Origin of the sequence: Leptospira vanthielii serovar Holland str. Waz Holland = ATCC 700522, assembly GCF_000332455.1 — a bacterium.
In the GTDB taxonomy this organism is placed as follows: Bacteria; Spirochaetota; Leptospiria; order Leptospirales; family Leptospiraceae; genus Leptospira_A; species Leptospira_A vanthielii.
The window spans coordinates 1-57,671 of sequence record NZ_AOGY02000077.1 but is presented as its reverse complement, the minus strand read 5'-3'; the positions used below and the strand labels follow the sequence as shown (position 1 = coordinate 57,671).

Below are 57,671 nucleotides of genomic sequence, written 5' to 3'. Positions count from 1 at the left end.
AACGAGCAAAAAATTCCGCCGAAATTGCAAACCGAGCGAAGTCGGAATTTTTAGCATCCATGAGTCATGAAATTCGAACACCTCTAAACGGAGTGATTGGACTCACACAAATCCTATTTAAAACAAACTTAGATGCTGAACAAGAATCTCTTGTAAAGTCCATTGCATCTGCTGGAAAATCCTTGTTAATCATTCTAAATGATATACTTGATTTTTCAAAAATGGAAGCAGGAAAGATGAATATCGAAAAAGTCAAGTTCGATATCCGTGATACAGTAACCGAAATCTTTGATCTATTATCCGTCGAGTCCAATTCAAAATCCATTCAGTTAAAACTTGAGATTGATCCGAAAGTTCCACAATTTATTGATTCCGATCCAAGCAGAATTCGCCAAATCATTTTCAATCTACTTGGAAATGCCATTAAATTTACAGAAAAAGGTTTTGTTATACTTCGACTTAAAAAAGAAAAGGAATGGATTCGGATTGAGGTAGAAGATACATGAATTGGTATCACTAACGAAAATATTCAATTTATTTTCCATAAGTTTTCACAAGCAGATACATCTACGTCACGTAAATACGGAGGAACGGGACTGGGTTTTGCCATTTCAGAACGTTTAGTATCTTTACTAGGTGGAACCATCGGAGTGGATAGCCAACTAAACAAAGGAAGTTTGTTTTGGTGTAACTTACCTTACGAAAACAAAGAATCACATAACATAGATAAGGTATTCCCACAACAATCATTACAATCAGATTCTATTGATTCTATATTTTCCAACCAGAAGTTTTTGATCGTTGAGAATAATGTATTAAATCAAAAAGTAATTGGTGGGCTTTTAAGAAAATACAATATAAATTTTGACGTAGCAGAAAATGGAGAAGTTGCGGTGAGTCTCTTTCAAGAGAACAAATACGATCTGATACTTATGGACTGTGAAATGCCAGTGATGGATGGATTTGAAGCCATATTAAAAATCAGAGAACTAGAAAAAAAAAATAGAAAAAACAATTATTTTAGCCGTTACAGCTCATGTCCTTACCGAACATAAAGAAAAATGTTTTGAAGTAGGTATGGATGGATTTATAGGAAAACCCTTTTACATTGAAAATTTATTAAATACTTACAACGAAATTCTTAAGAAACAGAAATAACCATAATCAAATAAATAATAAAAAACTTAGTACCATTTAGATTCTATTATTTCCCATTGGTTACGTGTTCGATTTTTCCATCACCATAACAATTGGTAACTTCAGAAATGATCACTTGATACCCCTCATACCATTTAGAATATTGGAACTTTGCCAAGGTATGATCAGAAAAAGTCTTCAGCGATTCGAGGCCAAGGTATGTTTGAAAATAATAAACAACCGCCATAGTCCCCTTTTCTAAATTGACCCAACTATCCTTTCCCAAATATTCGGGGTGACTTTCTACATACGATTCAATTGAAGAATCCAAAGTTTCGAATTCTGAATCAGATTTTTTTTGTTTAAAGATAAAAGTCGCACTAATCATAATTAAAGTTTAAATAACGATAATTCGCGATTTAACTCTAAAATCAAGGAATTTAACTCCGCTGAAGATTTGGCAGTTTTTTCCGACATCAATGATAACTTCGCAGTATCATTTGCTAGATGATGTACGGATGATCCCATTTCTTCATTCACTTTTTTTTGTTCTTCCGTGGCAGCGGAAACAGAACTAGACCGATCTACAATATTTTCTGATTGTTTGCGAATTTCTTCTACTTCGGCAATTTGTTCCAGATTCGCCTGGTTAACTTTATCAATACTGTTGATAATTTCGATAACACTCTCTGATAAATATTTAAAAGTTTCATTTGCCGACTTCACTGATTCTACGGAGAGAGTGGTTGATGCCGATACTCGTTTGATCAACTCTGAAATTGTTTTTGTAGAAGATGCTGTCCTTTCTGCCAACTTTCCCACCTCGGAAGCAACAACTGCAAATCCCCTTCCCATATCCCCGGCTCTCGCCGCCTCAATAGAGGCATTTAACGCAAGTAAGTTGACTTGTTCGGAAATTTCTTTGATGATTATTAAAATTTTTCCAATTTCAATCGCATTTTTATCTACTTCTTCAATACTCTCAATGGTGGTGATAATCGATTTCGCACTTTTTGTTACCTCAGTTTCTACTGAATCTGCTTTTTCTTTCGCATGTAATGAAATTTCTTTTAGACTCGATGACAAAGTAAAAAGACTGATTATGGATTCATTTGTGGATGCAGTTAGTTTTTTTTGCTCCAATGCATCTGAATAAATCCCATTGATAGATGATCCATTTTCTTCCAATGCGGCCGCAACTTCCTCTAAGGAAGCTGCCTGGATTTGCGAATGTTCAGCAGAATCTCCAGACAAAATTTCTAAATTTTTAGCTTCTTCCTCAATTTTTATCGAATGATTGATAATGGATGTAATCAATCGATTTAACTTTATTTTTGCATCATTTAAATAATCGGAAATCAATCCAATTTCATTTCGTGTTTGCGTTGTTTTTGTATCAGAACGTAAGTCACCATCTGAAAACGCTTTTAACATAGTAGAAACTTCACGAATAGTTGCAGATGTATTTCCTGTTAGTTTCCAAATAACAAAGAATAAAAATGTAATCATAGAAAGGATAAAAAAAGTTAATCCAATACAAATGGTCTCTAAATGATTTTGATCTACTTGTGACCGAAACTGAGAGTAAACATAAAAAGCAAATATAAAGTATCCAATCACAAATGTGGAAAAAATAGAAAATAGTAAATTAGCAAACAAACTAAGCGGTGGCAAATGTAATTGATGATAAACTTCATAAAGTTTCTTTTCAGTAAACACATAAAATATAGAAGAAATTGCCATCGCGAGTATAATTCCAAGAATGCTAAAAAACACAACCTCACCGTAAGATTTTACCAAACCATAATGATAAGCAAGGAGCATGGTCAAAATTGGTCCACCCACATTGGTAGATAAAATATTCAAAGCTCCCGATTTTGAAAATCCTCGAATGAAGTTTAACTCTTTTTCTGTGTATATGATTCCTTCAGCACGCCTCATCTGTTTTCGAAATTTCAGATTTTTAAAAAAGAATAAAACGGCATGGAGTCCAATGATCGGTGGAGCTAGATAAACTAATATTTTTAGAATCGATTCAAAATTCTCCAGACCAAAGAGAAGGAACATCCCTGTAAAAAAAATAAAAGGATCCAAATTGGTGATGAGTAGATAAGATACCATAAATCCAGAGGATTTTTGATTTGGGTTTTTACCTTGTTTGATCATAGGGAACGAATTTTACACTCGTTCCCTTGCCGTTGTCAATTTTTTTTGTTTCAGAATGTTCGGTTTGGTAAAAAAGGTGAAATATAATTAAAAATATATTTTTAAGGAAAATTTGAGGCTTTTGTTTTTACATTTTCTAAATGGCGAATATCTTTTCCCGTGTTGAGTCGGACAAGTTCCTCAGCTACGTTTACGGCATAATCACCTAACCGTTCTAATGCGAGAATAATGCGATACACATCTGCAAATTCTTGTTTTTCCATATCAGGGACACAACGATATTTATGAAATGCTTGGTCACAAAGGGAATTCAATTCATCTTCTAATGTATTGACACTCCCCATAAATCTTTCTTTTTCTTCGACAAGAGATTCAATGGCCATTCCGGCAAGTGTAGTCACTCGAGATAAAATAAGAGTCATAGGTTCTTCGTTTTTGAAAAGACCTTTGCGGATGGTTTTATGACGAAAGACATCGGCACAGTTGACCACTTGGTCTCCCATCCGTTCCATGTTCCTTGTAATCCGAATTGCCGAGAGTGCAAACCGAAGTGGGTCTTTTTTTAAGACGATGTCGTTGTCTACATCACCCATTCCAAGAATGTTACGGTTACTCACGGCTTCCAAAATCGCATTCTGGGAAAGGTTATCATTTTCCTTTTCCAAATCATCAATGAGGTCGTCTCGTTCTACAATGCGTTCTGCTTGTGCATAATCATCATCTTCTAAAGCTTCACTCAAAAGAATCACCTGTTCCAAAACAAGTTCTGCCATGGAATACAAATTCTTTCTTAGGTAATAAAACTTTGAAATAATCATACCTGATGTCTGGGAATGGGAACCTACAGAAAGTTAGACGGTTGCCAACTCAGTGACTTCTTCCACAGTGAGAATTTTTTCAATATCGATCAAAATAATGAACCGATTGTCCTTTTTACCCACACCAGTAATGTATCTAGACGATATCCCTTTGACCGAAGGGGGAGGTGGGTCCACTTGGTTTGCGGGAAAATGCACTACGTGAGAGACTTTGTCCACAATCACACCAATGGATTTGCCAGAGACATTGATGACAATGGCTCGGTCCGCAGCAGCATCCGTGATATTTTTAATGTTAAGACGTTTGGCAAGGTCAATCATTCGGACGACTTTGCCCCGAATGTCCATAATCCCTGCGAAAAAACTTTTGGACTGTGGAACACGGATTAGGTTAGTGATTTTGACAATTTCTTCGACTATGGTGATGGGAATCGCATATTCTTCATCGCCCAAATTGAATATAATGTACTGCTCATGAATGAATTGGTTTGCCGATGATGTTTCTTTTGCCATATAACTTTTCTACAATTTTAGCCTACGCACTAGAAGTAGACGTAGCCATTGTAGAAAAAATATGAACCGAAACTCAGAAATGACAACACTTTTGTCATTAGGACAGAACGTTTTCTGACAAGAAAATCCAGAAGACCTGCGGTCATACCTAGGATTCCCAGAGTCAGTCCTAATACGACATAATCATAATATAGGTAGTAAACCAAACATCCGAATCCGACGCCCATGAAGATATCTTGTAAATCTCCCCAGACACGCCTTTTAAAACGCAACCAGAGCGATCCTCGTGCCTCTCTTGCCTCACGCCTTTCCCTTCTCCAACGTTGGAACCAAGTTTCCCGGACAATCCCAAAAATGGAATCATACCGCGTGGAGGGAAAGAGTGCCGATTCCAAAGAAAATCTTTGGGAACGACCCTTCTCTTGGGCATCAGGTTCAAAGGGGGGATAAATTTCGTACGCCCCGCCAATACATGCAAGCATGTCTTTATCGGGGAGGGTACTGAAGTATTCTCGAAAGGGCCAAACCTTTCGAAAGACGGGATAGGGGCGACCAGAAGTAATATCCTTCTCAACCTGTACAGTTCCGTTTTTCACGGTGGCACCATACATACGACCCTTCTCTTCTTTGATTTCGACAGCTAAACGAACGAGACGTTCGTGAAAGTTGAATTCAGCCTCCAGGACATCCCCGAGAGGTGTTTCCATGGTAAAGGCTCGAATGAAACCGGGTGTGCGGGGTTTCTGTTTCCTCCAGACTTGTTTCATAACAAATCTATCGGAGGAAAAAGAAAGTCACTGAAGAAAGATTATTTCTTCTTTTTGTGTCTGTTGGCTCTGCGTTTTTTCTTACGTTTGTGGGTTGCGATTTTTCTACGCTTTCTCTTTTTTCCGGAAGGCATTCCTTCCTCCTTATATCAAGCCTATCTGTCAAAATTCTAGTCGAGGTACTTTTGTAAAACTTTATTTTTCCGCATAGTGGATAACATAGCTTTGATATCCCCTACACCATCACGAGAGGTCACGAGAAGGACATCTGGCTCTTCCACAACGATGAGATCCTTAACACCAAGAAACGCAATGAGTTCCTTCTGAACGGATGAAATATTCCCTGAAGCTTTGTGATAAAGAACCTCTTTTCCTTGGTGGTGGTTCTTTTCTTTATCACCCGGAAGGATTCGTTCCAAAGACATCCAAGATCCAACATCATCCCAATTGAAGGTAGCTTCTACCATTCGAATGCGATTGGATTTTTCCATAATGGCAGTATCGATCGCCTCTGAGGGAAGCATTTGGAAGGCCGTTTTTAGATCTCCAAAACTCTTAAAAGGAAATCCATTTTTTAAAGGATTTAGAATATGCGGAGCATGGCGTTCTAATTCTGAAAGGATGGTTTCTGTGCGGAAAAGGAAAATCCCTGGATTCCAATAAAAATTCTTCTTTTTGATGTATTTTAAAGCTGTTTTGAAATCAGGTTTTTCAAAAAATGCTTTTACCGTATAACCTACATCAGTTGGTTTTCCAGTGCTGATATAACCATACCCTACTTCCGGACGGTTGGGTTTGACCCCAAGTAGAACCATTCCATTTTCTGTCTCGTATAAGGCTTGCTCTATGGTTTTTGTAAATTCTTTGATGGGATCAATAAAAGCATCTGCAGACAAAACGATGAGATTTGGATTTCCAAATTTTTTCTGAAAGTGGAGAGCCGAAAGGGCAATGATGGGGGCTGTGTTTTTTCCTTCTGGTTCCAAAATGAAATTGGTTGAAGGGAATTTAGGATCTTTTTTTAGGATTTCTGTTTTTAGGTTGGCGTTGGTTCCAATATAAATTCGGTCTAGAGTTGTGATGGTGAGAGCTCGGTCGATTGTCTCACGAAGAAGAGTTTTGTTGGAATAAACTTTCTGGAGTTGTTTCGGAGAATTGGTTCGGGAGCGAGGCCAGAACCTCTCTCCCTTTCCACCAGCCATAATGAGGACAACCGGGGATTCTTTAGTTAATTTTGCCATAGGGTTTGGAACCAGAATTTAGCAAAGCAAACAGAGGAAAACCAGAAAAGAGTTAGACCCCTCCCGCTTCCTTCGGTGTTTCTTCACTGTGGAGTTTAATGGGTTTTGCTGGGATGATGGTGGAAATGGCGTGTTTGTACACCAAGTTCTGTTTGCTTTCGTTTTCTAGGATGATTGTGAAGTTGTCAAAACTGACAACCTTTCCTTTCAGCGGAACTCCGTTTAACAAGTAAATAGTGAGATCGATTTTCTCCTTTCTTGCTGTATTTAGAAATTGGTCTTGGATATTATTTTTTGCCGACATTGGAAATCCCGAGTGTTTTCTCTATATTTTATCTATATTTGTATACAGTTGGACAGCGGCTTCGAAGGAAATGGGCGAAAGTAACGGATCTTTTTTGAACCAAGTGATCTGTCGTTTCGCATAATTTCTATGGCTTTGGGCCAGCTGCTCAATGAATGTATTACTGTCTATGATTCCATTTAAGAAAGCAAGCGCAAAATTGTAACCTAAGGTTCGTAGGCCCGGGCAGCCCGATCCATACCTAGAAATCACTTCTTTTGTCTCCGCTAACATACCCGTGGTGATCTGTTTCACTCTTTCATTAATCCTGTTGTAGAGAACATCGCGTGGCCAATCCAACCAATGCCCAATCACTTGAACATCTGGATAATCACTTAAATATCCGCCCACAGTTTCTTTCGAAACATCAGACCACAAAACGCCAGTGAGTACAACTTCCAAAGCTCTTTTGATTCGGTATCCATCTTGTGGTGACAATGATTCCATAACCTTCGGATCTTTTGCAAACAACTCTTCCCTTGCCATATCCAAAGGAAGTTCCAAAACATAGTCTTTAGTTTCCTTGGGTACATTTGGTACGGGATACATCCCCATAAGAAAAGCTCGGAGATAAAATCCTGTGCCACCAATGAGAAAAGGAATTTTTCCACGACTCCGAATGTCGTTAATTGCTTCGCGGGCCCAGATTGAAAATTGGCTGGCATTGACAGACTCGTTTGCATTCAAAATGCCAACAAGCCAGTGGCGGATATGGGAGGACTCTTCATGAGTGGGTGCCGTTGTGCCTACCGGAAGGTCCCGGTAGACTTGGCGGGAGTCAAAAGAAACAATTTCGAAACGTTTGGGGTCGAGGACTTTAGTGAGGGCGGTTTTTCCGGAACCGGTGGGTCCACCAAGGACAGGGAGGATCACACCTCTTCCTCGGCTGCGACCTCCTCTTCTTCGGCCTCTTCCAACTCTTCCGTTTCTTCTAAGAGTTCATCATCTTCTAAAACTGGCTCTTCCTCTTCTTCCACTTCATATTCAGAACTGCGGATAGCCGCCATTCGTGATTTGATGGCTGGTTTTGCCAATTGGTCTGCCCCACATTTAGGACATTTTTTTTCCGGTTTGTGCAAATCATAAAATTTGGTACCACAAGAGTAACAATTGAACTTTTTGCCCAAAGGGTTGTTGGGATCGATCTTTACAGCTGGTGCCTTAGCCACTGGGGCCGGTTTGTCCTTGGACACAGCGGAAGCTGTTTTCGGGGCCGGCACGGCTTTCGCCTTCGTAGCGGGAGTTTTAGCGCCGGCTACGGGCTTTTTTTTATCTTCCTTCGGGGAAGCGGACTTTGTGTCCTTGGTTGGTTTTTCTTTGGCTACCGCTTTTTTCTTGGGCGGGGCCTGCTTCTTGACTGCTTTTTTTGCGACCATAAACGTACTTTTGACAGTTTTGGAAATCCCCTCAAAGGGACAACCTTTTTGAAATTGGACGGTTTTCTCCTGGATGAAATTTAATGAAAAGTTTTTTTTTTCCTATGACCCAATTAAGTGTCAATGTCAACAAGATCGCCACTCTACGTAATTCTCGTGGCGGATCCATTCCGAGTGTCATTCAAATTTCTGAGATCATTCTAAATGCCGGTGCTTACGGCATTACCATCCATCCCAGAGAGGATGAAAGGCATATCACCAAACAAGATGTATTCGAAATACGAGAGTTTTTGCAATCTTACAACGAAAATTTATCAAAAAAGGGATTTCCTAAAAAAGAATTCAATATCGAGGGAGAACCAAGCGAACGTTTTTTGGACCTAGTCCTAACCGCAAGGCCCGACCAAGCCACTCTCGTTCCCGTGAAACCAGGAGAAATCACCTCAGACCATGGATTTGATTTGGAAGACAAAACAGTGTTCCAAACCTTAAAATCAATGGTCGCGCGATTCCACGAAAGCGGAATCCGAGTCTCTTTGTTTATGGAAACGAATTTCGAACAATACCGACTGGTAAAAGATTTAGGAGCCAACCGAATCGAGTTGTATACAGGACCTTTTGCTTATGCTTACGAACGATCCAGGGAAGAGGGGGAGCTGAGTTTCAAAGACTATGAAAGAGCTGCCACTGAGGCCCACAAACTAGGATTAGGTGTCAATGCAGGACATGACTTGGATACGAACAATTTGCAACTCTTTGCCAAACTTCCCCATTTAGCGGAAGTTTCGATTGGTCATAGACTCGTCAGCAAAAGCCTGATTGTAGGAATGGAGACAACCATAAAGGATTATCTCAGAGTTCTTTCGCTAGGGAACGAAGTTTAACATACTGAGGGTCTTGTTCCAAAAGTAACTTGGCTGCTCTTTCTAATGCCAAAGCAAGTTGTCCTTCTAGTTTGCCTTTTCGTTTGGCCGATTGGATCTCTGATAAAAAACTTCGAATGGCTTCCCTGCCTTGTGATTCGTTTCCCGAAACGGAAGCAAGTTTCAGTTTTCTCCAAGCATCTGTTATCGGTGCACCTGGTTTTGCGGTTGTTTGCGGTAAAACAATTCCGCTATCAGTAACAAGCGACGCATTCGCAGTGACTACTCCTGCACTGGCACCCACAGCCTGCCCTGTTTCCCCACGATGGTAACTGGCAGTATCCCAAATCCGAGAAAAGGGATCCGATTTCATTTGGTCGGCATAAAGACGTTCCTTATAAGAAAGGGAAGAAAGTCGGATTTCTTTTTGAATTTGAGATTTGTCAACATCACGCAAACGTTGGAAACAATCGGAAAGAACACCCCGACGTAAAGTTTCTTTTGTGAGAATCCCACGTTCTGCTAAAAAACGAAAGGATTCGGACTCGGGTGGTTTGTTTTCCTTACAAAGTTTTTGTGTTTCTGTAAAAACTGCCAAAACCTCGCCATCTCGTGAGTGGGCTTTGAGATCGGCTAAATTTCCCGACTTTTCGGCAGAAATTCGTAACATATTTTTATAGAGGCTATCGTTTGGATTTTTTTCTAGAGCCTTTCTAAAAGCGGTATAACTCGCCGCATAATTGCCTCGGTGGTATTCGAGAAGTCCCCAAGTGTAACATAAATATCCATCGTCAGTGTCCCGCGTTCGGCAAACATATCTTAGTCGAGACATTGCCTCTTCTCTAGACTCGGAGGACTCCCATACATCGAGAAGCACCTCTTCCAAAAAGATTAGGGTTTCCAAACTGTACGGATCGCGGGTTGGGTTCTTTTGCGGTTCTGAAGTACAAAACCCAAGGGAAAGAGCGAAAATCAGGACAACGAATGGACGCATCACACCGTCTATGATATACGTGTGTCCTAGATTTGTCCCGATTTTTTTTGAGTTGCATGGACTGGAAAATCGGAAATTCTTAGGATAATCTATCCACTTTACGAGCGATCCCTTGAAACGAATTGTTTACTTACTTTCTTTTTTCACCCTACTCAGTTTTGCCCTTCCCGTGGGATTTATTTCCTGTGAACCGGAAGCCAAAAAAGCTCCTAACCGTGTAACCAATTTTACCTACCAAGACTTCGAAACCGTGGTCAAATCTGTGGATAAGTACTATATTGATAAAAATATCAATAAAAACAGAGCTTTCACTGATGCGGCATCCTTTGCCGTTCTCAGTATGCCTCATCCACTCTATATTTACCCAGAAAGTTATTTCACTGAAAGGGAAAAATACGACGACAAAGACGATCTTTGGCCGGGGAAAACATTCAAAATCTCCCCTTCCGACAAATTCGTGTTATTTGATCCTGACTACACTCTTGTAGAAAAAATTCAAAAAGAAAAGTTAAAGAAAAACGAAAACAGAAAACTTTCAGATGCAGAAGTTAAAAAACTCATCGAAAAAGAAAAACTGAAAAAATCGGTTATCGCTGCTAAGTGGGAAGAAATTAATTTCTCTCGTAAAGAATTTGACCGAGTCATCTCTTATGTCCAAGACAATTTGGAAACTTACAAAACACCTGTTCTCAAAGGACTTGTAGAACTTGACGGCGAACTTCCCGAGGAAGAGGAAGATAAAAAAGAATTTAGCATGGAACAAGTGTTTCTTGCTGCTGCGAATGGTTATTTGAATTCTCTTGATCCACATTCTAATGTTTTTTTGAAAGAAATGTGGGAAGAGTCCATGGCTAAAATTAGCGATGGTTCTTTTGAAGGAATTGGTGCGATTCTTTCTGGTGGAGGAAGTCGTGAAGTCGTAGTGGAAAATCCATTGGAGGGAAGCCCTGCTGTGAGGGCCGGAATCCGAAGTGGAGACACAATCGTTGCTGTGGATGGTAAGGTGATCAAAAACCTAACTCTCGATAAAGTGGTTAAAAAAATCAAAGGACCAAAAGCAACCAAAGTAGTTTTAACCATCACAAGAAAGGGTAACACGGGAAAAACGGACATCGAAGTGATCCGTGATAAAATTACGATTAAAAACGTAACCCACCATATCGTAAAAGAAAACCCTCAAGTTGGATATATCAAACTCACTGGATTTGTAAAACCAGGTCCAGGTGAAGCTCCCATTGACACACAAATTGCCAATGCAGTAGTGGAGATGGAACAAGAAGCCAAGGACAGTGGCAAACCACTCAAAGCTTTAATTTTGGACTTACGTGGAAATTCTGGCGGGTATTTGGATCTTGCCATAGATATTACCGATATGTTTATCGAAAAAGGAATGATTGTGTTCACAAGAACTCCATTTCGTAGTGATGAAGAAAAATATGCAAAGAACAAAGACATCGCAAAACTTCCATTAGTTGTAATGATCAATTCTAAGTCAGCTTCTGCGTCTGAAATTGTAGCCAGCGCCATCCAACACCATGGTCGTGGAATTTTGTTAGGGGAAAGAACGTTTGGAAAAGCAACCGTTCAAAGTTTAAACAACTTAGAGAACAACCCTGATTATTTGCTCAAAATCACCAATGCAAGATACTACTCACCATCTGGAAAAACCATCCAAGTTGTGGGAGTTTCTCCTGATATAGAAGTTTCAGAAGAACCAGACGGTGCATTCCCATTCCGTTACCGTGAAGAAGATATGTGGAACCACCTGCCCCTCATTCCCCACGAAGGTGTTGTAAAATCCAAGTTCAATGTAAATGCGATCAAAGAGTATGCGAAGAAAAATGGAAAGGCCGATGCCTTTTTAAAATCACATGCCAATGATGCCATCAAACCAGACTATATGCTCATCAGAAGTTTGGATTACATTGAAGGAATGTTGAATACAAAATAATTCTATACCCCGAAAGGGGAAAGGATTTGGCTTAAGGTAGAATTGGAAACCATGTGACTCGAATTAAATCGGATTTTTTGATCATTGGAAGCGGAGTGAGTGGACTCTTTACCGCACTGAAGTTGGCTCCGCTGGGAACCGTAGTCGTTGTAACCAAAAAGGCAGACTACGAATCCAATACCAATTATGCCCAGGGCGGAATTGCTTCCGTTTTTGATGACAAGGATAAGTTTGAAGAACATATCAAAGATACCTTGGAGTCTGGGGCTGGGCTTTGTGATTTGGAAGCTGTGCGTGTGCTTGTCGAAGAAGGCCCCACTCGAGTTCGTGAACTTCTGGATCTAGGAGTTCCTTTTACCAGAAACCAAACTGGGGAACTAGACCTTGCTCGTGAAGGCGGACATAGCAAAAATCGCATCATCCACTCGCTTGATAGAACGGGAAGTGCCGTAGAACAATCGCTACTCGACCATGTTCACGCCAACCAAAACATTCGTATTTTGGAAAACCATGCCTGTGTGGATCTCATCACCAAACACCATTTAAAGGACAAAGACAACCTTCCCCTTCGGTGTTACGGGGCTTATATTGTGGATACAGAAACGGGAGAGGTATTTCCTGTCCTTGCTAAAAAAACCATTTTGGCAACGGGTGGGGCAGGCCAAGTTTACTTACATACCACAAACCCAAACATTGCGACTGGTGATGGAGTTGCTAGTGCTTACCGGGCCGGGGCCATTGTCAAAAATATGGAATTTTATCAATTCCATCCCACTTCCCTCTTTCATGAACAAGGGAATAGTTTTTTAATTTCGGAAGCTGTCCGTGGCCACGGTGGCATCTTACGCGAGATAGGTGGTAGACCTTTTATGAAGGACTACCATACCTTGGGGGAACTAGCACCAAGAGACATTGTCGCCCGTGCCATTGATGATACGATGAAAAAAAGAGGAGAACCACATGTCCTCCTGGATATTACGCATAGACCCGCAAACGATATCATTAGTCATTTTCCTTCCATCTATGAACGTTGTAAAAAACTGGGGATTGATATCACAACAGATCCCATCCCTGTAGTGCCTGCAGCCCACTATATGTGCGGTGGAGTGGCTACCGATTTACTGGGAAGGACAAATATCGCCGACTTATATGCCTGCGGGGAAACTACTTGCACTGGGGTGCACGGTGGAAACCGGTTGGCATCAAACAGTCTCCTCGAATGCCTCGTTTTCTCTCATCGCATAGCAGGTGATATTCGTTCTCAAGGGAAATTAAGTTATTCATCAGAAACAGATCTCATTCCTGATTGGAACAAAGAGGGAACCACAAACACCGAAGAATGGGTTCTCATCTCCCACGATTTAGTGGAAATCAAAACCATTATGAGTAATTATGTGGGGATTGTTCGTTCCGATATGCGACTGGAAAGAGCCCTCCGCCGATTGAAACTAATCTCCGAAGAAGTGAAAGACTATTACAACAGGACCACAGTGTCCCTTGGGTTACTCGAACTTCGGAACTTGGTGAAAGTGGCAGAACTCATTGTTCGGTCAGCACTTCTAAGGAAAGAAAGTCGCGGACTCCATTTTAATACGGACTATCCGGAAGACAGAACTCCGTCTCGCCAAGATACCATTCTTTCCCACAAACTCTAAGTACACACATCAAGGCGAGAGCGCCAGGGACCCTAGCGGAAATCCTTTCTCGGAAGAGAAAGATTGAAGCGGAGGGCCCGGTCCTTTTGAGCTAAAACATAAATCTCAAAACCAAATGGGAGGCGCCCACAAAACTGGAATTTAGCGGCCACCACCAAGTGACTGTTAGCCTCTAAAACCTAAAATTGTATAAACAATTCCTAAAATGATGGGAAGGATGGAATAACTAAAAACATGGATGAAATGTCCGCGTTTTTCGCCCCATTTTTGTTTCATGGGTTCTAGTTTCCAAAAAAATCCTGGTTTGTAAATGCGTAGGAAGTAGGTGGTGGTTCCGTAGAGGATAAAAAATACGCCAAGTCCAACAGTGAATAGGTTCATAAGTCTCCGATTCCGTAAGGTTCGTGTAAGAATGCGAACTTTCCAAGAAAAAAAACGGGGATCGGCAGATTTGGATTTCGGATTTAATGCGTGCGTGGTAGAGGGAACGTATTGGGCGGCGGGTCTAGTTCCCCACCCAAATCAGGGCGGGGATAGTATATTCACAAAAAATCCCTTCCCTACCACCCCAAAAAATCTAGAACCAAACCGAAAAGATTTCACCTAATAAACTTACCAATGTAAGGTTAGGTGTTCTATGATCAAATTTCGTTATTCTCCCAAGGACAATCGTTTCTATTTACGATTTCACTATTCAAAAACGTTTTTTTCCATTGCGAAATCCATACCCAAAGGTTTTTTCCATTCCGTTGATAATGATAATGCCTGGTCTTATCCGAATGACCCAAACATCATAAAACAAGTATTAAATGCTTTTGCAGTCCACGACATTCGAATTCTTCCCAGAGAGATCCCCAAACAATGCGAAATATTAGGTGATTTTTTCAAAGCAACTAGAGAACGTAATTTTTCGTTTCGCACAACAAAAACATACTACTCTCATATATTTCAACTTTTGGTTTTCACCGAAAAACTTCCAGCTAATGTCAAAACCAGTGATCTGGACAAATATTTAGACCACTTGGTAACCGACCGTGGTGTAAAGGCCGCAAGTGTTAGGTCGGCAAGACAGGCATTTATCTTCTATTTCCGCGAAGTCAGACAACAATTCACACAACTGAAATTTCCAAGGATGATGGTCGGGTCCAAACTCCCAGAGGTTTTATCTGCAGAAGAAACAAAATCGATATTCAATGCACTTCCCAACAGAAAACATAAAATGTTATTACTTATCAGTTACTCCTCTGGTTTGCGTGTGAGTGAAGTCATTCATTTAAAAATCACAGACATTGACTTAAAAAGAAATATGATTCGTGTAGGCCAGGGTAAAGGGAAAAAAGATAGGTATACAATTCTTGCTACGTCTCTAGTTGAGGAGCTAAAAGAATATCTTAAGGTCAGAGAATACAATTTACTTTTAAGACAAAGTTATAACGAAGTGCGTGCGAATCCTTGGTTATTTCCGGGTTCAGGAAACAGGCCCTTACATATCCGAACCGCTGAAGCAATCTTTACGAATGCGGCCAAAAAAGCAAATATCGGAAAAAAGGTAAGTTTCCATAGTTTAAGGCATGCCTTCGCCACACATTTGTTAGAGCTAGGAACCGACTTACGAATGATCCAAACATTACTCGGACACGCAAGTGTCCGAACCACTCAAATTTATACAAAGGTGGCAAGGAGCCGGCTAGAAAATATTGTAAGTCCTTTAGATCGAATTTCAGCCGCAAAAGAAAACATTAAGTTACTGCCAGAAAATAAAAACTAAGCCAACTTCAATCAAATCAAAACCTTTTCGGAATATCAGCGCCACTCTGCCAAACAATTGGTTGACGAAATCTAAACTCCTGTTATCGTTCCATCCGTCCCATCATAGTCTTTGAGTTAGATGATCACAATGAAACAACAACTGATTTTATCCGCATTATCCCTACTGTTTTTCTCTACAAATGTTTTTGCTCAACTAAAACCCGAGTTAGGAAATGAATGGATTCAATCCCGAAGTCTTGGTCCCGTGATTGACGAATCTTCTATTCGGTGGAATTTTTTCGCAGATGTAAAAGTGGATAATCTTGAAAGTATCCATGGTTACGAAGTCAAAGGTTCGCAAAAAACAGAACAAATTTCTGAAATATCCAAAATAACAAAAGGAAACTTATCCTTATCCAGCCAACCTCTAGCAGAAAAAGATTATCTTTGGATTTTTGAATTGGGAAACACGAGTCTCTTTTTTACATTCGAAATCACAAACAATAAAGGTGAAAAAAAGATTTTGAATGTTCCCATCAATTTTTCGGAAAAAAGTAAAGAAACCCTCCGTCTGGTTATGGAAAAAAATCTAAACATCAAAAAAGAAACTGTCAAAGTCCCCTTCTATCGTAACCTTGATGGAAGGCGCTGGTATGTTGAAAATTCTGGAGAAAACGAAGAACAAGTGTTAATCGAAATGATCCCCGACGGAACCAAAATAGAAACATGGACAGAACTCTATCGGTTAAATCTTTTAAAAACAATTGGATCATCCAATCGAGCTGCTTTTATGAATGCAGTTAGAGAAGGACTTTCTGAAAACTGCCCCTCTTTAGTGTTTAATATCATCTCAGAATCATCAAAAGAAATATTCTATGAATGGTCACATGACGGCTGTAATGGTTGGCCCGCATCGACAGAAATCTCTCGGATGGTAAACAGCCCATCCCACTCGACTATGTTTACCTTTGCTTATAAAAATGGGAAACTTCCAAAAGATTTACGTGAAATTTATCTCACCATTTTGGAAAAAGAAAAATAATAGAATACTTAAGTAAAACTAAATGAACGATAGATTCGAATTATTTTATTCTTCCCTTACCGAAGTTGAACTTTCTATTGTGTTGCGACTAAAAGAGATTCTAAAACCGTTTGATACTCTAGAAGAAAAAATTTCCTATTCTGTTCTCTATTACTTCCAAAATAGCCGCGTCTGTTTTATATGGCCGGCATCCATCAAACCTGGTCCAAAATCTGGTGTGCAGTTGGGATTTTGTAATGGATATCTTTTAAACGATCCTAAACAAAAACTAGAAAAAGAAAACCGTAAACAGGTCTATTGTTTCACCTTTCATTCGCCCGGTGAGATAAATCCAAAACTGATCCTTCCTTATATCCAAAATGCATTGGAGATTGATAAAACTTTATACAAACCAAAAAAAGAACAAAACACCTAACGCCAAAAACGTTGTAAAAAAAATTCTGTGCGTTCCCAATTTTTTTGGTTTTTAAAAATAAATTCAAATAAGGGGCCGGGTCACTCCGGGGTGCGCTTACGCTCCCGTCACCAACCATCTAACGATGGTAGGCGACCAAGCCCTACGTCCCCCTAACGCGAGAAAAAGACAATTGAGTTTGGAAATTAAATCCTAACTTTTCCCTTTTTGCGCCCAGAAAAAAATAAGCACTAAAACTCCAATCCCAGTGATGCCAATCAATTGCCACCATCCACTTTTACCTGTATCGTGCAAACGCCTTGCACCCACACTCAAACTTGGCAAAAGCACAGCTAAGGAAAATATTCCTCCGATAATTGGCAAAATCATGTTGAGTACTGCACTAATGATAATGCAGAAAACAATCCACCACCAGAATTCTGGTCTTTTTGCATTGCCGCTAAAATCAGCATACTTTTGTAAACATACTTTGATCGCATCTTGGAATGACATATAGTTTTTACCTTCCAGTGAATTACTAAATTTGTTTCGTCACAAACGAGGCATATTAGAAATTAATTATTTATAATGTAAAGTAAAAAAAGGAAAAATCAGTTTATGCTACAAATAGGAATCCTTATATTCCCAGAAGTCGAAGTGTTAGACTTTGCTGGCCCCTTTGAAGTTTTTTCTCTCGCAGAAACTAACGACCGTAAGAAATTATGCCAGGTCTTTCTTGTTGCAGAAAACCTTTCCCCAATCCCCGCAAGGAATGGACTGATAGTTTTACCTAACTTTGATTATACAAACTGCCCGATAATGGACATTTTGATCATTCCAGGAGGTTATGGTGCCGAAAAGTTAGAGATTAAAAATCAAACAACCCTTAGTTGGATTAAAGCTAAATACTTAAAAGTTAAGCATTTGGCCTCTATTTGTACAGGTGCATTTCTTTTAGCAGAAATCGGTCTTTTAGACGGGTTGGATGTGACTACTCACTGGATGGACATAGGCAGTCTAAAGAAAAACTATCCTTTGTTAAATGTAAAAGAAAATGTTAAATATACGGATAACGGAAAAATTCTAACCTCTGGTGGAATTTCATCGGGAATTCATTTGAGCTTTTATCTTCTGCAAAAAATATTCGGACTAGAAGTGGCAACACGAACAGCCAAACGTATGGAATACGACTGGAGTCCTGGGGAAAGATGATATGTAAGAATATTCATTCGACGAGTTACGATTTAATCCCAAATATCACGACAACCTAAGTTATAAAACAAATCCATTTATGTTTCTTTGGTGGCAAACAACCAAAAAGCAAAGTTAACGATCTTGTCCTATGAAACCTATTGCCAAAATGACCCATAAAAATAATTGTGCTCCTGGTTTCATTTCCTGTAAAATGAAGAGGATAGATTTTGAATCGAACACTTAAAGAAGAATTAGTTTTTTCTACAATGATGACCATTGGTATGGCAACGATAATGTTATCGTATAACATTGTTTTGATTTTCGGATTTCATACAGAGACAATTATATTGATCATAAAACAATTTGTTCCAATATTCCTAATCGCCTTTGCTGTAGAACAATTAATCGTGAGCCACAATGTTCATAAACTGCATAAAATCATAGTATCACCTACAGATCCAAAGTTTAAACACATTCTTGTCATGGTATTACTTATGGTTACTGGGATGTGTCTAATGATGACACTCATCACTACACTGATCAACGTTGGAACAGAAAATCATTTTCTAGAACATTACATAAGTTCTGTGATCAAAAACTACCCGATGGCACTTTTGGCACAACTCGCTGTGGTTGGACCTCTAGTTCGCTATTTGCATTTGAAGATATTCACAAAGTCAAAACTGGTATTTTAAGTAACTTTTCACTTGTACCAAATTTCCCAATGAATTCGAATCTTTTTCCGCTAACGGCAATGGGCGACGAACAGCATCCATGGATGGATGCGGGCGGGAGCTCTGGCCACGGAGGGCCAGGCGAACGCGAGGCGCCCATTGCAGTTAGCGGAAAAACTATATCGTTGAAGGGGAAATTCTAAGTGGGTGGATGACGGGATTCGAACCCGCGACGACTGGTACCACAAACCAGGGCTCTACCGCTGAACTACATCCACCATTTCTAAAACATCTTGACCCGGGAGGGATTCGAACCCCCGACCAACTGCTTAGAAGGCAGTTGCTCTATCCAGCTGAGCTACCGGGTCGGATAGAACCAACTGATTCGGGATGACAGGATTTGAACCTGCGACCCTCTGTACCCAAAACAGATGCGCTACCACTGCGCTACATCCCGAGAAAGTCCTTGAATCACCAGTGTTTTTGGCAGATGGACTGTGTCAACAAAAGGGAGATTTATTTCTTCAGGTTCTTCAATCTTTCTAAAAGAACGGGATGGTTTGGGTTCTTTTGCAGGGCTTTGCGGTAGGCCTTCCATGCTTCTTCTGGTTTTCCTATGGTTTGCAGAAAATAACCAAAGGAATCTAGGTAAGCTGGGTTGTTTGGATCAAGTTCCAATGCTTTTTTTAAGGATTTGATGGCTTCTGTGCGTTCTTCGGTGCTGATTTTTTTCTTTAAAGCAAGTAAATAACCCAAAGAATTGAGACTATTTTTGTAATCGGGAGTATGTTTCAAGATGCGGCGGTGGATTTCTATCGCCTCTTCCAAACGATGGGTGTATTCATAAACATGGGCCAAAAAGGAAAGGAGTTTGGGATCATCCACTGCCACTTGCAATCGATCTTTGATAATCGACTCTGCGGTTTCCCAATCTTTTAGTTCCACAAGGGCAAACACTTTCAGTCGGTAGACATTATCGACTTCGATAAAACCTGGGTATTCTTCCAGAATCCGGTCCAAAACCTGAATTGATTTTTTGAAGTTTTTGGTCTGGAAACAACAGAGTGCAAAATTATACAAAAGAATCGGATCTTCTGGATTTTGGAGTAAGGCCTGATCCAAAAGATTCAGTGCCATGGCATAATTGCCTTTATTCATGTAACCGAGGTAGTCTGTTTCTTCTGCCATTGTTTCTATTTGGATTGTAATTCCGTAAGTCGTCTTTTTTCCGTTAAGTCCAATTGGATGGGAGTGACCGGTAACTTTCCTTGGTTGTAGGCTTCAAAGTCTGTTCCCGTTTCTTCATCGTGTCCAAGTAAACTTCCGTTTAACTGAAATTCGCTGACACCTTCGATGATTTGTTTTTTCTCATACTTTTCTGAATAACGCCTGCGACCAAGCCTAGTAAATACAATTTCATTTATCGTGCCCGACCCAGAAATTTCTGGGGGAAAGTTTAGGTTCCAAACTTCGCCCGATTGGATTTGTTCTTTGTATTTTGATAAAAAAGTTAACACGAGTTCTGCTTCCTTTGTATAACCATCATCTGGATCAATCCGACCAGAACTCACAGCAAGGGATGGAATTCCATGGAGCGCTCCATGTTTGGCAGCTCCGACTGTTCCCGAATAATGGACATCATATCCCATGTTCACTCCCCGGTTGATCCCAGAGATAACAAAGTCAATTTTAGGAAAGATCTCTGCATACAAACCGATATTCACACAATCGGCAGGAAACCCGTCAGCGATATAATGGTTATCATTGATTCGTTCGACTCGCATCCCTTGGAAAACGGTGAGTGCCATGGAAGTCACGGAACGTTCTTTTAAAGGAGCTATGAGATATGTATTATAAGATTTTCCAAGGACTCGTTCTAAAGCTTTGATTCCAGCGGAAGAAATTCCGTCGTCATTTGTGATGAGTAAATTCAAACTATAAACCACCTGATATGGATTGGAGGATACTGGTTGCAGTATACAAATTCATAAGGAAAGGAAATAAAATAGTAAGCCCGAGCGCATAAAAAGAAAACTTAAGCGAGTCGCGATTTTTTAATTCATAAATAGATTTGAGTCCACGAGACACAACCAAACTATAAAGGAAAACAAATGTGATTAGTAAAAATAGTCCCGATCCGAGTCCAGAAAGCCCAACAGCATGAATGACAATACTAACTGGCGCAAATAATAAAAATAAAACCACCGAATGCCTTGAAAACATTAACAAAAATAGGAGTTTTTGGGATCTTCCTTTTTTTTGTACATAGTAGTCAGCCACTAATGCATAAAAAAATGGGAAAAAACGAAACAAAATCAAGTTGGCTATAAAACCAAAAAATAAAAACGACAAAGTAGAAATGGTGTAAGGTGCCGAGAGGATACTCATTCCCACTGACAAAGATAAGGCGGAAAGGATTGAAAACATCCAACTAGATGCAGGACTTGCCGCAAAGGGGATCTCCTGGACCTCCTCCGAATAACGAAGGGGATCCAAAAATACGAGTTCCAATACATCAACTAAATCGAAGAAAAAATCTCTCATAACATCAATTTTCCAAGAGCTGTAGGTAGGATGACTAACACTTGTGATTGGATGAGGGAACGAATTTTGGATACATGAGAATTGTCTCCAAAAAAACTTACACCCAAGGTTTGCAAAAATCGATCGAAGGGAGAAATCTCTTGTTCAAACAGAGGAATGAGTCCATCAAATTGGCAAAGTTCAGAAAGTTTTTTATGAGCTTCTCTTCTTCCTCCAATGTCATCCACAAGTTTGTTACGAAACGCATCTTCACCAGAATAAATTTTACCCTCAGCCAACTCTTCAATGGACTTAACCGTTTTGTTTCGTCCTTTGGCAACATCTTCCACAAACTTGCGATAGGTGTCTTGTAACTGTTTTCCGATCATCTCATCTTCTTCATTGGTAGAGTCGCGAAACGGAGAATACATATCTTTGTATTTTCCCGCTTTATAAGTGCGCACCCCCACCCCATAACGATCGAGAAGGCCTTTTACATTCGGTGCAAAAGAAATGACTCCAATAGAGCCGGTAATGGTTCCATTCTGTGCAAAGATATAATCAGAAGCCGCAGCGATGTAGTAACCACCGGAGGCAGCCACATCCTTCATACTCACCACAATCTTTTTTGTTTTACGAAGATGCAGGAGTTCGTTAAAAATTTCTTGGGAGGCAGCGACCGTTCCACCGGGGGAATTGATCTCAAGTAAGATCCCTTTGACATTGCCGTCCTCTTCTAACTCGCGTAATTGGCGTAAAACGGTATCGGCTCCCGTAGAATCAAAAGTAGACTCACCGGAGTGGATTTCGCCTACGATCGGTATGACGACAGCTCCAATTTCACTGGCTTGGAAGAGACCTCCTCCGGTTCCACTTGAGAAACGGGCAAGGCTTGATCCAGATACCAAGATGGCAATTCCGAGAATTGTGGCAATTGTGGAGAACAAAAAGGAGAGAAAGAGAAGAAATTGGTTTCTTTCCATAAACTCTCACAAGCAAAACCTTGCAAAAACCCGAGTCAACTTTAATAATTCTTTACTTTTTTTTAGAAAAAGTTTATTTTCCTTGTACAGGCTAACCGAAAATTAGACAGGTAGTCACAGGATTTGTGTCCAGGCACCGCCGAGACATAAGGCCTTTACCAAGGAAGGTAGGACATGGATGTTCGTCTCAATCGTCTCCTCAACTCAGCAGAAAAACTAGTCCAGGACAAAAAGGACACTAAAGATGTCGGTTCTGGAAAAACAGGAACCACCGTACAAAAGTCAGATGAAAAATCCGACTTTGTTGTCAGCCTTCCTGTTCAGTATCACAATATCCAATCACGACTCACGGAACTGCAAAAACAACTTTCTAAGGAACAATCTCGCATTGGACTTTTGGAAGATGCCACTCAAGAAGAAAACAAACTCAAAGAACTTCTTTTTGAAGGGGAACCACTATTCCCAGAGTTAGGTGAAGGGAAATTTACCAAACCAGAAATTTTAGAAAATAGCAAAGGTAATATCTCAAGCCTACTTGCAGAGCTTAAGAAAAAAGAAGTCGAAGGGGAAAATATTTTTTCTCTTGGAATGATGTTAAGCCCAGAAGAGTTTAAAGGTAAAATAGGATCTGTGTCTACGGCTTCCATGAAACCAATTTCTGAAACGATGGTAAAACGACTCCTCGGCGGTTAATTGGAATTAAAACGTTCCCTTACTACTTTTGATTCCATTTCCGTCCTATTTTCTTCCATGGTGGGATCGGGAATTTTTTTCACCTCTGGTTATTTGATTAAAGAAACAGGAAATCTCTGGATTGTCCTACTCTGTTGGATTGTCGGCGGAGTTCTTGCTCTCTCAGGCTCCATTACTTATGCTTATGCGGCACGTCTTCTTCCCTTTGCTGGAGGAGATTATGTTTATCTAAAAGTTGCCTATTCACCTGCCATTGCTTTTATGAGTGGTTGGTCCTCTTTACTCACTAATTTCTCTGCTTGTGTGTCCGTACTCGCACTTGCTTTCGGCAAATATGTACAAATTTTATTTCCTGGTCTTCCTGTTTGGGAATCTCCCACATTCACCTTACTCGGGTTAGATTTACAAATTAGTTCCATCACCTTTATTGGCATTTTGCCGATTCTTTTTTTTAGCGGACTCAATTACTTCGGAATCAAATCTGCGGTTCGTGTACAAAATGTCTTTGCGGTTTTAAAAATCACAGGACTTCTTCTCTTTTTGGCACTTGGGTTTTCGATCGGAAATACCAACTGGACTTATTTATGGAATTCTCCGTTTCCAAATCTTTTGGAACTTTCGTTTTACTCTAAGGTTTTGATTGGGATTGTGCCGGTTTCCTTTTCCTATCTGGGATGGAATATGATTACCTACATCGCAGAAGAAGTGAAAAATCCAGAGAAAACCATCGTTCGTTCTGCCATCACAGCTTGTTTTCTTGTGGCTGGTTTGTATTTTGCCATCAATTTACTTTTTGTGATTTCTGCTCCCATTGAGGAGCTTGCAGGTCAAGATGGGATTGGTGCCATCGCCTTTCAGAAGTTATTTGGAGTGAATTATTCGATCCTTACCACGAGTTTCATTGCTTGGGTGATATTGGGATCGATGTCGGCCATCCTCATTGGTGGAAGTCGAGTTTACTTTGCTATGGCAAGAGATGGAGTGTTTATCCCTTCTTTTTCCAAAATCCATCCCAAATGGCATAGCCCTTATGTTTCTATTTTCTTTCAGGCCTTTGTTGCCATTCTCTTTTTGTTTGTCAAAGAAATCGAAGCACTTCTCTATATGATTACTTGTTCGATACTCATTTTATCCTGCCTAACGGCTGCTACACCGTTTCGATTTGAAAAGATGGGAATGAAATCAGATTACAAAATTCCCTTTTATCCTCTGCCCATTTTTCTTTATATCTTAGCAAACATTGCCGTGATGACCATTCTCTTTATTGAAAAACCCGTGACAGCGGGATGGGGGCTTATGATCACTCTTATTGCCCTTCCGGTGTATTACGGATTTCGTTTGGATAAAAAGATGGTCAAAGTGAAGAATTAAAATTAGAAATTAAAACAATCTTTAGGCGATTGCCATAAAGGTTCTGCCAATGATCGGCATCACATCGTCTTTTGCCAAAACCCAAACCACATCCCCACCCTTAACTTGTGTGTTTCCTGAGGGAATTAAAAACTGTTCCCCCGGGCAATGAGAAGGATATGTGACTGTTCTGGAAGTTTGATTTCAAACAAAGCTTTGTCCACCACACTGGAGTTATACGGCACAATTAACTCTTGTAAGGTCATACCTGGGAACTCGATGTTATCAAAGTCGGTAGGATGATAAATTTTACGATCGGGATCTTTTTTTAAAATTCCCAACCACTGCGCCACTTTAGGAATGAGAGATCCTTGGATGAGTAAGGAAACAAGGACCACAAAAAATACAATATGAAAAAGTAAATCTCCCCAGACGAGACCTTGGGCAATAGGAAAGGTGGCAAGGATAATGGGTGACGCACCACGTAGGCCCACCCAAGAAATAAATAACTTTTCCCTTATAGGTAAATTCACTCGGAATAAGGATATAAAAACTGCTGCTGGTCTTGCAAAAAGGATCAGTATTACCCCGATAAGAAGGCCGGGTACCCAAATGTTTGCCATACGAGTGGGATAAACCAAAAGTCCAAAACAAAGGAACATACCAATTTGCAAAATCCAAACATATCCATTGAGGAAACGGAAGATGGATTTTTTATGTATGAATTTGTTTCGACCAACAATAATACCAGCGATATAAACTGCTAAAAATCCATTACCCTGAAAGACTGTGGTCACTGCATAAATGAAGGGAACCGATGCCGTAATAAAAACTAAATAAAGACCGTCATACCCAAGTTTGACGGAGTTCATCAAATAAAGAATGAGGATACCCAAACTATATCCCATCATCATTCCGACAAGGACTTGCATCACAAAAAATCGAAAGAATTGGAACCCACTGAAACTGGCATCGGCAGTGAGTAGGTTCATAAAGATGGTGGTAAGAAGAACTCCCACCGCATCGTTTGATCCAGACTCAAACTCAATGATCTTTTTTAAATGAACGGGAAGATCAGTAGAATCGGTTTTAAAAATATTAAATACAGAGGCTGCATCTGTTGCACTGACAATGGATCCGAGTAAAAAAGATTCCATAAATCCAAGCACTGGAAATAAATAATGAATGACCACACCTAAAATGAGGGCTGTAAGAATTGTTCCGATGATGGAGAGACGAATCCCAACAGCAAGGAAGTTTTTTAAACTATCCCATTCACTTTCGAGCCCTCCCAAAAAAAGAATATAAATTAAAGCAAAAATCCCAATCGACTGTGCTAAACTATAATCACTGAAATCAATCCCACCAGGACCATCAGAACCAGCTAACATTCCAAAGGTCAAAAAGATTAAAAGAATAGGAAATCCAAAACGAAAGAATAGTTTACTCGATAAAATAGAAAATAGAATGAGCGTGGAAATAACTAGAGCTTGTAAGGTAAAACTATCGATCATGTTTATTCCTTAGACGATCTCGAACGACTATCGTTTCGAAGAAAGTATCTCTAAAGCCTTTGCTTTTAGAATGGGATGCACAACAAAGTCATCAGGGTTCAGCAGAGAGGATGGTTTGGAAGTAGACGAATCCATTTGGTTTGCCGATGCAGGTTGTTTCCACTTGTCACGACCGAGCCAAACAGAGAGTGCATAAACCATTCGTTGGAAAATTTCATCCACCTTGTCTTGACGGCCTGCTTTTTTGTAGTATCCAAAGGCCAACATGGGAAGTTTCCGATCGTACATAAAGTGATCACCCAAACGAATGAGCCCATCTTTATAATCGGTTTTTAGGAAGAGTTCACGCGCTTTTCGAATATCACCTGCATTGAAGGCGGTATTTGCTTCGCGAATGAGTTGTGCTCTTTCCTTGGAGTCCATACAAAGAGTATCGAACCAAATTCCGAAATTGACAACTGAATTTTGTCTAAAAGAATGTGATTACCAGGAGAGAAATATATGTTGGAAGTCGGCAAAAAAGCCCCCAATTTTACAAGTGTCAACCAAAATGGCGAAAAAGTAAAACTCGCAGACCTAACAGGAAAAAATGGGATCGTTGTCTATTTTTATCCGAGAGATATGACACCAGGATGTACAACAGAAGCTTGTGACTTCCGGGACAATTTTGCCCGCTTGAAAAAATTCGGATTCAATGTGATTGGAATCTCCAAAGACAATCCAAAATCTCATACCAAGTTCATTGAAAAACAAGAAATCAATTTTGATCTAATCTCCGACGAGTCGGGAGAAATTTGTGAAGCTTATGGGGTTTGGAGAGAGAAGGTATTTATGGGAAGACGAGGCATGGGTATTGTAAGATCCACCTTCCTTTTGGACAGTTCTCTCAAAATCAAAAAAATCTATGACAGCGTGAAGGTAAAAGGACACGTTGAAGAAATCATCAAAGACATTCAGGAAATCCAAGGGAAATGAAAATAGAAATCTCTCCGCTACAAATCCAAATCGGTGCACCCAAATCCGGCTCTTATTACAAACTCATCCCTATCTTTCAAGAGGATGTGAAAGAAGAATTGGGGAAAAAATTCCCAGTCCAAATAGAAACCAAGGTATTTTCTGGAGATCTTGGAAAAGAATTTCGAGATGAATCCGAAAAAACCATCTATCTCGGATTAGGTGAAAAAGAAAAACTAAATTTCAGAAAGTTCATTTCTCATTTTTTTAAATACGGAGAAAAAATTCTTAGTTATGATGGAATGGGTCTTGAGGTCATCATTTCTAAATCACTTTCCAAAAAGTTCTCAGCCGACCGAATTGCCTACCAAATTGCCAACACACTTTTTATCGGAAGTTATCCAGTTTCCGTTTTACAAACAAAGAAAAAAGAAAAAAAGAAAGTAGGAGCCGTTTACTTAAAATTTGAAGATAAATCAGTTACCAGTTTAGCAGAATCTGGACTTTCTAAAAGTAAAATCGTCGCCAAACACGTCAATGGTGCTCGTCATATTGCACATTTACCAGCAAACTACTTCACTCCCGATGACTTTGTTTCTCGTTCCAAAGAAATTGCAAAAGAGTACAAACTGTCCATTAAAGTTTGGGATGAACCTCAGTTAAAAAAAGAAGGTCTTGGTGGGATCCTCGCAGTAGCCCGTGGATCAGAACTCCAAGGAAAAATGGTGATTTTGGAATACAAACCAGCCAAAGCCAAAAAGAAATTTGCCATTGTAGGAAAAGGTTTAACCTTTGATACCGGCGGAATTTCATTAAAACCTCCAGGTGAGATGCATGAAATGAAGTATGATATGTGCGGAGCCGCAGCCACCATACACGCGATTGGTGCCATTGCCGCACTCGAACTTCCCATCCATATCGTTGCTGCCATTGGTGTGGCCGAAAATATGCCAGATGGCAAAGCAATCAAACCGGGTGATGTTTATACAGCTTACAATGGAACTACTGTGGAAGTCCAAAACACAGATGCGGAAGGAAGGCTAGTCCTCGGGGACGTGTTATCCTACGTTTCCAAAAACTACAAACCTGACTATATGGTGGATTTAGCAACACTCACGGGAGCTGTCATCATTGCCCTTGGTCACGAAGCGGCTGCTATTCTTACCAACTCAGATCCGTTACGCGAAGCACTCTTCAAAGCATCCGAAACATCGGATGATAGGGTTTGGGAACTTCCTCTTTGGGAAGAATACGGTGAAGATTTAAAATCAGACATTGCCGATCTCAAAAACATCACTGGTGGGGGAAAAGGGGCAGGAACCATTTCTGCAGGAATTTTTCTTTCCAAGTTTGTAGATGAATCTATCAACTGGGCGCATATTGACATCGCTGGTGCCGCTTGGAGAAAGAAAAAATCGGGAACTCAATTTTCCGGCCCTACTGGTTACGGCGTACGTCTGTTAGTTGATTTGGCAAACGAGTTGTCTCGGAAGTAAATAGCCCAACTTAAGTGAAAACAAAAACGGCGGGGGAATTTAATTCTCCCACCGTGATTGACTGAATTTTCTGTTTCAATCAAACTCGGCTGCGTTTTTTTAGTTTGAGTGTTTACTCAAAGCGATTCGGTTCACATTGTACATTAAGATCACGGTAATTAAAATGGCCGCTGCGACAACATAACCTAATGTTTCATAATTTTCCATATAACCACTAGAAGTTTGTACAACGATGAGGCCCGCAACAGTGGCTGCAATCCCACCGGAAATCTGTTGGACAGAAGAACTGATCGCCATAAAGGCACCACGGTCGTGTAAATCGGGAACGGCTGAGGTGAGTGCATTGGCAGAAATCATTCGTGCTGCCACAAATACAAAAAGAATGGAATTGATAAAAATGACCATAGGCAAAGGTGTGATCTGCATTTTTGTATAATAAATGATGATCACCGAAGCAAAAAGTGAAGCAATTACAAACATTTTGTATTTTCCGATCCAGTCACTCAATCTACCCATGAGTGGACCACCTAACATGGAAACAACTCCCGTGACCATATAAACCAAAGGTAAATCTTCTAATTTTACTCCCAAATTGTGAACAGAAAAGGCAGAGCCGAAAGGCATCAACATAAATCCACCGGTTGCAAGTAAGGTCGTTGCAATATATGCAGGAAAGTATTTAGGTTCCGTGAGTGTTTTCACCAAATGCAAAAATGCATGTCTTTCTGTTTTATTATCCAAATGAGTGGTGAGTGGTTTTAAAAAGAAAACAATCACAAACCCAACAGTTCCACTGATACCAGCAATCATCAAAAAAGGAGACTGCCATCCCCATAAGTTGGAGATAAAAATACCAATGGGTAGTCCGAAAACTTGGCTTGCCGCAAAGGCAGTCATGATAAAACCCATGACCCTACCTCTTACTTGGAGAGGAAATAAGTCGGCAACAATGGCAAAGGAGATGGAGGAGATGACCCCTGCAAAAACCCCGGTTAAGATGCGAGCACCAAATAAAAAGAAATAACTATTTGCGATTCCGCAGAGAAAGGTAGCGACCACAAATCCTATGTAAAAAAATAGTAACATCTTTTTGCGATCAAAACGATCCGCAAAACCAGCAGCAAGGATTCCAGAAACACCTGCACTGAATGCGTAAGCTGACACTACAAATCCAAACTGTTGTGTTGAAATTTGTAATTCTTTCATGACCAAAACTCCAAGCGGAGAGAGGATCATAAAATCAAGGACAACTGTGAATTGCAAAAAAGCCAGTAAACCAACTACAAAAACATGATATGTAGAGAACTTAAAATTCATTCTATTTCCTTATTCTGATCAATTCACCAATCCCAAGGAAATTCTGCAAACTAAAGTTCTTTGTCCAAAACTTCTTTCAGTTTCAAATATTGAGAATTTTCGGGAGCAAGTGTTCCCAGTCGTTCCAAAATTTTACGGGTTCGTTCTTTGTTTTTGAGAAGTCTGTAACATTCTACTAAATTAATAAGATTTCGAAGGTGTTTTGGATCCCTCGCTCGTAATCTCTCTCCGATCTCCACCGCCTTACGTACGTTCTTTGATTTTCTATAAGCATAACTCAACTGTAATAGAATTTCATTGTCGGTAACAAAATAAGGAAAAATGGATTCTAAAGATTCTACAGCAGAATCAAATCGTTTTAATAAAAGGGAAAGGCGAGATTTTTCCCTGAGTAAATTGATTCGCACATCATCTTCCAAATTTTCATTGGTTAACATTCGTTCTATGTTTGAGTAAGTTTCTTCTGCGTTTCCTGATTCCAATACAGATTGGAGTTCGGAGTATAAAAAATGATCTGATCCCACTGATGTCAGTGAAGAGGAGCTCATCCTTTTGGCGGAACCCATCCATTCCAATCGTAATAAGGTCAAATCATCAGAAAAACTTCCAATTGATTGGAGGTTCTCAACAATTTGTTCCAATTCCCCTTTCGACTCACCAACCACTTGTAAAAATTTGGTTTCATCCTCGTTCATCACACGCGATCCATCAGACCCCGTTTCCAAAATCAAATCATCCCGACCATCCGAACCGATAAAAAGAACATCCCCTTGTTCCAAAACAAAAACTCGGATACGTACGTTCCCGGCCATTCCTTTGGTTCCAATTTTACGAAGTTCCAATTCCTCTTCAATAAAGGAAGCAACTCCATCCCTGTACAAAACGGTCCAAGGATGTTCTGCGTTAAGATAATACAACACACCTGTTTCTTCTTCCACAAGGCCGAGGACAACGGAAACTAGCATAGACCCGTCAAAGGATTCAAATATGGTTTGGAGTTCGTAAAAACATTCTTTGATCCATCGTTCTGGAGATTTGGACTGACTTTCCAATAGTAATTGTGTGCGTTTGATAAAAGATAAAAACACGACACCTAATACGAGTGCACCGCCGGCACCTTGAATGGATTTACCCATCGCATCTCCGTTGATAAAAACGAAGTATTTTTTACCATTGAGAACAATGTCATCGCAGATGATGAGGTCTCCCCCAATCTCTTTGATTTTTCCTTTGAACTCAAACTCTTTTTTTTGTTTGGTATAGGATTGGATTCCAATCATTGGCGAATGGGACTTTTTGGAATCGTTCAGTGGATCAAGCAGTAACGATGTTAAAAAATAATCCCCATCTTGTTGGATTTTTAACTCCTGAACCCGAGTGAGAGTCTCTTGTAACTCGTTTGTCCTTTCAACCACCTTTCTTTCTAAGTTGGCATTCAATTCTTCTACTTGTTTGTGGACACGTAAAAACCGATTGGCCAACACAACAGCAATCCCAAGCACAAAGAACAAAAATCCAAACCTTGATAAATTTAAATTTTGGATGGGAATGAGTCCAGAGGCACCCAAAATATCCCAAATGGCTGTAAATATTAGAAACAAAATACCAGATAACAAACGCTTGGCGTCTTTATTACCTTTCATCACTGCCCGAATTGTGATATAAAACAAAACTACGCTGAATGCCAAAACAGATCCTTGCCATACCCTCAAAAGAATCATGGAACTGGCTCGGTTTACAAAAAATTGTAATACCGCCAAAAAGAGGCTGAATCCAAAATATCCTTTTGTGATCGGGCTAATTCGTTTGCGAAAAAAAGCATCAACGAATAACAATAGCCAGGTGGGTGTTAAAAACACGATAAAATATTCTATTTTTGTAGTGGTAAAAGGATCCACATCCCACCGGTAGATGGCCTGGGATCTAAAATACAGATAAGCGGATAAAAATACGGCAAAAAGTGCAAAGTAAAGATTGTATGTTTCATTCCGCCGTTTCCAATAAAACAAACCATGATAAATCCCAACAAAAAAGTATAAAAATAACAACATAAACGTCGCATATTCATCTTCAACTTTTTCCAATACCGTATAACGATCAATCGACGAATCGAAATCATTAAAAACTTTATAAAAATTTAATTCTTCACCCGATTCAGCTGCAAGAAGGACTCGAATTTCATTTTTACCGACTCGTAACAAATTCCGAGATAATTTAATTAGAATGTTTCTTTTGTATCCACTTTCCGAGATATGATCGTTTTCTATAACTCCACTTTTAGAAACCAACTCCCCGTTTACGTACACTTTGTACACATTAGTAAGATAAGGAATGTGTAGGGCAAAAGAATCCGACTCTGTTTCCTTAAAATCAATTTCAGATAAAAGAAATGGTTTTACCATTGTGATTTGTTGTAAAATTCCATCGGGAAAATCTAACTGAGACTTGATGGAAACAAGAGGAAGGGATTCTAAAGGAATCCAACCGACACCTGCGGGAACTTCTGATTCCAACCAACCCTTTTTGACATTCCAGTTTTTTGTAAGATCCACTGGCAAAGCCCAAAGCGAGATGGGAAAATATATAAAAAGAAGAAAAACGATTCTAAAATAGAATTTCATAAGGAGAAGGTTTGGAACTCTAAGGATACAGCATAGGTTTCTTCAAAAAGATCTTTTTTTTCAGCAACCGACCAAATTTCTAAATTGGGATCGGCTCCCTTTTTATGATACAACCGACAGACAACCTTTCCTCTTTCCACCACGGCATCCAGGCGTTCGATGATTGATTTTTCCGAACGATCCAGTCCATCTCCAATGCGAAGGAAGGCCGCCAATTTTTTCACAAGAACTTGGTCTTCTACTCGTAAGGCCTTAAACTCTTCGTGTTTTCCTTTGGGGCCACCTTTTCTATGGTAACGGGCAAGAAGGGCAATGATTTCGATTTCCGCATTGGAAAAACCCACCATAGCTTCTGAGTTTTTGATGATATAATAACTATGTTTGTGGTAGTTGTGGTGCGAAATACATAACCCCACTTGGTGCAAATAACAAGCAGTCTCCAAATAATCACGTTCCAAATTCCCTAGTTTGTGTAAATCCTTTAGGTCATCAAACATCTGCAAGGTGATCTTTGCGACTGCCGCCGCATGCTGTTTTCCGGCAGGATAAAGGTTGGCAACGGTTTTGATAGCTTTTTCCCGTATATTGTCCAAGGGAGGAAGGGAGGAATCAGTATGTCTATACCAAGATTCAATTGTATCATAGACAATTCCTTCACGAAGAGCAAAATCACTCACTGTAATGGATGGAGCTTTGATCCTTTGCAGAACTTCATCCAAAACCAAAATCCCACCTACAATGATATCCCCACGTTTGGCATCAAGGCCAGGAATTTTTAATCTTTTTTTGATACTATCTGCATCTAATACTTGTTTGCGGGCCTCTTTAAACTGATCCATAGTAATTTCTGTTCCGTTCAATCTGTCCCTTTTTTCTTGTTTTTTTTCCAAAACAATGGAGGCCACAGAGGAGATTGTTCCCGAACTTCCCACCACCATAAAGGGTTTCCAAGTTTCAATTTGTGGTAAAAAGGCAGATAACACAGATTCAATGTGGATCCGACACTTCTGCATATCAGTGGCACTCAAAGGATCTTTCTTTAGATACTTTTCTGTTAAACGAATGGCCCCGAGTTTCAAACTGGTAGAAAAAAGAATCTCTCCCTTTTCCCCAATCAGGAGTTCAGTACTCCCTCCCCCGATGTCAATGAGTAGGATTCGTTTGTCATAAACAGGTAGGCCTTGTAATATCCCCAGATAAATGAGGCATGCTTCCTCGTTCCCAGAGACAACTTGGATTTGGATTCCTGTTTCCTTCTCGGCACGGTTTAGAAATACCTGGCGGTTCTCGGCTTCCCTTAGGGCACTCGTAGCAACGGCTCGAATTTCGGCCTTGTAAGAGTCAGCCAGGGACTGAAACCGTTTGAGGCAAGCGATCCCTCTTTCCATGGCATCTTCCTGAATGACCGCATAATCACTGCTACCGCTTCCCAGTCTTACGGATTCCTTTTCTTTGGTTAGGTATTCGAGTGTACCGTCCGGTCTTAGTTTTACGACGACGATGTGGAAAGAATTTGTGCCCAAATCAATGGCAGCGAGTATCTTTTCCGTGCGAAATGCGGGATTGGGTTTTCTTAAAATTTGTGAGAAAGGAAGCATTTTGTATCTAACTAGCCTACCGAAAATTTTTACGGTTGAAAGCAAAAACCAGCCGAAAATTATGGGGAACGGGTAGAATTATATTATTTTGGTGTTAACCCACCTGAAATTCCCCCTTTCGTACTTCTTTCACCAGGATCTGATATGATATTTGATAACCTCTATGGACTTTTCTCGAACGATATGGGAATCGATTTGGGAACCGCGAACACGCTCGTACATGTGAAAGGACAAGGAATCGTCCTATCCGAACCGTCGGTCGTGGCAGTCCAGGCCTCTACGGGTCGGGTCCTTGCCGTTGGCCAAGAGGCCAAACGAATGCTAGGAAGAACTCCTGGTGATATCGTTGCCATTCGCCCCATGAAAGACGGGGTCATCGCCGACTTCGAAACTGTAGAAAAGATGATTCGTTACTTCATCGCTAAAGTTCACAACCGCACTACATTTGTAAAACCGCGGATCGTCATCGGAGTTCCTTCTGGAATTACCGAAGTAGAAAGACGTGCCGTTCGGGAATCCGCAGAACAAGCCGGAGCCCGCGAAATTTTCCTCATCGAAGAAGCACTCGCTGCTGCGATCGGTGCCAACATCCCGATCCATGAACCTGCTGGAAACATGATCGTTGATATCGGCGGGGGAACCACAGAAATCGCTGTGATCTCTCTTGGTGGTATGGTAATCGCTGAATCCATCCGCACAGGTGGGGACGAATTTGACGAAGCCATTGTCAAATACCTCCGTAACCAATACAACCTAGTTGTCGGAGAAAGAACTGCCGAGGACATCAAACTCACGATCGGTAACGCTTTCGCTGACAAACGTGTCGACACGATGGAAGTGAAAGGCCGTGACGCCATCTCAGGACTCCCACGCACCCTCGAACTCGACTCAAACGAAATCCGTAAAGCCCTCAAAGAACCAACAGACGAAATCCTAGACGGGATCAAATCCGTTTTGGAACGCACTCCTCCAGAACTTGCCGCCGACATCGTAGAACGTGGTATCGTCCTCACAGGTGGTGGTTGCCTCCTTCGCGGTCTCGAACACTACCTCACCAAAGAAACAGGAGTTCCGGTTTTCCGTGCCGAAAACCCACTGACTTGTGTGGTGCTCGGAACCGGAAGATACTTGGATGAATTGAAATACATCAAACCAGGAATCCGTTAAACTTAGGTTACATGGTTATGTGAAAAAAGGGAGCCTTTGGTTCCCTTTTTTTTTGGGCGCACATCTCCGGCTATCCGCTCCAATCTTTGCTTACGCAAAGGATTTCCGCTTCTATCCGGGGCGCGGGGGATTGGATTGAGTTAAAAAACTACACTTTCAGCCCATTGGGACGACGATATGTATAGAAAATGCGATTTTTTATACATATTGGGTTGATATGTATAGAAAATAGTAGGAATCTATATGTATCATCCAGTAGGTTGAACCAAACGTATGAATCTTATGTCCTTAAAGGATATCCCTATCGAATCTTTGGAAACCCCGACGATTTTAAAAAAACTAGCAACTGCTAGTCGAATGTTAGCAGAACTCAAAGGAGTTGCTGCTTCGATTCCCAATCAAAACATTTTAATCAATACACTCGGATTACAAGAAGCAAAAGATAGTTCGGAGATAGAAAATATCATCACAACACATGATGAAATATTTAAAGAAGAATCATTAACTCTAGGTTTATCCAATGTTTCTGCCAAAGAAGTATTAAACTACAGACAAGCTTTAAAAGTTGGATTTGATTTAGTCAAAAAACATCAGCTACTTACGATGGGTACAATCCTTCAAATCCATTCACACCTGGAACTAAATCTTGCTGGATTTAGAAAACAAGCAGGAACCACCTTGAAGGATTCATTTGGAAATATAATCTATACTCCACCCCAAGATCCCAAAGAAATCGAAACTCAAATGTCAACATTGGAAACTTTGATGAATGATGATACAAGTTTGATGATTGATCCATTGATTAAAATGGCACTCATCCATCACCAATTTGAAAGTATACACCCGTTCTATGATGGTAACGGAAGGACAGGTAGGATCATCAATGTATTGTATCTCGTGAAACAAGGATTACTCGACAATCCATTACTTTATTTATCGCGACATATTGTTCGAACCAAATCGGAATATTATAGACTTCTGCAAGAAGTCAGAGACAAACAGGTATGGGAAGAATGGATTTTGTATATCCTAGAGGCAGTTGAATCAACGGCCGGCGAAACAATTACAACCATACAAGAAATCAAAAAAGCATTTTTGGATTACAAACACCAAATACGTGCAAATTTTAAGTTTTATAGCCAGGACTTAATCAATAATCTATTCAGCCACCCTTATACAAAAATTGAATTTTTAGAAAACGATTTACAAGTATCCAGACTCACTGCGACTAAATATTTAGATGCGCTGGCCGACGGAAAATTCTTAAAAAAAGAAAAAATAGGAAGATCAAACTACTATATCAACGTTGCACTATATCAAATACTCACTGGGACAGAAAAATAGAAAAAAGAAATTTGCAAAAAATCTAATTTGTTTTTATAGGAAATTAGAATCGAAAATATTCCCGTCACTTTCTAATTTTTCTCCTTTTCCCCAATCGAATCCTCGTTAGACTTTGTAAATTGTCCTAGGTTTATGGTACACTAATATTGTTATAGGATAAGAAATACGAGCTTTGGCATTTTTATGAATCAAAATTTAATCAAATTAAAAGAACTAACAGATCATAGAGGCGCACTTTATTGGTTTAATGAAGAAGAGATTGTGGAAGGGGCGGTGTGAGCGAAGAAGCAGTAACCTTCCTGAATCACTTTCTGATCGACAGTCCGATCCTTAAGACTTTCCTAAAAGAAAACGATAAAACCCCTGTATTCGATGGAAGTATACTCCTCTATCAAGGAAATAAAAATTCAAATTCCAATATTATGGGTTCAATCTCAGTTCAAGTTAAAGGTGAAGAAAAAACGAAAAAGAGCAAACCTAGCCACTCAATCAGTATGCTTGAATTGGATATTTATAAGAAAGAGGGTGGTGTTTTATTTATCAAAGTTATTTATGAGAACAAATTCAAATTTGAAATTTTCGCTAGGAACCTTTTACCACTAGATATTCTGAAAATTAAAGGGGATGCGAAAAAAGATGTAAAAACCGTGACCGTTCAGTTAGATCGTATCAACAGCCTACAACATTTTGAATTGCTTTGTGACAACTATCTAAAGCATAAGAAATATCAAATGGACTCTGATCATTTTCTTTATGATTTACCAAAAGTCATGACAGGATCCGAACGTATTCTAGTTCAAAGCACATTGACTCGCGGTGAAAATCCTATTAGTGCCTTCTTCTCCAAAAATTGTTACGTTTATCTCGAGGAAAAACAAGGAAACAGAATCCCAGTATTAATTCAATTTTCTGAAGTTATTCATGAAACTGATATCCAAGTCAGCGTAAATGGAAAAAATTTTTTTAACATAATACAATGGGGAATGAATTCCAAAAAGGAAAAGTTCCTAGCGTTAAACAGCATCTTAAACTTATTTCAAAAAGAAAACAAGTTGGAATTCCAACTCTCTAAAAAACTTGTTACAGACTTTACAGAAATATTCGAAGCTTTCTTGTTTTTGAAAAGTGTAAGAGAAAATGGAGAGCTTTCTATCAATAATCAAACTTTTCCAGTAAACGCATCTCGACCGAATGAAACTATCGATAGCGATATCCAAATACTTAAGGAAATCAAAAAAATAATAGATTACTTTCGTTTAGGAAAAGTAAGGACTTCTCTTACTGCAATAGACAATGATTACGAAAAAATAGAGATACTCAACAAATATATCTTCAACGACAATGGAGATGCTATTAAATCCGCTCCTGATTATTTTATTCAAAAATACTCTTTTCTGGGGCAAAAAGTAATTATTTTTGCCCATCGAATACACAATAGAAATTATAAAATTACAAACTTTTTTAATGAGTTACCTGAAACATTAGATCTGTTCAGAATAAGAATAGAGACCGAAGAATTTCCCTGCAGTCGTTTTCTTGCACTGAACGATAATTTAGTTCAATATATTTCTCAAGACTTTGAGCAAGTCACAAGTGATTTAAAAAGTAAATTCATTTCAAAAATATATACTCATTACCAAAATTTTGCTCTCCGATGTATTTTAGTTTATGATAAAGTTAAAGATCCACGATTTCTTGTATTGGCTTTTAAAATATTGCGATTTAAAAAAAAATCAGATTTTTTAGAAGAAGAAAGGGTAATCAAATTAATTAACCTTTTTCAAATTATAAAAAGGGTAAGAAAATTAAAGCATTCTGAGTATAGTCTTATTCAAAAATTAAAACAAAACAACCAGAATACGTCCTTAATTTGTTGTTGTTTAATTCTTTTAGAGTCTTTTCGCGAATTTGATTTAGAATTCTCCAAACTTTCTGATAGTGACAAAGATTTTTTTATGAAATGGCCTATTTACACATTAAGAAATCAGGAAACCAAACAATGAATGCGAATTCCTTGATGTTGAAATCTGGCCAGGATAGGATCATCGAACGCTATTGTGTGAAAACCGATAAAGACAACGGGATAATTAAAGGGTTTCCACAAATTTGTAGAAACAGGAATAAATACAATGAATAGCGAATTCTTAATCTACCAAAACCAAACAGGTGATATCCAAATCGATGTCCGCCTGGAAGACGAGACCGTTTGGTTAACCCAAGCACAGATTTGTGAACTCTTTCAGAAATCCAAATCTACCATCAGCGAACATACCAAAAATGTTTTTGAGGAAGGTGAATTGGAACCAGAGGCAACTGTTCGGAAATTCCGAACAGTTCAGAATGAGGGAAATCGCCAAGTCGAGCGTGAATTAGAGCACTACAACCTGGATGTCATCATATCTGTAGGATACCGTGTCAAATCTCCACAGGGCACACAGTTTCGAATCTGGGCGACCCAAAGGCTAAAAGAATACATCACCAAGGGCTTTGCTTTGAACGACGAGAGGTTCAAAAAAGGCAATTCCATGAATTACTTCAACGAATTGCAGGAACGCCTTCGAGAGATTCGTCTTTCGGAACGATTCTTTTACCAGAAAATCAAAGATATTTATACGACTAGCATTGACTATGACCCCAGAGATGAAAAATCTATAGAGTTTTTTAAAGTAGTACAAAACAAACTTTTATGGGCGATCAGTGAACAGACCGCCGCCGAACTAGTGTTCAAGCGAGTAAATTCGGAAACTCCTTTTTTGGGTATGGTTTCTTTAGATAAGAAAAATCCCAACTCGATTCGAAAATCCGATGTAATCGTTGCGAAGAACTATTTACATGAAGACGAAATCAAATTGCTCGGGCTCCTTGTTGAACAATACCTTGCCTTTGCCGAAACTATGGCACAACAAAGAGTTCCCATGTATATGAAAGATTGGATCGCAAGGCTCGATGCAATTCTACAATTGAATGGTAGAGAACTTCTGACCCATGCCGGTAGAATCAGTCATGAAATGGCATTAAAAAAATCAGAAGAAGAATATGAAAAATATAGGCTCACTCAAAAAAAGAAAGAGAAAGAAGAAAGTCTGAAAGAATTGGAAGAAGATATAAAAAAATTAGAAATAAAGAAGGATGCAAAGTGACAAAAGATTTTAGCGCTTGAGAACAGTCGAACTTTGTCATGACATTTCTATATGACCAACATTCTAAAAAATGCAAGTCCTGAATCGTTAAAGGCAGGGGAACGATTTATCCAAAGGATACATCTGGGGTCATCACAAAAAACACTCTTCAAGGCAATTTGGATTTGGACGAATATTCTCTCAATAAAGCCTCTGAAAATTTCACTTTCTATCTAGAATCCGAAGATTTCAGGAAATTATTCAACAATCAGTAGTTATATTACTCCCAAATTCCACCCCGCACCAGGGATTGGAGTGAAAATCCTTTTCGCGTATGCGAAAAGATTGGAACGGAAAGCCCGGTCGCTTTCAAACTTAAATCAATATAAAACTTTTGATTGCGAGGTGCCCACATGAGGAAACGCTTTCGCTAACAGATGTTCTTCGTGGTACCGAAGCTGCAGATTTTTTCATTTCCATAACGCCATTGCCGGCCTTGAGCGTTCATACGGCGACGGGTGTCACATTTGCGTTTTCTTGTTTACAACCGATGTTATCGATGATTCCCTCTCGGTTGTAGTTACGGCGCGGCCACCAAAGCCCCGGACCGATGAGTCAGGAGACCAAATGGGCGACAAAAATCCGAAAACGAAAACAAAACAGACATCGCAGAAAAACGCAAAGAGTGCTATTGCCAAAGGGAAAAAAGATGCGGCCACTGCTGCAAAGCAGGTTCCCGCGAAAAAGTAGGTCTATTCTTGAACTTCACTGATCCATCTCGTGATTGATAAAAAGAAGAAACGATCGGAACGAAAAGCCCGGTCGCATACCGAATATAATCAAACTTAAACTAACGATTGCGAGGTGCCCCAAAAAACAGGTATACCTTTTTTTATAGCAATGGCAGGAGTTGACCTGTTAAAAATTCAGAATGGACAAATTAAAGAAGTCTGGCTTTTTTCCGAAGACCAAGAAGCTGAAAATGTATTTTGGGGAAGTAAATGACACCGGTTCACAACAGTTCAATATTATAACTGAAGGAATAAAGAAAACTAGATGTGTTAGGTGGCACCTTTGAATTTGGTACTGGAATCACAAGATACCAAATGTGTCACTTGACCGGAGCAAAATGGGGAGCAGGTCAGAATTCTCAAACATACTAGAGGCAAATCTAGCTCCCACCACCGAAAACCAATATCAAAAAAATTTGCATTCTATTGATTTCAGTGTTAAGATCCTATCCATTGGCAAAGGACGTCTCTTCATGAATCAATCTCTCATTTTAATTTCAGCACTCCCACTCCTTGTAATCCTCCTTTTCTTTGAAAAAAAAGAATCTATAAAAGGTCTGTTATGTGTGAAACCACTTTTATCATCTCTTTTTGTAATCACTGCGTTTCTCCAAATCCATCAATATTCAACTTACCATTATCTCATCCTTGTTGGTTTGGTTCTAAGTTTTATCGGAGATATCTGCCTGATTTTTTTCTTTCATAAAAAGGTTTTTACAGCAGGCCTTGGTGCATTTCTCGCAGGTCACATCATGTACACCATAGCCTTTTCTCATTTGGGCGAGCTGGGATGGGTCATGATAGCAATAGGAGCAGTCTGCATACTTACGAGTGTCGTCATTTATATGCGACTACAGGCAAATCTTGGGAATATGCGAGGACCTGTTTTGGGATATATCATCATCATCACAGCGATGGTGATTGGAGCTGCTTCATTGTGGAATCATTTTGCAATAGGCACCACTGGTCGTTATTTAGTGTTAGTTGGCGCAATTTTATTCTATGTGTCTGATATCTTTGTGGCACGGCATCGGTTCGTACAAAAAGAATTTCTGAACAGGGCTATCGGTCTGCCACTGTATTACACAGCCCAATTTCTAATTGCATATTCTGTAGGATTGATCTGACAGTTATACATTCTTATTGAAACAAATCTGTGAGGAAGTGGCACTTTGATAACTTTTCAATTCGCCACTAAGTGCCACAAAACGTTCTGTAATTGCCATCTCCACCAGTAGGGACTTCTTCTGAGTAGTCATAACCTAATTCACGTTTGTAAGGGGCCAAACTCCTTTCGATGAGTTGTTCGGCAACACTTGAAAGACCTTGGTTTACATTCGCAAGTGCGATTTCCACGAGATGATTTCTGGGAACCAAACTTGGATTGGTTTTTTGCATGAGTGAGATCGCATCCTCTTCGCGGATCCCTTGTTTCTTTTTTTCCTCCATCCAAACCTTCACCCAATCTTTCCATCGACTATCATTATAAATCGAATCTTTTGGTGTATAGACTCCCTCCAATACCAGAAATGTATTGGTAAAATCGGCTTCGGTGTCTTGCATCCACTGATAAAGGTTTTGGAGTAAGGGTAAATCTTTTTCTGTTAGGTTGGGAAACCCAATCTTTTCACCTAACATTTGTATGTAACTTTTTTGGAACCAAGTTTCCAATTCGTTCAGTTTTGCTTTTGCCAACTCAATAGCAGTCTCCTGATTCGAGTTTATGAGAGGGAGGAGGGAATTAGTTAAACAAGCAAGGTTCCACTGGGCAATCCCCACTTGATTGGAAAATGCATAACGCCCATTGGCATCAATGGAACTAAACACACGTTTTGCGGAGAATCCATTCATAAAGGCACAGGGACCATAGTCGATGGTTTCTCCGGCAATACTCATATTGTCGGTATTCATCACACCATGGATAAATCCAACTCGCATCCAATTTGTGACAAGGGTTACTTGGCGCTTCATCACAAACTCCAAAAATGTTAGTGCTGGATTGTCTGTTTGCAAAACTTCTGGAGCATGCCGATTGGCAGTGTATTGAAATAAAACTTCCAATTCTTCCAAGGATAAAGTTTGATACGCATATTCAAATGTTCCCACTCGAATATGGCTTTTTGCCACCCGAGTCAAAACGGCTCCTTCCTGGGGGTCTTCTCGTAAAACGGCCTCTCCCGTTTTCACCACAGCCAAACTTCGAGTTGTTGGAATCTGTAAGCCAACCATCGCCTCACTCATGATATACTCTCGCACCATAGCACTGAGGGTGGCACGACCATCACCATTTCTCGAATACTTGGTCCTTCCTGATCCTTTCCATTGGAAATCAAATCGTTCCCCACTTCGGTTTTTGAATTCGCCCATCACAATCGTTCGACCATCGCCTAACATTGTAAAGTGTCCAAACTGATGTCCGGCATAGGCTTGTGCAAATGGTTGGATGCCTTCCGGAAGATTTGTCCCAGAAAAAAAATGAGCGGTGGCTTCCGCCTCCTTTTTCCAATGCGAAAATTGAAACTCAAGTGCTAAAACATCGTTCCAAAATAATACTTTGGGAGAAGAAACGGGAGTGGGTTTGGTGGATTGGAAAAATGAATTGGGTAAGGAAGTATAGGTTGTTTCCCCAACGGGAAACGATGGAAAGGAAAGTGGAGGCATATCAATTAGACCACCCTACTGTTCCACACAGAGTAAATTGTATTGAGTAGGTCCGCCCGCAGTAACGGTATAGATAGAGATCGAACGGCTATCAGTCCACGAAGTAACCCCATAGGAACCGCAAGTAGTAGTGACACCATCGGTCCATGACGAACATGTAAATCCGGAATAGGTTAGCCAATCCCAAGAGGGATTGTTTCTGATACCTGTCCAAATTCCCGTCGATGCTGGCGAAATTACGTCCGTTAAGTTATTGGTATTTACCCCATTGGCATTGGATATGAAAATAGTTTTGGATGTATCGATTGCTTGCACATACGTGGTATTTGGTGCCAATACCCAGTCGATCTGTTCTGTTACCCCACCAGAAGTGCAGTTAACACTTGTACAGGCTCTGCGATTGACGTCATCCACTATCAATGCTTTATATGTACCAGAGGAAGGTTTATTAGAAGCCGTTGAACATTTGTTATCAGCACCAACAATCCCGCCCAGATTTGCATTATAAGGCAATGCTGTAACAAACATTCTACAAATAGAGCAGTGAGGAACACTCGGCAAATTTGCCGTATTAGGATTTTGTAAAGTCGATTGTAAGATTCCGCATGTACTTGTAGTATCAGCAGCATTGCATAGATCCGGTGGTTGACAATCAAGAAAGCAGAAGAGGCATAGACTATAAAATTGTATTTTAATTCTCATAAGTTTAACTATTAGAATCCTATCTTAGCACACTTGCATTTTCTTACTTAAGAAACTTCGATACAATCAAAAAATCGGAGGCTCGCGGAGATTGGAAAGAAATTATTTCATAATAATTGTATTGCAATCAAAATGCTAAACAAATATAGGAGACAAGATTTAGATTTTAGCAAAAAAATCCCCTGACATTTGATTAGCGGTTCAGAAAGAAAATCAATATCTGCAGGTTTTTCCAAGACTCTTACGTGGCAACATGTTACTCTTCTCCTAATAAAAGGGGGAAAAATGACGGTCCTAGAATTATTATATCATAATGTGCCATTGGACATTTTTACTTTAAAGGAAAACTCTACTTTGGTGGAACAGGCTCAGAATCTAATCGACCAATGCCATCCAGGTGCGACGAATATGAAAGTTTTGAATCTCACCGCAGAAATTTCCGAAGCCGACATTCCCTACTCTCAAAACAACAGAGCCCTTCACGGATTTATGCACGGAGGTTGTTTCTTTACTGTTGGTGATACGCTCACATCCATCATGGCGTTCTTCCATGTGGAAAATGAAAAGGAAAGAACTTTCACGATGGACGCATCGATACGATACCTTCGCCCCGTTCGGACGGAAACCGTTTACGCCAAAGCAAGACTCGTTCAAAAGAACGGAAAACTTTTGGAATATGTCTGCGATTTTTTTAACGAAGAAAATAAAAGAGCAGCCCAAGCAAAATACAAATATGTGATCGCAGAACCGCGTTGATTTTTTTTGTTTCCATCCATTGAGCCAGTCAAAGTTTTCGATTGTGTTTGACTGGTTTTTCATTTAACATGAGCAGATGCAGACCGTAATCTGTGCCCTTCGAGGTGCTGTGCTCTTCGTCGGCCAATTGCCGTATCTTGCGTTTCATTCGACTGTTACCTCTGCAACGGTAGTAGGCCTTAATACGGAAATCAAAAAACGTGTTAAAGGGAACGGGCAGTGGATGAGTTCTCGTTGTTTTGTTTTTGATGGAACATTGAGTCACGAAACAGTTCTTAACGGACCTGTCGGAATTTTGTTTGCGGATCCCGGAAGTGAAATCGGCGAGATTCTAACAAGGGAGGCAGGCCCCAAAGGACTTTCCTCAAATCCCACTTGGGCTCCGGAATTGATTGCTACTTGTTTTGAAATTCGGACCGCAAACCCGGAAAAATATCCTGATATTCTAAGCAGTTCCTTTCCCTTTAATCGACTGACACCTGCCAAAAAAATACAAGACAATGATCGTCTAATCCATGTTTTACGTATACTCATAGAGAGCCCTGAAGAAACTGTAAATGTCGAAGAACTTGCAAGTGAAATCGGAATGTCTGAGTCTTGGCTACAACACGAATTTAAGAACGTGGTTGGTCTCCCTATTCGGGCTTTTCGTAAGTGGTTTCGAATCAAAACTGCAGTGATCGCACTCAAACAAGGGGCAAAGCTTGCCGATGCGGCCCTGAGTGCAGGCTTTTACGACCAAGCTCACTTTACCAATGTGTTCCGGGAAATCTTCGGAATTTCGCCTTCCATCGTTTTTAAAAAGGGAGAGTCAATTCGTTGGTACATACAAAACGAAGAGATTGATAAGATACTAAAAGTTTTTTAAAATCATAAACTAGTATAGAAAAAATTTAGTACCGTCAAACCAAACATATGTTTGCATCCATTTTTTTTTGGAATTCAATAATTATTAATTTTTTTGATTGTATTATCATTACATTATTATCATTCATATGATGTGATTTAGATAGATAATTCCTCTTCTCCTATAGTCCTAAAAAAGAGTTTATTGACAAGGTATACCCCCTGGTTTACCAGATTGTTTGGAACAACGGTAGATATCATAAAATGAAAATTATTTTAAGCACAACTCTTTTCCTTAATTTGATCTTGAAGCAACAGTGTAAAAAACTTTTCTTTCTATTTTTTGCAATCGTCTGTTTATTTTTATCCAATTCCTGTAAACAAACTCCAATGGAAAATATTTGTGATCCACATAGTAAAACAAATATTTCCACCATACTTTTAAAATTCAGTTTACGTGATCCATCTTCTCATTGCGGAATCAATTACTCGAAGTTAGTCAATTCTCCTTTTTTGGGTTCGGATGGAAGCACTTGGACAGCAAGAACGATACCAACGGGAAATTGGGCTTCCGTTGCATACGGGAATGGTGTCTTTGTGGCAGTTGCTGATGGAGTCGGAAGCACAACGGCAGCAACGTCACCAGATGGAATCACCTGGACACAACGTACCATGCCAGTGGGTGCCTGGTGGATTTCTATCACCTTTGGGAACGGAATCTTTGTGGCGGTAGCTAGTAGCAGCAGTACCATTGCAGCGACTTCGCCCGATGGCATCACTTGGACACAAGGAACCTTACCTGCTCCTGCAGTCGGATGGCAATCGGTTACCTTCGGGAATGGTCTTTTTGTTGCCATTGATATTTCCAGCACAAGGGCCGCGACATCACCCGATGGCATTAACTGGACTCAGCGAACTTTGCCAACTACTGATACTTGGTGGGCTGTTACTTACGGGAACGGACTCTATGTTGCTATCGTTTATGGTAACAACATAGCGGCAACATCACCCGACGGCATTAACTGGACTCAGCGAACTTTACCCAGCACTTCTTCTTGGCAGTCGGTTACTTACGGGAATGGCGTCTTTGTGGTTATTGCTGATAGCAGCAATATTGCTGCAACTTCCCCTGATGGTATCAATTGGACACAGCGAACGTTACCTAGCTCGGCAAATTGGTATTCTGTTACCTTTGGAAATGGTGTCTTTGTTACAGCTGCCTATAACACCTCAAAGGCGGCAACCTCCACTGACGGCATCAATTGGACGGCACGCACGTTACCGAACACGACTTTTTGGTATACTCTTACCTATGGAAACGGTGTCTTTGTAGCACTTTCCTATGGCACTTCCATCGCCGCATCTTCCCCGTAAGCCTACGCAAAGAAAGGATTTCCGCTTCTATTCGGGGTGCGGGGGAAAGCATAATTAAGAACACAACATATAGTAGCAGTAACATCACTACAGCGTTATCTCAAAAACAAACGCGAACGTAAATTAATACAGGTTAATCCAATATTAAATGTGTTTTGCCAATCGTTCTGATTGTTTTGAAAGTCCATCTACATTGTCACGCAAGTGGGAAGTATTGGATGCAAGCGAAGAAGCTGATTGTTCGATCGATACAAGTGCCCTCGACATTTCCTGTGTTCCCGTTTTTTGTTCCGATGCCAAAACTTCCAATTGTTTGGATAGTGAGAACAATTCCTGGAATGAATTTAAAAAAGATTTATGAATGGATGTTTGTTTTTCAACTTTAATCTTTAAATCAGATAAATTTGAAACGAGAATGCTAAAACTCTTGTCTTGGATTCCCATTTTTTCTTTCGTTTCGAAGGCTGCAGTATTTCCACTTACAATCTGTTTGGCTGCTTGCGTAATAATTTTTGAAATTAAGGAAGCATTTTCCTGTGCGCTATCTGCAAGTTTAGCCACTTCTTGAGCTACTACGGCAAACCCTCTTCCATGTTCACCTGCTCTAGCCGCTTCGATTGAAGCATTTAATGCCAGTAAGTTGGTTCGGTCAGCAATGTCTCTTAGAATCTGGTTAACTTCTTCCACTTTTTGAAAACTTTCTTTGATTTCTTCAAAATTGGAGCTTACCGAATCCATAGCAGTTGTAACTTGAACACTATATTGTTTGGACTCATCTGTGGTTTGTGCTAAATTGATCGTTGATGTGTAAACCTCAGACAAAATTTTATCCATCACTGAACTTTCTTGGTTTAAGTCATCAATTCTTGTAAACTGTGATTTAACAAAATCGCTGGCACTGTCCATGGATGCTGCAAGTTCTTCCATGGATGCGCTGATTTCCTCGACACTGGAAACTTGTGTTTGGATTTCAGAATTTAATGAATCCATGAATTTTAACATTTCTTGGACACTTTTATTCAATTTCTCTGCTTCCGACTGGATGTTTTGTTTTGTAAGATTTGCTGATTCTGATTTTTGTCTTGCATCTTCAGCAGATTTTGTTGCCTCATTACTCGAATTCGACATAAATTTTACTACTGCACTCATCATATGAACACCGCATATCAAAGCGATTGTATTGATTCCTATAAATGGAATCCCAAATTGATTTGCCGCAGTTGCAATAAATTTGATTTCTGCACCTCCTTTTACTCCTAAAAAAACATATAGCAGTAAACTAGAAATTGCAATATATCCAACTGCCATTGTTAGTCGGTACGACAAAAGAAACCCTGAATAAATAACGACGAATAAAAGAACCAACATTACAAATGGTAATGTTGCAATTGCGACCTTTTCTGCCGGTGTTTTGGACATAATGACTACAATGGCAAAAACACTTGAGTAGATGATGATATCGAGTAAAATGGAGATGTAGGCAAATTTTAAATAAAATTTTTGCTTTTTGTACAGCCAGAAAGTACTAACACCATACGATAAAACCACAAACTCTAAAAAGGAAAGTATGAGGCTCATTGTTCGTTCGGTTGTGGGAATGGCGACCATAAAGAAAACATTGATAGATAACATCACAACCGCAAAAGAAATACGAATCGTGTTCGCTATCATACTTCCTTTTTCCAAATAGTTACCAGTAACAGATGACATAGGGCAAAATCTCCAATATAACTCGACGATATTATTTAAGGAATTTCACCATAGATTATATTTTATTGGATAAATTGGGTCGAGAAATGTTAAAATGATTTCGTTATATATAGCAGATTTTCTGAAATGAAGGATAATAAAACTTACAATGTTAATTACTCGGTTTGTTTAAAAATTCGAACTCCAATTGGTAATTAAATGGAATTTTAATATCTTCATTTTAAAGCTAATGTACTGGGATAGATATTATCGTCAAAAAAAGCACTTCCCCAAGTAAATCTATAATAGGTTCACTAAAAAGATTTTAGAAATGAATCTATTGCTCTACACAGAGTAAATTTTTAAAATTAATTTCATATACGGATGTGATTGCATACAACCTATTAGTTCTCCTCCATTAATGGTAATATACGATCCACGTTATTATATAATTCAATTAGGTGATGACTAAAGTCAAAAAGTTCTTCCACAATGGTTAAAAAGGGAACGAGGCCAGCCATTTGCGCTGTTTTTGCTTTTAATCTTTTGATTTGTTTTCTATGAGTTTTAAATTTAAGGACTGAAAATTCCTTTCTGAAACCTTTTATTTTGGAATCATTTCGTTTCCTTTTTTTGACTAGCGAATGAATTTCTTCGAAAATAGATTGGATAAAATTTTTAATCTCTTTTAAGTCTTCCTTTTCTTCTGCGTTTAAAGCAGAAAATTGAAAGTCTATCTTGTATAAAACATTTTTACGAATGGAAAGAGTATTGTTGATTAGTTTTCTGAAGTTGTGAATGGAACTCTCTAAGTTGTAAGATTGGATAATTTCTGCTTGGTCAAAATCACTACTGTCAACTTCGGCAATGCCAACCATGTAAGCACCATACAGATAACTAAGTCTCTCCAATTGATTTCCAGAACCTTTTTGATGTGATTTTTTTCCAGTTGTTAATGATTTGATAATCGAACTCAAAATTGTTTCTGTATCTTGTATATTCTCCATTAGATGTTCAAAAATATAACGAATTGCTAATTTAGGATTTGAATTGATGTAGTCCAAAGGCAAACTAAATTCATCACTTAGTTTAACACGTAGTTCGTGAATTTTATTGAAGGAAACAAACAAAAAGAAGGATATCGGCAATAAAAAAATGAAGGCATAAAAACCAAAAGTATAAAAAGAAAATGCGATCAAACCACTTAAAATAGTTGTAACCATTGCAGTTAAAAACCAACCACCGATCACAGTGAGAACACCACTCACACGGTTGACAGCATTGTAACGAACCCAAGCTCTATCAGCAAGAGAAGTGCCCATTGCGACCATAAATGTAACAAACGTAGTTGAGAGTGGTAATTTGTAAAGTGTTCCCGTTAGAATTAATAAACTGGAAGCTGTTACATTTACGCTAGCACGAAGTAAGTCAAAAGATTCTGTTTTGTTATTTTTACCTGTCACTTTTGTGTATCTTGATTTTAAAAATGAAGTAAAAAAACTAGGTGTGTAGTTTTTAAAAAAGCCCCACACTTCTAAAAAAATTTTAACAATTCGTCGAGATACTTGATTAGATGAAAATAACTCTATTTCTGTTTTTTCGCTGGCGAGTGAAATTTCAGTTTTAGTCACTGAAGTGGCTTTTTTTGAGAATATTAAAGTCGCAATCATAATTACAGCTGAGACCAAAAGAAAAACTTGTGGAGTTTGTACTTTACCACTCAAAGCCACACCTAAGTCCATTGGATTGCCGGATTCGAAGATTAATTGCACTACATTGATACTCGCCAAGGGAACACCAACAAAATTGACTAAATCATTGCTCGCAAATGCCATCGCCAGGGCAAAGGTTCCAAACAAAATTATAATTTTAAATACGTTGATTTGAAACCAAATCAAAATTTGGAAGAACACCAACAGTGCCAAAAATACTATAGAAAAAAGTAACAATAAATTTGATTCGATAAAAACAACCAATTCTTTATCGATTAGATTAGAACCCTTTAACGCTGATATGATGATAAAAAAAATAAGAACTGAGGAACTAAATGAAGCGAAAGGACCACCAAAAATACCGATAGTTTTCTCGATTTGAAATGAAAATATAATACGCAACAGCGATTGTACAACGATACCAACCACAAAAGCAATCATCACACTCATAAAAATGCCTGAAATAATTTTGATGGCACTCTCTGAATTTATATAAGAAAAAGCATCCACTCCTACCGGTTTCGTCAAATAAGCCATCACGAGTGATGCTCCCAAAAGTTCAAAAACAAGTGATACAGTTGTAGAAGTGGGCAAACCGAAGGTATTATAAAAGTCCAATAATAAAACATCTGTGATCATTACCGACAGAAAGATGTAAACAAGTGCACCGAGGGTGAATAACTCAGGTTTAAAAATTCCTTTTCGTGCGACTTCCATCATTCCACTGGAACTGACCGCACCCAAAAGTACACCAACCGCAGCAATGATTAGAATGTTTTTTTTTGAAGTTACTCTCGAACCAACTGCCGAATTTGTAAAATTGACTGCATCGTTAGCAACTCCTACGATCAAATCGAAGATCGCCAAAAAAATCATTAATACTAATACAAAATAAAAAATACTAAAATCCATAATGATACACAAGACCTTGCTTTGAGTAAAAACTAAAGCGACAATGATACAATGTATATTTCTTACAATTGGTTACAATCCGGTTAAAGCTTGGTGACAAAGGCACTCTTCAAACTTGCGTATGGACTCAATAAAAGTATATAATTCGTGATAAACTAACCTACTCTTGAATTTTACTTCGTTGCTCGCAATATCGGGATTACTGCAAATTTACAAAGTAAGTATTCTAAAATTTACTTGCTGTTAGTCCCAAATAACATTATAAATACTCATTCCTTTATTTTTTAATCAATACAAAAGAAGTGAATCACCATGGAACCAACCGCAGAACACAATCAAAGAATGGCTCAAATGACTTTTGCCTCTGTTTACCCTCTTTACGTTACTAAAATCGAAAAGAAAGGTAGAACAAAAAAAGAACTTAACCAAGTAATTGAATGGTTAACCTCATTTGATGATAAGAAGATAAAAGAATTAATTGAGATGAAAGTAACTTTCCAAACATTCTTTGAGAAAGCTAAATTAAATAAAAATGCAGACCTCATCAAAGGAATGATCTGTGGGTATCGCATCGAGGAAATTCAAAATCCGATCACTAGGCAAGTCAGATACTTGGACAAACTTGTGGATGAATTAGCAAAAGGGAAAACAATGGAGAAGATTTTAAGGAATGGATAAAAGACCAATAACCAAACGCAGCCAACACTTTCACCTAACATATACTATGATTTAAAAAATCCACGCGCAAGGGATTGAAGTGGAAATCGAAGCGAAAGCGAAGATTGGAACGGAAAGCCCGGTCGGTTCAAATGTCCAACCGGTAAATGGAATGCAATGCGAGGCGCCCGAATTCTCACAATACTCCTCTCTTGACCACCGATTCGACTTTTTAGACCCATTTTATTGGTAATTTTCCAAAATTTGATATTCGTATCTCTTCTTGACAATTCGTCTGATAAATGATCTGTTGATTGAGTTCTAGATATTTGAAATTCCTGTTAGGTTCCCCTATGGCTGACGAAGAGACAAAAGATTTTTTTCGAAAGATCATTTTTACCAATGAAGAGATTTTAAAACTAAAAATATTACTTTATAGTTTAAGAATTCGGGCTCTGAATGCACAGATTCTTTCTGCAAACTCGGGGGCTTTTGCCGCAAGTTATGGTGTTGTATCAGCAGAGATCATTCATTTTAATCACAAAATTCAGGAAGTGAATGAAAGGTTAACCAATGCAATCAATATCGTGATTAAGATGGCGAGTGAAATGCAAAAAATTGCCAAGGTTTATCATCTGTTACAAATAGCAGTGGAAACTTGTAATGAAAGAAAAGTTGATCCTAGTCATTATAAAAATATTGAGTCTAGTTTGCACTTCCGTAAAAAAGAAAAGGAAATGTTAGATTCGCAGTTAAAAAAAGAGTTTAATTCCATACACAACATAGTTAAAAGTTCGACTAAGTTATGTTTGGAGGGCCGTACGGTTTCTTTACAAACTCGTATTGAATCGGCGACCATCGTAGAAAACCAAAAATTATTTTTAGCAGTTGCAGAAAGTTTTGATGGAGCTTTAAATATCATAGAATCTTCCTATCGTTATCTTGCAAAACTCTGGTAAACAATGAAAAAAATACAAACTATCTATTCGGATAATGACCACAAATGGTCAGTGATTGCAAGAGATCCAGCCAAACCCAATTGGCTCATTGATACCAATGAATACTTGATTGAATCTGATGGAATGGGGCTACTCACAGATCCGGGGGGAAGTGAAATTTTCCCTGAAGTATTTTCGGCTCTGGTAGAAGTATTTCCTGCTTCGCAAATTAAAAATATTTTTGCCTCCCACCAAGATCCAGATATTGTTTCCTCTATTTCTTTATGGTTGGAAGTTAATCCGTCGATTCGTTGTTATGTGAGTTGGCTTTGGACAGGTTTTTTACCTCACTTTGGAGGGAATGCAGAAACCTACATTCCTATGCCTGATGAAGGAATGGAAATCATTCACCAAAACATTAAACTTAGATCCATCCCCGCCCATTTTTTACATAGTGCGGGTAATTTAAACCTCTGGGATCCCAAGGCAAAAATATTGTTCAGTGGAGATATCGGAGCCGCCTTACTTCCTGTCGATGAAACTGATTTGATTGTAAAAGATTTTGATAAACACATTCGGTTTATGGAAAAATTTCACAAACGTTGGATGGCTTCGGAACAGGCAAAACTCGCTTGGTGTGAACGAATCTCTAATCTCAAACCGGATATGCTTTGTCCCCAACATGGTTCCGTATTCCAAGGTCCTGATGTAGAAAGGTTCATCCAATGGTTTTCGGAATTAAAGATTGGGATGGATGCTTTGGAGTTGCCCAAAACTTAAAAAAGATAATTCAAAAACTGAATCACAGTCCTTTCAATGGATTCTTAAATTTATAGAAACGTTAAATTCCATTGTGCCCCACCAGGATTCACTGTCCCCATGGAAGTGAGCTCACCGGTGATTTGGTTGATGCTAAAAGAAGAATTTTTTTGATATTCAATATTATGATTATTACTTTAAACCTTGAAATATATACTTTAAAATCTTTTATATATGATGACTATTCACTGGTTAATACAATTTGCGCGCGATTTGCTATACTTGTTAGACTTAATAACTTAAGTTTTGAATCAGGAGTAATAACGGAATAAAAAGTTCCAAATAATGTGCTATATCCAGCAGAACTATCTTTGATTGTACACCCAGTTAAATCTAAATTGCAACGGAATAAATGAGGTTTGGAGCCATGAGTTACTAATATTTTAGAATTTTCAGTGTCTATTAAAACTGATCCCGCGCTACTACTTCCACTTACACCAAATAAATTAGATAGATTCAAAAATGTACAGCTTGAACCATCTAAATTACAACGGAAAACTTTAGTTTTCATATCCCAATCATCTCGAGCAATAAATAGTAGCTTGGAATTAATTGAATCTATAATAGGTATTGGATTTCTACCTGGATTGTAACCAGGTTGAGTATTAGGTGCCCCTGCTGAAACATCTGCAAATACACAATTTGATCCGTCCATATCGCAACGAAAAAGTCCGGGTCTACTTCCTAATCCATAAGAAGTTACAACCAAAAGTTTCGAATTTAAATGATCGATAACAATTTTTGCATCAGAACCAGTTCCTTTTCCAGCAGAAATATCTCGATAAACGCAATCGGATCCATCCAAATTACATCTAAATAGAGCAGGTTTATTCGTATTATTTTGATTACTCGAGACAACTAATAGCTTTGCATTTGCATAATCTATTGTAGCACCTAAAGGAAATGAGTTCTTTGCAGAATAATCTCCCTGCTCAGCTGAGATATCGGTGAAAACACAATTTGATCCATCCAAATTGCATCGAACAAGGGATGGTTTATAAGTATTTGATATAGTTATAATTAGGAGCTTAGAATTAATTGTATCTATCAAAGCAGTTGGATTTTGACCTAGATTTTGTTCCTGTCCTGATGAGATGTCTAGATAACTACAATTAGTTCCATCTAAGTTACAGCGAAAAATTGCAAGTTTTTCTGCATTTACATTATGTTGTGATACAATCAGAAATTTTGAATTCAAGATATCTAATGCAGCTGAAGTTCCATATGGAATTACTTCATGAGGATGGTATGTAGAGATTTCCCTTATAGAAAAGGTTCCTAATCCAGGAACGGAAGGAGGTGTAACAGTAATAGAAATCGTTGCAGCTATTAAACCCCCAACATTTGATGCTGTGATCGTATAATGCGTAGCGCTTTGCTGAACGGTCGGTGTACCTGAAATGATCCCTGTAACAGGATTTAAAGTTAAGCCTATTGGAAGATCAGGTGATATTGTAAAAGTGATGCCTGATCCTGTTATACTGGGATTATTTGGTGGAATTGTAACATTGGCAGTATACGTTGCAGAAGATGTAGAATAGCTTAGGGAAGTTGGTGGAACCGTACCAATAGCATAGGTTACTGCAACGACCGAGGATAGATTCCCAGCAATATCTCTCGCCTGAAATTTATATGTTGTGGAAGCATTATTAGGCGTTAGCAAACTTCCTGTGTAAAGATTCCCGTTTACAATAGTGCCAGCACTGTCGAAAATAGGGTCTGATCCATTTGTCGTATAAATTAATTTTTGACAACCAGAATTTAGGTCAGAACATGTCGAAGCTACTGTTTGGGCGGTTGCATAAATCCCACTTTCGGGAGTAACAGCCAAGGATGGATTGATTCCATCAATCGTCAAAATTACCGAAGTTGAACCTATTTCATTAATCAGATTGTTAACGCAAAAATGAATATTATTTTGACCATTTTGAAATTGACCGTCAGCTAACAAGACTGTTTGCATTGGACTGTCTGCAATGATTTCTCCACTAACATTTGTACCATGTGCTAACGTTCCAGAAATACAATTCGCTCCTAATCTAACCGAATAATTTCCACTTCGACTGGATTTCCAATTGATATCGGCATCTACCGATGCCTTGATCACATAATTTGGAGAGACTGAATTTATAGTAATTGTCGGCAATATTGAATCTACAGTATAAGTTTGGGTATCTAACGAGGATATATTTCCAGCTCCATCACATGATTTGAATCGAATCGTAGTGGTGTTTGTATCTGGTGTGACAATTGGAGATGAATATAAAATTCCCGCAGAAACAGAACATGATGAAGTAAATGCAGGTGTTGTACCGTCAGTTGAATATGCAACTGCAAGACATCCAGCTCCTCCCGAATCACCACAATTTAGTGCAACATTTTGAACTGTACCGAAACTTCCTCCTGCCGGATTAAAGGAGACCGTTGGGTTCGAATCATCTCGAGTTAGTGAATGTACATATGCTCCAGTGACTCCTGAATTAACTACACAAACACGATAGGATGTTGTACCTAGTGATACATTGGATGCATAGATTGGCCCAAAAGTATTGTTAACTCCAGCTGAAACAGAACCAGACGCAACAACAATACCAGTTGAACAATTAGTTGCCCCTGCACGAATTGTAAATGTACCAGATTTTGATGACTGCCAGACAAATTGGGTAGAATTTACTGCAACAAGATTAGCACTTATAAAGGCTGATCCAGCTGAAATCAAATTAATAACTGGTCCAGTAGATTGAACATATGGATCCTCACTATTGGGAATACCATTCCCGTTAAAATCTGCATTCGGAAATGCAAGACTGACAGGATCGTAGCCGAGAATTGCTACCAACTGATTTAAAAATGGGCCAAGTATCGATAAATGTGCCTGAAAGTATTCACTCACACTTCCATATCCTTCCGATGCAAAACTAGATAGTTCTGCTATTACATTATTAGCAATATTTAAGACAACAACTGGATTTGTTATGAAACTACTATTTACTAGAAATACTTGTATCGAGAGTCCTACACCAAACGAAAAATGTTCAACTTCAACAATCATTCTATTTTGGGCATAATCAACCGAAACAAGTTTCATCTTTTCTAATGTTGAATCATCCTTAATATAATAAAAATTAATGCTTTTCTCTTCAAAACCTGCTTCAGTCATTTCACCTTGATCATAACTTATGGTTAGTCGAGCTGGCCTTTTAAAAACTAGTCCTTTAGGCTCAAACTTTAGAATATTTGTTCTTTTAGAAAACCCTTCAGGTATATTACCAACAGGAGATACATCTTTTGTAATTGTAATTTGGCTAGTTTCAGATAGAGCACCAGAGGGAATATCCAAAATAAAACTACCGTCATTGGCAAATAACTGACCACCATCTGGAGTTATGATACCCGTAGATATATTTCCTTCGGTAGAAGTAGATACGCCACCTAACGCAACCAATAAATAAGAGGCAAATTGAGAAGACCTGGCTTTCACCGGTGGAATTAAATTGCAATATGTAAATATATGGAGGATAGTAAGAAGTTGTATTATTTTTTTCATATAGTATATTGATTCAGCTTAATAAATTTCGATAATTTACCACCTTACAAAAAAACAGTGACAATTTGCAATAATTTTTAATATGATAGATTCTAAAGTTTAACGCAACACTTCCTTTATTTTTTCCGCGGGAGTTTTCCAGCCAAGCGTTTTTCTTGGACGCTCATTTAAAAGCTTTTGGACTCTTTTCAGTTCTTTTCTTGATATATCATTAAAGTCAGTTTTTTTAGGAAAGAAATCTCTTATTAGCATATTCGTATTTTCACAAGTCCCCCTTTCCCAAGGACTTCCCGGATGACAAAAATATACTTTCATTTGAGTATCTTTTGTAAATAGCTTATGGTTACTCATTTCTTTACCTTGATCATAAGTTATCGAAAGTCTAAGCTCTGTTGGCATTTTTTTTAGTTCCTTGGCAAAACTTTTTCTGACGGTCTCAGCATCTGTGCTTGTTAAAGGAACCAGTATAACATTTCTAGTAGTTCTCTCTACAATTGTACCAATTGCACTTTTGTGATTCTTTCCAATTATCAAATCACCTTCCCAATGTCCTGGAATTGATCTTTTTTCAACTGATTTTGGTCGTTCTTCAATGCTTATCATGTCTGGTATTTTACCTCTATTATCAGTATTTTTCGACTTTTTGTAGGGTTTCATCTTTCGGCGTAGATAGCTTTGCAATTCCTTTTTTAGTTCGCCTCTCGGTAAAAG

General features: G+C 39.1%; 53 protein-coding genes, 3 tRNA genes and 1 pseudogene. 27 read left to right on the top strand and 30 right to left on the bottom strand.

The window, feature by feature from the left end; all coding sequences use genetic code 11:
* Positions 1-59 precede the first annotated feature (59 nt).
* Positions 60-644: pseudogene (locus LEP1GSC199_RS21975) on the top strand (ATP-binding protein); the annotation flags it as partial.
* Between the two features lie 6 nt (positions 645-650).
* Positions 651-1,055 (top strand): response regulator, encoded by a 405-nt coding sequence (locus LEP1GSC199_RS21970; protein WP_002990909.1) that lies wholly within the window; start codon positions 651-653, stop codon positions 1,053-1,055.
* 149 nt (positions 1,056-1,204) lie between these two features.
* Here the strand turns inward: LEP1GSC199_RS21970 and LEP1GSC199_RS19130 are convergent, their stop codons facing one another.
* The 9 genes from LEP1GSC199_RS19130 to LEP1GSC199_RS19090 all read right to left on the bottom strand — a co-directional run bounded on the left by LEP1GSC199_RS19130 (position 1,205) and on the right by LEP1GSC199_RS19090 (position 8,361).
* Positions 1,205-1,525, bottom strand: coding sequence for a hypothetical protein (locus LEP1GSC199_RS19130; RefSeq protein WP_002990615.1), 321 nt, complete (start codon positions 1,523-1,525; stop codon positions 1,205-1,207).
* A 2-nt stretch (positions 1,526-1,527) separates the two neighbouring features.
* Positions 1,528-3,303, bottom strand: coding sequence for a methyl-accepting chemotaxis protein (locus LEP1GSC199_RS19125; protein ID WP_002990922.1), 1,776 nt, complete (start codon positions 3,301-3,303; stop codon positions 1,528-1,530).
* A gap of 101 nt (positions 3,304-3,404) precedes the next feature.
* On the bottom strand, positions 3,405-4,121 hold the full coding sequence (locus LEP1GSC199_RS19120) for a phosphate signaling complex PhoU family protein (RefSeq protein WP_002990780.1): 717 nt from the start codon (positions 4,119-4,121) through the stop codon (positions 3,405-3,407).
* Positions 4,122-4,154: 33 nt separating this feature from the next.
* Positions 4,155-4,634 carry a chemotaxis protein CheW gene (locus tag LEP1GSC199_RS19115; RefSeq protein WP_002990913.1) on the bottom strand — a complete coding sequence of 160 codons (480 nt, stop codon included), beginning with the start codon at positions 4,632-4,634 and terminating at the stop codon, positions 4,155-4,157.
* Positions 4,635-4,663: 29 nt separating this feature from the next.
* Positions 4,664-5,401, bottom strand: coding sequence for a hypothetical protein (locus LEP1GSC199_RS19110; protein WP_002990631.1), 738 nt, complete (start codon positions 5,399-5,401; stop codon positions 4,664-4,666).
* Positions 5,402-5,571: 170 nt separating this feature from the next.
* On the bottom strand, positions 5,572-6,642 hold the full coding sequence (locus LEP1GSC199_RS19105) for a mannose-1-phosphate guanylyltransferase (protein ID WP_002990864.1): 1,071 nt from the start codon (positions 6,640-6,642) through the stop codon (positions 5,572-5,574).
* 52 nt (positions 6,643-6,694) lie between these two features.
* Positions 6,695-6,946, bottom strand: a complete 252-nt coding sequence (gene hfq / locus LEP1GSC199_RS19100; protein WP_002991024.1) for an RNA chaperone Hfq — start codon at positions 6,944-6,946, stop codon at positions 6,695-6,697.
* A gap of 21 nt (positions 6,947-6,967) precedes the next feature.
* Entirely contained in the window at positions 6,968-7,858 is an 891-nt protein-coding gene (gene miaA / locus LEP1GSC199_RS19095; RefSeq protein ID WP_002990968.1) for a tRNA (adenosine(37)-N6)-dimethylallyltransferase MiaA, read from the bottom strand.
* Positions 7,855-8,361, bottom strand: coding sequence for an FYDLN acid domain-containing protein (locus LEP1GSC199_RS19090; protein ID WP_002990773.1), 507 nt, complete (start codon positions 8,359-8,361; stop codon positions 7,855-7,857). The genes miaA and LEP1GSC199_RS19090 overlap by 4 nt, the downstream gene beginning before the upstream one ends.
* Positions 8,362-8,465: 104 nt before the next feature.
* Here LEP1GSC199_RS19090 and LEP1GSC199_RS19085 point away from each other — a divergent pair, with 104 nt between their 5' ends.
* Entirely contained in the window at positions 8,466-9,245 is a 780-nt protein-coding gene (locus LEP1GSC199_RS19085) for a pyridoxine 5'-phosphate synthase (RefSeq protein ID WP_039927524.1), read from the top strand.
* Here the strand turns inward: LEP1GSC199_RS19085 and LEP1GSC199_RS19080 are convergent.
* On the bottom strand, positions 9,214-10,218 hold the full coding sequence (locus LEP1GSC199_RS19080; protein ID WP_002990669.1) for a tetratricopeptide repeat protein: 1,005 nt from the start codon (positions 10,216-10,218) through the stop codon (positions 9,214-9,216). The genes LEP1GSC199_RS19085 and LEP1GSC199_RS19080 overlap by 32 nt on opposite strands.
* 112 nt (positions 10,219-10,330) lie before the next feature.
* Here LEP1GSC199_RS19080 and LEP1GSC199_RS19075 point away from each other — a divergent pair, with 112 nt between their 5' ends.
* Together LEP1GSC199_RS19075 and nadB are read left to right on the top strand one after the other, a co-directional pair.
* Entirely contained in the window at positions 10,331-12,169 is a 1,839-nt protein-coding gene (locus LEP1GSC199_RS19075) for a S41 family peptidase (protein ID WP_002990964.1), read from the top strand.
* Positions 12,170-12,222: 53 nt separating this feature from the next.
* Positions 12,223-13,824: an L-aspartate oxidase gene (nadB, locus tag LEP1GSC199_RS19070; protein WP_002990582.1), complete on the top strand. Its 1,602-nt coding sequence runs from the start codon at positions 12,223-12,225 to the stop codon at positions 13,822-13,824.
* Between the two features lie 165 nt (positions 13,825-13,989).
* Here the strand turns inward: nadB and LEP1GSC199_RS19065 are convergent, their stop codons facing one another.
* Positions 13,990-14,205: a hypothetical protein gene (locus LEP1GSC199_RS19065; protein ID WP_002990995.1), complete on the bottom strand. Its 216-nt coding sequence runs from the start codon at positions 14,203-14,205 to the stop codon at positions 13,990-13,992.
* Positions 14,206-14,461: 256 nt separating this feature from the next.
* On the opposite strand from LEP1GSC199_RS19065, the gene LEP1GSC199_RS19055 reads away from it, so the two are divergent.
* From LEP1GSC199_RS19055 to LEP1GSC199_RS19045, 3 genes are all read left to right on the top strand, one after another.
* Positions 14,462-15,592, top strand: coding sequence for a tyrosine-type recombinase/integrase (locus LEP1GSC199_RS19055; RefSeq protein WP_002991012.1), 1,131 nt, complete (start codon positions 14,462-14,464; stop codon positions 15,590-15,592).
* A 129-nt stretch (positions 15,593-15,721) separates the two neighbouring features.
* Positions 15,722-16,615, top strand: a complete 894-nt coding sequence (locus LEP1GSC199_RS19050; RefSeq protein WP_002990722.1) for a hypothetical protein — start codon at positions 15,722-15,724, stop codon at positions 16,613-16,615.
* Positions 16,616-16,637: 22 nt separating this feature from the next.
* Positions 16,638-17,030 carry a DUF1801 domain-containing protein gene (locus LEP1GSC199_RS19045; protein ID WP_002990858.1) on the top strand — a complete coding sequence of 131 codons (393 nt, stop codon included), beginning with the start codon at positions 16,638-16,640 and terminating at the stop codon, positions 17,028-17,030.
* A gap of 192 nt (positions 17,031-17,222) precedes the next feature.
* On the opposite strand, the gene LEP1GSC199_RS19040 is transcribed toward LEP1GSC199_RS19045, so the two are convergent.
* Positions 17,223-17,522 (bottom strand): DUF805 domain-containing protein, encoded by a 300-nt coding sequence (locus LEP1GSC199_RS19040; RefSeq protein ID WP_039927464.1) that lies wholly within the window; start codon positions 17,520-17,522, stop codon positions 17,223-17,225.
* A 105-nt stretch (positions 17,523-17,627) separates the two neighbouring features.
* On the opposite strand from LEP1GSC199_RS19040, the gene LEP1GSC199_RS19035 reads away from it, so the two are divergent.
* Entirely contained in the window at positions 17,628-18,221 is a 594-nt protein-coding gene (locus LEP1GSC199_RS19035; RefSeq protein ID WP_002990983.1) for a DJ-1/PfpI family protein, read from the top strand.
* Between the two features lie 209 nt (positions 18,222-18,430).
* The gene (locus tag LEP1GSC199_RS19030) at positions 18,431-18,898 is read left to right on the top strand and encodes a DUF2798 domain-containing protein (RefSeq protein ID WP_002990837.1); all 468 of its coding nucleotides are present in this window, start codon (positions 18,431-18,433) and stop codon (positions 18,896-18,898) included.
* Between the two features lie 185 nt (positions 18,899-19,083).
* Here LEP1GSC199_RS19030 and LEP1GSC199_RS19025 read toward each other — a convergent pair.
* The 7 genes from LEP1GSC199_RS19025 to sppA form a co-directional block, all read right to left on the bottom strand.
* Positions 19,084-19,155: transfer RNA gene (locus tag LEP1GSC199_RS19025), tRNA-His, on the bottom strand.
* 16 nt (positions 19,156-19,171) lie between these two features.
* A tRNA-Arg gene (locus tag LEP1GSC199_RS19020) sits at positions 19,172-19,245 on the bottom strand.
* Positions 19,246-19,262: 17 nt separating this feature from the next.
* Positions 19,263-19,334 (bottom strand) — tRNA-Pro (locus tag LEP1GSC199_RS19015).
* 59 nt (positions 19,335-19,393) lie between these two features.
* A complete protein-coding gene (locus LEP1GSC199_RS19010) occupies positions 19,394-20,065 on the bottom strand; it encodes a tetratricopeptide repeat protein (RefSeq protein ID WP_002990776.1) in 672 nt (223 codons plus the stop codon).
* Positions 20,066-20,070: 5 nt separating this feature from the next.
* Positions 20,071-20,811: a 5'/3'-nucleotidase SurE gene (surE, locus tag LEP1GSC199_RS19005; protein ID WP_002990619.1), complete on the bottom strand. Its 741-nt coding sequence runs from the start codon at positions 20,809-20,811 to the stop codon at positions 20,071-20,073.
* Between the two features lies 1 nt (position 20,812).
* Positions 20,813-21,421, bottom strand: a complete 609-nt coding sequence (locus LEP1GSC199_RS19000) for a hypothetical protein (protein WP_002990810.1) — start codon at positions 21,419-21,421, stop codon at positions 20,813-20,815.
* Complete coding sequence (sppA, locus tag LEP1GSC199_RS18995; RefSeq protein WP_002991087.1) at positions 21,418-22,383, bottom strand: signal peptide peptidase SppA; 966 nt, start codon at positions 22,381-22,383, stop codon at positions 21,418-21,420. Before sppA ends, LEP1GSC199_RS19000 begins: the two co-directional genes overlap by 4 nt.
* A gap of 174 nt (positions 22,384-22,557) precedes the next feature.
* On the opposite strand from sppA, the gene LEP1GSC199_RS18990 reads away from it, so the two are divergent.
* On the top strand, positions 22,558-23,076 hold the full coding sequence (locus tag LEP1GSC199_RS18990; RefSeq protein ID WP_002990666.1) for an LIC10415 family protein: 519 nt from the start codon (positions 22,558-22,560) through the stop codon (positions 23,074-23,076).
* Positions 23,077-24,447, top strand: a complete 1,371-nt coding sequence (locus LEP1GSC199_RS18985) for an APC family permease (protein ID WP_002990657.1) — start codon at positions 23,077-23,079, stop codon at positions 24,445-24,447.
* A 125-nt stretch (positions 24,448-24,572) separates the two neighbouring features.
* Here LEP1GSC199_RS18985 and LEP1GSC199_RS18980 read toward each other — a convergent pair whose 3' ends face one another.
* The gene (locus tag LEP1GSC199_RS18980; protein WP_002990903.1) at positions 24,573-25,940 is read right to left on the bottom strand and encodes a potassium/proton antiporter; all 1,368 of its coding nucleotides are present in this window, start codon (positions 25,938-25,940) and stop codon (positions 24,573-24,575) included.
* Positions 25,941-25,967: 27 nt separating this feature from the next.
* Complete coding sequence (locus tag LEP1GSC199_RS18975; RefSeq protein WP_002990705.1) at positions 25,968-26,363, bottom strand: hypothetical protein; 396 nt, start codon at positions 26,361-26,363, stop codon at positions 25,968-25,970.
* Positions 26,364-26,441: 78 nt separating this feature from the next.
* Here LEP1GSC199_RS18975 and bcp point away from each other — a divergent pair, with 78 nt between their 5' ends.
* Positions 26,442-26,915, top strand: a complete 474-nt coding sequence (bcp, locus tag LEP1GSC199_RS18970; RefSeq protein ID WP_002991059.1) for a thioredoxin-dependent thiol peroxidase — start codon at positions 26,442-26,444, stop codon at positions 26,913-26,915.
* Entirely contained in the window at positions 26,912-28,390 is a 1,479-nt protein-coding gene (locus LEP1GSC199_RS18965; RefSeq protein WP_002990770.1) for a leucyl aminopeptidase, read from the top strand. Before bcp ends, LEP1GSC199_RS18965 begins: the two co-directional genes overlap by 4 nt.
* A gap of 99 nt (positions 28,391-28,489) precedes the next feature.
* On the opposite strand, the gene LEP1GSC199_RS18960 is transcribed toward LEP1GSC199_RS18965, so the two are convergent.
* The 3 genes from LEP1GSC199_RS18960 to LEP1GSC199_RS18950 are packed head-to-tail and all read right to left on the bottom strand — an operon-like array spanning position 28,490 to position 33,926.
* Positions 28,490-29,707: an MFS transporter gene (locus LEP1GSC199_RS18960; RefSeq protein ID WP_002990690.1), complete on the bottom strand. Its 1,218-nt coding sequence runs from the start codon at positions 29,705-29,707 to the stop codon at positions 28,490-28,492.
* Positions 29,708-29,757: 50 nt separating this feature from the next.
* Complete coding sequence (locus LEP1GSC199_RS18955; RefSeq protein ID WP_002990950.1) at positions 29,758-32,328, bottom strand: SpoIIE family protein phosphatase; 2,571 nt, start codon at positions 32,326-32,328, stop codon at positions 29,758-29,760.
* Positions 32,325-33,926: a Ppx/GppA phosphatase family protein gene (locus tag LEP1GSC199_RS18950; RefSeq protein WP_002991034.1), complete on the bottom strand. Its 1,602-nt coding sequence runs from the start codon at positions 33,924-33,926 to the stop codon at positions 32,325-32,327. The genes LEP1GSC199_RS18955 and LEP1GSC199_RS18950 overlap by 4 nt, the downstream gene beginning before the upstream one ends.
* Positions 33,927-34,070: 144 nt before the next feature.
* Here LEP1GSC199_RS18950 and LEP1GSC199_RS18945 point away from each other — a divergent pair, with 144 nt between their 5' ends.
* From LEP1GSC199_RS18945 to LEP1GSC199_RS18925, 7 genes are all read left to right on the top strand, one after another.
* Positions 34,071-35,093 (top strand): rod shape-determining protein, encoded by a 1,023-nt coding sequence (locus LEP1GSC199_RS18945; protein ID WP_002972591.1) that lies wholly within the window; start codon positions 34,071-34,073, stop codon positions 35,091-35,093.
* Between the two features lie 273 nt (positions 35,094-35,366).
* The gene (locus tag LEP1GSC199_RS18940) at positions 35,367-36,437 is read left to right on the top strand and encodes a Fic family protein (protein ID WP_002990652.1); all 1,071 of its coding nucleotides are present in this window, start codon (positions 35,367-35,369) and stop codon (positions 36,435-36,437) included.
* Positions 36,438-36,712: 275 nt separating this feature from the next.
* Positions 36,713-38,440, top strand: a complete 1,728-nt coding sequence (locus tag LEP1GSC199_RS18935) for a hypothetical protein (RefSeq protein ID WP_002990731.1) — start codon at positions 36,713-36,715, stop codon at positions 38,438-38,440.
* Between the two features lie 126 nt (positions 38,441-38,566).
* Positions 38,567-39,577 carry a virulence RhuM family protein gene (locus tag LEP1GSC199_RS18930; RefSeq protein ID WP_002991047.1) on the top strand — a complete coding sequence of 337 codons (1,011 nt, stop codon included), beginning with the start codon at positions 38,567-38,569 and terminating at the stop codon, positions 39,575-39,577.
* 606 nt (positions 39,578-40,183) lie between these two features.
* A complete protein-coding gene (locus LEP1GSC199_RS22125; RefSeq protein WP_002990710.1) occupies positions 40,184-40,306 on the top strand; it encodes a hypothetical protein in 123 nt (40 codons plus the stop codon).
* Between the two features lie 114 nt (positions 40,307-40,420).
* Positions 40,421-40,561 (top strand): hypothetical protein, encoded by a 141-nt coding sequence (locus LEP1GSC199_RS21370; protein ID WP_002991006.1) that lies wholly within the window; start codon positions 40,421-40,423, stop codon positions 40,559-40,561.
* A gap of 259 nt (positions 40,562-40,820) precedes the next feature.
* Positions 40,821-41,474, top strand: coding sequence for a lysoplasmalogenase (locus LEP1GSC199_RS18925; RefSeq protein WP_039927522.1), 654 nt, complete (start codon positions 40,821-40,823; stop codon positions 41,472-41,474).
* Positions 41,475-41,541: 67 nt separating this feature from the next.
* On the opposite strand, the gene LEP1GSC199_RS18920 is transcribed toward LEP1GSC199_RS18925, so the two are convergent.
* Together LEP1GSC199_RS18920 and LEP1GSC199_RS18915 are read right to left on the bottom strand one after the other, a co-directional pair.
* On the bottom strand, positions 41,542-43,008 hold the full coding sequence (locus LEP1GSC199_RS18920; RefSeq protein ID WP_002990871.1) for a protein adenylyltransferase SelO: 1,467 nt from the start codon (positions 43,006-43,008) through the stop codon (positions 41,542-41,544).
* A 15-nt stretch (positions 43,009-43,023) separates the two neighbouring features.
* On the bottom strand, positions 43,024-43,536 hold the full coding sequence (locus LEP1GSC199_RS18915) for a DUF1554 domain-containing protein (RefSeq protein ID WP_232420848.1): 513 nt from the start codon (positions 43,534-43,536) through the stop codon (positions 43,024-43,026).
* Between the two features lie 459 nt (positions 43,537-43,995).
* Between LEP1GSC199_RS18915 and LEP1GSC199_RS18910 the strand changes: the two genes are divergently transcribed.
* The 3 genes from LEP1GSC199_RS18910 (at position 43,996) to LEP1GSC199_RS18900 (ending at position 46,686) form a co-directional block, all read left to right on the top strand.
* Positions 43,996-44,466: a PaaI family thioesterase gene (locus LEP1GSC199_RS18910; protein ID WP_039927520.1), complete on the top strand. Its 471-nt coding sequence runs from the start codon at positions 43,996-43,998 to the stop codon at positions 44,464-44,466.
* 76 nt (positions 44,467-44,542) lie between these two features.
* Positions 44,543-45,334 (top strand): helix-turn-helix domain-containing protein, encoded by a 792-nt coding sequence (locus LEP1GSC199_RS18905; protein WP_051999793.1) that lies wholly within the window; start codon positions 44,543-44,545, stop codon positions 45,332-45,334.
* 368 nt (positions 45,335-45,702) lie between these two features.
* Positions 45,703-46,686 (top strand): hypothetical protein, encoded by a 984-nt coding sequence (locus LEP1GSC199_RS18900; protein ID WP_232420847.1) that lies wholly within the window; start codon positions 45,703-45,705, stop codon positions 46,684-46,686.
* A 144-nt stretch (positions 46,687-46,830) separates the two neighbouring features.
* On the opposite strand, the gene LEP1GSC199_RS18895 is transcribed toward LEP1GSC199_RS18900, so the two are convergent.
* Both LEP1GSC199_RS18895 and LEP1GSC199_RS18890 read right to left on the bottom strand, forming a co-directional pair.
* Positions 46,831-48,396 carry a methyl-accepting chemotaxis protein gene (locus tag LEP1GSC199_RS18895; protein WP_002990880.1) on the bottom strand — a complete coding sequence of 522 codons (1,566 nt, stop codon included), beginning with the start codon at positions 48,394-48,396 and terminating at the stop codon, positions 46,831-46,833.
* Positions 48,397-48,779: 383 nt separating this feature from the next.
* Positions 48,780-50,999: an inorganic phosphate transporter gene (locus LEP1GSC199_RS18890; RefSeq protein WP_002990839.1), complete on the bottom strand. Its 2,220-nt coding sequence runs from the start codon at positions 50,997-50,999 to the stop codon at positions 48,780-48,782.
* 312 nt (positions 51,000-51,311) lie between these two features.
* Here LEP1GSC199_RS18890 and LEP1GSC199_RS18885 point away from each other — a divergent pair, with 312 nt between their 5' ends.
* From LEP1GSC199_RS18885 to LEP1GSC199_RS18875, 3 genes are all read left to right on the top strand, one after another.
* A complete protein-coding gene (locus LEP1GSC199_RS18885; RefSeq protein ID WP_002990613.1) occupies positions 51,312-51,677 on the top strand; it encodes a DUF2200 domain-containing protein in 366 nt (121 codons plus the stop codon).
* Positions 51,678-52,009: 332 nt separating this feature from the next.
* Positions 52,010-52,615 (top strand): hypothetical protein, encoded by a 606-nt coding sequence (locus LEP1GSC199_RS18880; RefSeq protein ID WP_002991028.1) that lies wholly within the window; start codon positions 52,010-52,012, stop codon positions 52,613-52,615.
* A gap of 3 nt (positions 52,616-52,618) precedes the next feature.
* Positions 52,619-53,374, top strand: coding sequence for an oxygen-binding di-iron domain-containing protein (locus LEP1GSC199_RS18875; RefSeq protein ID WP_002990874.1), 756 nt, complete (start codon positions 52,619-52,621; stop codon positions 53,372-53,374).
* A gap of 220 nt (positions 53,375-53,594) precedes the next feature.
* On the opposite strand, the gene LEP1GSC199_RS18870 is transcribed toward LEP1GSC199_RS18875, so the two are convergent.
* Positions 53,595-56,960 carry a chitobiase/beta-hexosaminidase C-terminal domain-containing protein gene (locus tag LEP1GSC199_RS18870; RefSeq protein WP_002990835.1) on the bottom strand — a complete coding sequence of 1,122 codons (3,366 nt, stop codon included), beginning with the start codon at positions 56,958-56,960 and terminating at the stop codon, positions 53,595-53,597.
* Positions 56,961-57,059: 99 nt separating this feature from the next.
* On the bottom strand, positions 57,060-57,671 hold a 612-nt coding region (locus LEP1GSC199_RS18865; protein ID WP_002990941.1), incomplete at its 5' end, for an IS30 family transposase.

Bases quoted from the DNA above. Each gene is read 5' to 3' on its own strand.
- LEP1GSC199_RS19130 (WP_002990615.1), bottom strand. From the start codon at position 1,525: ATGATTAGTGCGACTTTTATCTTTAAACAAAAAAAATCTGATTCAGAA.
- LEP1GSC199_RS19125 (WP_002990922.1), bottom strand. From the start codon at position 3,303: ATGATCAAACAAGGTAAAAACCCAAATCAAAAATCCTCTGGATTTATG.
- LEP1GSC199_RS19120 (WP_002990780.1), bottom strand. From the start codon at position 4,121: ATGATTATTTCAAAGTTTTATTACCTAAGAAAGAATTTGTATTCCATG.
- LEP1GSC199_RS19115 (WP_002990913.1), bottom strand. From the start codon at position 4,634: ATGGCAAAAGAAACATCATCGGCAAACCAATTCATTCATGAGCAGTAC.
- LEP1GSC199_RS19110 (WP_002990631.1), bottom strand. From the start codon at position 5,401: ATGAAACAAGTCTGGAGGAAACAGAAACCCCGCACACCCGGTTTCATT.
- LEP1GSC199_RS19105 (WP_002990864.1), bottom strand. From the start codon at position 6,642: ATGGCAAAATTAACTAAAGAATCCCCGGTTGTCCTCATTATGGCTGGT.
- hfq (WP_002991024.1), bottom strand. From the start codon at position 6,946: ATGTCGGCAAAAAATAATATCCAAGACCAATTTCTAAATACAGCAAGA.
- LEP1GSC199_RS19090 (WP_002990773.1), bottom strand. From the start codon at position 8,361: ATGGTCGCAAAAAAAGCAGTCAAGAAGCAGGCCCCGCCCAAGAAAAAA.
- LEP1GSC199_RS19085 (WP_039927524.1), top strand. From the start codon at position 8,466: ATGACCCAATTAAGTGTCAATGTCAACAAGATCGCCACTCTACGTAAT.
- LEP1GSC199_RS19080 (WP_002990669.1), bottom strand. From the start codon at position 10,218: ATGCGTCCATTCGTTGTCCTGATTTTCGCTCTTTCCCTTGGGTTTTGT.
- LEP1GSC199_RS19065 (WP_002990995.1), bottom strand. From the start codon at position 14,205: ATGAACCTATTCACTGTTGGACTTGGCGTATTTTTTATCCTCTACGGA.
- LEP1GSC199_RS19055 (WP_002991012.1), top strand. From the start codon at position 14,462: ATGATCAAATTTCGTTATTCTCCCAAGGACAATCGTTTCTATTTACGA.
- LEP1GSC199_RS19050 (WP_002990722.1), top strand. From the start codon at position 15,722: ATGAAACAACAACTGATTTTATCCGCATTATCCCTACTGTTTTTCTCT.
- LEP1GSC199_RS19045 (WP_002990858.1), top strand. From the start codon at position 16,638: ATGAACGATAGATTCGAATTATTTTATTCTTCCCTTACCGAAGTTGAA.
- LEP1GSC199_RS19040 (WP_039927464.1), bottom strand. From the start codon at position 17,522: ATGTCATTCCAAGATGCGATCAAAGTATGTTTACAAAAGTATGCTGAT.
- LEP1GSC199_RS19035 (WP_002990983.1), top strand. From the start codon at position 17,628: ATGCTACAAATAGGAATCCTTATATTCCCAGAAGTCGAAGTGTTAGAC.
- LEP1GSC199_RS19010 (WP_002990776.1), bottom strand. From the start codon at position 20,065: ATGGCAGAAGAAACAGACTACCTCGGTTACATGAATAAAGGCAATTAT.
- LEP1GSC199_RS19000 (WP_002990810.1), bottom strand. From the start codon at position 21,421: ATGAGAGATTTTTTCTTCGATTTAGTTGATGTATTGGAACTCGTATTT.
- sppA (WP_002991087.1), bottom strand. From the start codon at position 22,383: ATGGAAAGAAACCAATTTCTTCTCTTTCTCTCCTTTTTGTTCTCCACA.
- LEP1GSC199_RS18990 (WP_002990666.1), top strand. From the start codon at position 22,558: ATGGATGTTCGTCTCAATCGTCTCCTCAACTCAGCAGAAAAACTAGTC.
- LEP1GSC199_RS18980 (WP_002990903.1), bottom strand. From the start codon at position 25,940: ATGATCGATAGTTTTACCTTACAAGCTCTAGTTATTTCCACGCTCATT.
- LEP1GSC199_RS18975 (WP_002990705.1), bottom strand. From the start codon at position 26,363: ATGGACTCCAAGGAAAGAGCACAACTCATTCGCGAAGCAAATACCGCC.
- bcp (WP_002991059.1), top strand. From the start codon at position 26,442: ATGTTGGAAGTCGGCAAAAAAGCCCCCAATTTTACAAGTGTCAACCAA.
- LEP1GSC199_RS18965 (WP_002990770.1), top strand. From the start codon at position 26,912: ATGAAAATAGAAATCTCTCCGCTACAAATCCAAATCGGTGCACCCAAA.
- LEP1GSC199_RS18960 (WP_002990690.1), bottom strand. From the start codon at position 29,707: ATGAATTTTAAGTTCTCTACATATCATGTTTTTGTAGTTGGTTTACTG.
- LEP1GSC199_RS18955 (WP_002990950.1), bottom strand. From the start codon at position 32,328: ATGAAATTCTATTTTAGAATCGTTTTTCTTCTTTTTATATATTTTCCC.
- LEP1GSC199_RS18950 (WP_002991034.1), bottom strand. From the start codon at position 33,926: ATGCTTCCTTTCTCACAAATTTTAAGAAAACCCAATCCCGCATTTCGC.
- LEP1GSC199_RS18945 (WP_002972591.1), top strand. From the start codon at position 34,071: ATGATATTTGATAACCTCTATGGACTTTTCTCGAACGATATGGGAATC.
- LEP1GSC199_RS18940 (WP_002990652.1), top strand. From the start codon at position 35,367: ATGAATCTTATGTCCTTAAAGGATATCCCTATCGAATCTTTGGAAACC.
- LEP1GSC199_RS18930 (WP_002991047.1), top strand. From the start codon at position 38,567: ATGAATAGCGAATTCTTAATCTACCAAAACCAAACAGGTGATATCCAA.
- LEP1GSC199_RS22125 (WP_002990710.1), top strand. From the start codon at position 40,184: ATGGGCGACAAAAATCCGAAAACGAAAACAAAACAGACATCGCAGAAA.
- LEP1GSC199_RS18925 (WP_039927522.1), top strand. From the start codon at position 40,821: ATGAATCAATCTCTCATTTTAATTTCAGCACTCCCACTCCTTGTAATC.
- LEP1GSC199_RS18920 (WP_002990871.1), bottom strand. From the start codon at position 43,008: ATGCCTCCACTTTCCTTTCCATCGTTTCCCGTTGGGGAAACAACCTAT.
- LEP1GSC199_RS18915 (WP_232420848.1), bottom strand. From the start codon at position 43,536: ATGTTTGTTACAGCATTGCCTTATAATGCAAATCTGGGCGGGATTGTT.
- LEP1GSC199_RS18910 (WP_039927520.1), top strand. From the start codon at position 43,996: ATGACGGTCCTAGAATTATTATATCATAATGTGCCATTGGACATTTTT.
- LEP1GSC199_RS18905 (WP_051999793.1), top strand. From the start codon at position 44,543: ATGCAGACCGTAATCTGTGCCCTTCGAGGTGCTGTGCTCTTCGTCGGC.
- LEP1GSC199_RS18900 (WP_232420847.1), top strand. From the start codon at position 45,703: ATGGAAAATATTTGTGATCCACATAGTAAAACAAATATTTCCACCATA.
- LEP1GSC199_RS18895 (WP_002990880.1), bottom strand. From the start codon at position 48,396: ATGTCATCTGTTACTGGTAACTATTTGGAAAAAGGAAGTATGATAGCG.
- LEP1GSC199_RS18890 (WP_002990839.1), bottom strand. From the start codon at position 50,999: ATGGATTTTAGTATTTTTTATTTTGTATTAGTATTAATGATTTTTTTG.
- LEP1GSC199_RS18885 (WP_002990613.1), top strand. From the start codon at position 51,312: ATGGAACCAACCGCAGAACACAATCAAAGAATGGCTCAAATGACTTTT.
- LEP1GSC199_RS18880 (WP_002991028.1), top strand. From the start codon at position 52,010: ATGGCTGACGAAGAGACAAAAGATTTTTTTCGAAAGATCATTTTTACC.
- LEP1GSC199_RS18875 (WP_002990874.1), top strand. From the start codon at position 52,619: ATGAAAAAAATACAAACTATCTATTCGGATAATGACCACAAATGGTCA.
- LEP1GSC199_RS18870 (WP_002990835.1), bottom strand. From the start codon at position 56,960: ATGAAAAAAATAATACAACTTCTTACTATCCTCCATATATTTACATAT.